At 71.4% G+C, this 56328-nt stretch carries 50 protein-coding genes and 2 pseudogenes (2 of these 52 running past the window's edge); 16 read left to right on the plus strand and 36 right to left on the minus strand.

Translation table 11 applies throughout. From position 1 onward, the window contains the following. On the minus strand, nt 1-178 hold the 5' portion of the coding sequence (locus ACSMXR_RS14795; RefSeq protein WP_473172060.1) for an MFS transporter. It extends 1280 nt beyond the left edge of the window; the window shows 178 of its 1458 coding nt (coding positions 1-178); the start codon lies at nt 176-178; its stop codon lies beyond the left edge, outside the window. After that, on the minus strand, nt 175-1422 hold the full coding sequence (locus tag ACSMXR_RS14800) for a M20 metallopeptidase family protein (RefSeq protein WP_473172061.1): 1248 nt from the start codon (nt 1420-1422) through the stop codon (nt 175-177). Before ACSMXR_RS14800 ends, ACSMXR_RS14795 begins: the two co-directional genes overlap by 4 nt. Nucleotides 1423-1481: 59 nt before the next feature. On the opposite strand from ACSMXR_RS14800, the gene ACSMXR_RS14805 reads away from it, so the two are divergent. Next, nucleotides 1482-2660, plus strand: a complete 1179-nt coding sequence (locus tag ACSMXR_RS14805; RefSeq protein WP_473172062.1) for an Lrp/AsnC family transcriptional regulator — start codon at nt 1482-1484, stop codon at nt 2658-2660. Between the two features lie 134 nt (nt 2661-2794). On the opposite strand, the gene ACSMXR_RS14810 is transcribed toward ACSMXR_RS14805, so the two are convergent. Together ACSMXR_RS14810 and ACSMXR_RS14815 are read right to left on the minus strand one after the other, a co-directional pair. Further along, nucleotides 2795-3256, minus strand: a complete 462-nt coding sequence (locus tag ACSMXR_RS14810) for an LIC_13387 family protein (protein WP_473172063.1) — start codon at nt 3254-3256, stop codon at nt 2795-2797. After that, nucleotides 3253-4464, minus strand: coding sequence for an FAD-dependent monooxygenase (locus ACSMXR_RS14815; protein WP_473172064.1), 1212 nt, complete (start codon nt 4462-4464; stop codon nt 3253-3255). Before ACSMXR_RS14815 ends, ACSMXR_RS14810 begins: the two co-directional genes overlap by 4 nt. A gap of 90 nt (nt 4465-4554) precedes the next feature. Between ACSMXR_RS14815 and ACSMXR_RS14820 the strand changes: the two genes are divergently transcribed. After that, nucleotides 4555-5154: a TetR/AcrR family transcriptional regulator gene (locus ACSMXR_RS14820; protein WP_376188787.1), complete on the plus strand. Its 600-nt coding sequence runs from the start codon at nt 4555-4557 to the stop codon at nt 5152-5154. A 258-nt stretch (nt 5155-5412) separates the two neighbouring features. On the opposite strand, the gene ACSMXR_RS14825 is transcribed toward ACSMXR_RS14820, so the two are convergent. Both ACSMXR_RS14825 and ACSMXR_RS14830 read right to left on the minus strand, forming a co-directional pair. Then, nucleotides 5413-6897: a peptidoglycan D,D-transpeptidase FtsI family protein gene (locus ACSMXR_RS14825; protein WP_218526032.1), complete on the minus strand. Its 1485-nt coding sequence runs from the start codon at nt 6895-6897 to the stop codon at nt 5413-5415. A gap of 129 nt (nt 6898-7026) precedes the next feature. Then, nucleotides 7027-7872, minus strand: a complete 846-nt coding sequence (locus tag ACSMXR_RS14830; protein WP_103513237.1) for an LLM class F420-dependent oxidoreductase — start codon at nt 7870-7872, stop codon at nt 7027-7029. Between the two features lie 155 nt (nt 7873-8027). On the opposite strand from ACSMXR_RS14830, the gene ACSMXR_RS14835 reads away from it, so the two are divergent. Next, entirely contained in the window at nt 8028-9581 is a 1554-nt protein-coding gene (locus ACSMXR_RS14835) for a CehA/McbA family metallohydrolase (RefSeq protein WP_473172387.1), read from the plus strand. Nucleotides 9582-9635: 54 nt separating this feature from the next. Further along, entirely contained in the window at nt 9636-10100 is a 465-nt protein-coding gene (locus ACSMXR_RS14840; protein WP_218526031.1) for an SEL1-like repeat protein, read from the plus strand. A 78-nt stretch (nt 10101-10178) separates the two neighbouring features. Here ACSMXR_RS14840 and ACSMXR_RS14845 read toward each other — a convergent pair whose 3' ends face one another. Beyond that, nucleotides 10179-13226, minus strand: a complete 3048-nt coding sequence (locus tag ACSMXR_RS14845; protein ID WP_473172065.1) for a GNAT family N-acetyltransferase — start codon at nt 13224-13226, stop codon at nt 10179-10181. 123 nt (nt 13227-13349) lie between these two features. Between ACSMXR_RS14845 and ACSMXR_RS14850 the strand changes: the two genes are divergently transcribed. Further along, nucleotides 13350-14078 (plus strand): siderophore-interacting protein, encoded by a 729-nt coding sequence (locus tag ACSMXR_RS14850; protein WP_137234122.1) that lies wholly within the window; start codon nt 13350-13352, stop codon nt 14076-14078. 47 nt (nt 14079-14125) lie between these two features. On the opposite strand, the gene ACSMXR_RS14855 is transcribed toward ACSMXR_RS14850, so the two are convergent. Next, on the minus strand, nt 14126-14494 hold the full coding sequence (locus ACSMXR_RS14855; RefSeq protein WP_376188791.1) for a DUF6463 family protein: 369 nt from the start codon (nt 14492-14494) through the stop codon (nt 14126-14128). Between the two features lie 462 nt (nt 14495-14956). Between ACSMXR_RS14855 and ACSMXR_RS14860 the strand changes: the two genes are divergently transcribed. Then, nucleotides 14957-15208, plus strand: a complete 252-nt coding sequence (locus ACSMXR_RS14860; RefSeq protein WP_137234124.1) for a hypothetical protein — start codon at nt 14957-14959, stop codon at nt 15206-15208. Between the two features lie 43 nt (nt 15209-15251). On the opposite strand, the gene ACSMXR_RS14865 is transcribed toward ACSMXR_RS14860, so the two are convergent. From ACSMXR_RS14865 to ACSMXR_RS14890, 6 genes are all read right to left on the minus strand, one after another. After that, on the minus strand, nt 15252-16841 hold the full coding sequence (locus tag ACSMXR_RS14865) for an APC family permease (RefSeq protein WP_473172066.1): 1590 nt from the start codon (nt 16839-16841) through the stop codon (nt 15252-15254). A 238-nt stretch (nt 16842-17079) separates the two neighbouring features. Further along, nucleotides 17080-18546, minus strand: coding sequence for an aldehyde dehydrogenase family protein (locus tag ACSMXR_RS14870; RefSeq protein WP_473172067.1), 1467 nt, complete (start codon nt 18544-18546; stop codon nt 17080-17082). Further along, nucleotides 18543-20282, minus strand: coding sequence for an N-acyl-D-amino-acid deacylase family protein (locus tag ACSMXR_RS14875; protein ID WP_473172068.1), 1740 nt, complete (start codon nt 20280-20282; stop codon nt 18543-18545). Before ACSMXR_RS14875 ends, ACSMXR_RS14870 begins: the two co-directional genes overlap by 4 nt. 231 nt (nt 20283-20513) lie before the next feature. Next, the gene (locus ACSMXR_RS14880; protein WP_137234128.1) at nt 20514-21638 is read right to left on the minus strand and encodes an LLM class flavin-dependent oxidoreductase; all 1125 of its coding nucleotides are present in this window, start codon (nt 21636-21638) and stop codon (nt 20514-20516) included. A 124-nt stretch (nt 21639-21762) separates the two neighbouring features. Next, a complete protein-coding gene (locus tag ACSMXR_RS14885; protein ID WP_381910024.1) occupies nt 21763-22560 on the minus strand; it encodes an SDR family NAD(P)-dependent oxidoreductase in 798 nt (265 codons plus the stop codon). Nucleotides 22561-22571: 11 nt separating this feature from the next. Continuing rightward, nucleotides 22572-23516, minus strand: a complete 945-nt coding sequence (locus tag ACSMXR_RS14890) for an LLM class F420-dependent oxidoreductase (RefSeq protein WP_473172069.1) — start codon at nt 23514-23516, stop codon at nt 22572-22574. Nucleotides 23517-23927: 411 nt separating this feature from the next. Between ACSMXR_RS14890 and ACSMXR_RS14895 the strand changes: the two genes are divergently transcribed. Next, nucleotides 23928-25499 carry a pectate lyase family protein gene (locus tag ACSMXR_RS14895; RefSeq protein ID WP_473172070.1) on the plus strand — a complete coding sequence of 524 codons (1572 nt, stop codon included), beginning with the start codon at nt 23928-23930 and terminating at the stop codon, nt 25497-25499. A gap of 143 nt (nt 25500-25642) precedes the next feature. Here ACSMXR_RS14895 and ACSMXR_RS14900 read toward each other — a convergent pair whose 3' ends face one another. The 11 genes and pseudogenes from ACSMXR_RS14900 to ACSMXR_RS14950 all read right to left on the minus strand — a co-directional run bounded on the left by ACSMXR_RS14900 (nt 25643) and on the right by ACSMXR_RS14950 (nt 38950). Further along, the gene (locus ACSMXR_RS14900) at nt 25643-26749 is read right to left on the minus strand and encodes a pectinesterase family protein (protein WP_473172071.1); all 1107 of its coding nucleotides are present in this window, start codon (nt 26747-26749) and stop codon (nt 25643-25645) included. Between the two features lie 179 nt (nt 26750-26928). After that, the gene (locus ACSMXR_RS14905) at nt 26929-28269 is read right to left on the minus strand and encodes a pectate lyase family protein (protein WP_473172072.1); all 1341 of its coding nucleotides are present in this window, start codon (nt 28267-28269) and stop codon (nt 26929-26931) included. Nucleotides 28270-28441: 172 nt separating this feature from the next. Beyond that, nucleotides 28442-29776 (minus strand): ABC transporter substrate-binding protein, encoded by a 1335-nt coding sequence (locus tag ACSMXR_RS14910; protein ID WP_364884980.1) that lies wholly within the window; start codon nt 29774-29776, stop codon nt 28442-28444. A 62-nt stretch (nt 29777-29838) separates the two neighbouring features. Beyond that, on the minus strand, nt 29839-31395 hold the full coding sequence (locus ACSMXR_RS14915; protein WP_473172073.1) for a glycoside hydrolase family 43 protein: 1557 nt from the start codon (nt 31393-31395) through the stop codon (nt 29839-29841). Further along, entirely contained in the window at nt 31392-32288 is an 897-nt protein-coding gene (locus ACSMXR_RS14920; protein WP_473172074.1) for a DUF6807 domain-containing protein, read from the minus strand. The genes ACSMXR_RS14915 and ACSMXR_RS14920 overlap by 4 nt, the downstream gene beginning before the upstream one ends. Beyond that, the gene (locus tag ACSMXR_RS14925) at nt 32285-33520 is read right to left on the minus strand and encodes a Gfo/Idh/MocA family protein (protein ID WP_473172075.1); all 1236 of its coding nucleotides are present in this window, start codon (nt 33518-33520) and stop codon (nt 32285-32287) included. The genes ACSMXR_RS14920 and ACSMXR_RS14925 overlap by 4 nt, the downstream gene beginning before the upstream one ends. Continuing rightward, nucleotides 33517-34428 carry a carbohydrate ABC transporter permease gene (locus ACSMXR_RS14930; RefSeq protein ID WP_137234138.1) on the minus strand — a complete coding sequence of 304 codons (912 nt, stop codon included), beginning with the start codon at nt 34426-34428 and terminating at the stop codon, nt 33517-33519. The genes ACSMXR_RS14925 and ACSMXR_RS14930 overlap by 4 nt, the downstream gene beginning before the upstream one ends. Next, nucleotides 34425-35357 (minus strand): annotated as a pseudogene (locus ACSMXR_RS14935) (carbohydrate ABC transporter permease). The gene ACSMXR_RS14930 and the pseudogene ACSMXR_RS14935 overlap by 4 nt, the downstream one beginning before the upstream one ends. Nucleotides 35358-35517: 160 nt before the next feature. Beyond that, the gene (gene araD, locus ACSMXR_RS14940; RefSeq protein ID WP_473172076.1) at nt 35518-37317 is read right to left on the minus strand and encodes an L-arabinonate dehydratase; all 1800 of its coding nucleotides are present in this window, start codon (nt 37315-37317) and stop codon (nt 35518-35520) included. Between the two features lie 20 nt (nt 37318-37337). Further along, the gene (locus ACSMXR_RS14945) at nt 37338-38240 is read right to left on the minus strand and encodes a dihydrodipicolinate synthase family protein (RefSeq protein WP_364884996.1); all 903 of its coding nucleotides are present in this window, start codon (nt 38238-38240) and stop codon (nt 37338-37340) included. A gap of 53 nt (nt 38241-38293) precedes the next feature. Next, nucleotides 38294-38950, minus strand: coding sequence for a GntR family transcriptional regulator (locus ACSMXR_RS14950; RefSeq protein WP_006125376.1), 657 nt, complete (start codon nt 38948-38950; stop codon nt 38294-38296). Nucleotides 38951-39361: 411 nt separating this feature from the next. On the opposite strand from ACSMXR_RS14950, the gene ACSMXR_RS14955 reads away from it, so the two are divergent. From ACSMXR_RS14955 to ACSMXR_RS14965, 3 genes are all read left to right on the plus strand, one after another. Further along, on the plus strand, nt 39362-40171 hold the full coding sequence (locus ACSMXR_RS14955) for an NAD-dependent epimerase/dehydratase family protein (protein WP_473172077.1): 810 nt from the start codon (nt 39362-39364) through the stop codon (nt 40169-40171). 150 nt (nt 40172-40321) lie between these two features. Beyond that, on the plus strand, nt 40322-40735 hold the full coding sequence (locus ACSMXR_RS14960; protein ID WP_473172078.1) for a VOC family protein: 414 nt from the start codon (nt 40322-40324) through the stop codon (nt 40733-40735). 69 nt (nt 40736-40804) lie between these two features. After that, the gene (locus tag ACSMXR_RS14965) at nt 40805-41644 is read left to right on the plus strand and encodes an aldo/keto reductase (RefSeq protein ID WP_473172079.1); all 840 of its coding nucleotides are present in this window, start codon (nt 40805-40807) and stop codon (nt 41642-41644) included. A gap of 27 nt (nt 41645-41671) precedes the next feature. On the opposite strand, the gene ACSMXR_RS14970 is transcribed toward ACSMXR_RS14965, so the two are convergent. Further along, nucleotides 41672-42196, minus strand: a complete 525-nt coding sequence (locus tag ACSMXR_RS14970) for a DUF6924 domain-containing protein (protein WP_473172080.1) — start codon at nt 42194-42196, stop codon at nt 41672-41674. A 348-nt stretch (nt 42197-42544) separates the two neighbouring features. Here ACSMXR_RS14970 and ACSMXR_RS14975 point away from each other — a divergent pair, with 348 nt between their 5' ends. Next, nucleotides 42545-43072: a P-loop nucleotide/nucleoside kinase family protein gene (locus tag ACSMXR_RS14975; protein ID WP_473172081.1), complete on the plus strand. Its 528-nt coding sequence runs from the start codon at nt 42545-42547 to the stop codon at nt 43070-43072. Nucleotides 43073-43116: 44 nt separating this feature from the next. Here the strand turns inward: ACSMXR_RS14975 and ACSMXR_RS14980 are convergent, their stop codons facing one another. Beyond that, entirely contained in the window at nt 43117-43923 is an 807-nt protein-coding gene (locus tag ACSMXR_RS14980; RefSeq protein ID WP_376186809.1) for an alpha/beta fold hydrolase, read from the minus strand. A gap of 280 nt (nt 43924-44203) precedes the next feature. Between ACSMXR_RS14980 and ACSMXR_RS14985 the strand changes: the two genes are divergently transcribed. Beyond that, nucleotides 44204-44803: a DUF6058 family natural product biosynthesis protein gene (locus ACSMXR_RS14985; protein ID WP_376186824.1), complete on the plus strand. Its 600-nt coding sequence runs from the start codon at nt 44204-44206 to the stop codon at nt 44801-44803. 73 nt (nt 44804-44876) lie between these two features. Here ACSMXR_RS14985 and ACSMXR_RS14990 read toward each other — a convergent pair. The 3 genes and pseudogenes from ACSMXR_RS14990 to ACSMXR_RS15000 form a co-directional block, all read right to left on the minus strand. Beyond that, nucleotides 44877-45161, minus strand: a pseudogene (locus ACSMXR_RS14990) (transposase); the annotation flags it as partial. A gap of 336 nt (nt 45162-45497) precedes the next feature. After that, entirely contained in the window at nt 45498-45668 is a 171-nt protein-coding gene (locus ACSMXR_RS14995; RefSeq protein ID WP_473172082.1) for a DUF397 domain-containing protein, read from the minus strand. A 48-nt stretch (nt 45669-45716) separates the two neighbouring features. After that, a complete protein-coding gene (locus ACSMXR_RS15000) occupies nt 45717-46586 on the minus strand; it encodes a helix-turn-helix domain-containing protein (RefSeq protein WP_230543979.1) in 870 nt (289 codons plus the stop codon). Nucleotides 46587-46825: 239 nt separating this feature from the next. On the opposite strand from ACSMXR_RS15000, the gene ACSMXR_RS15005 reads away from it, so the two are divergent. The 3 genes from ACSMXR_RS15005 (at nt 46826) to ACSMXR_RS15015 (ending at nt 49720) form a co-directional block, all read left to right on the plus strand. After that, on the plus strand, nt 46826-47242 hold the full coding sequence (locus ACSMXR_RS15005; protein ID WP_473172083.1) for an ATP-binding protein: 417 nt from the start codon (nt 46826-46828) through the stop codon (nt 47240-47242). A 260-nt stretch (nt 47243-47502) separates the two neighbouring features. After that, the gene (locus ACSMXR_RS15010; protein ID WP_473172084.1) at nt 47503-48039 is read left to right on the plus strand and encodes a hypothetical protein; all 537 of its coding nucleotides are present in this window, start codon (nt 47503-47505) and stop codon (nt 48037-48039) included. 310 nt (nt 48040-48349) lie between these two features. Next, entirely contained in the window at nt 48350-49720 is a 1371-nt protein-coding gene (locus ACSMXR_RS15015) for an epoxide hydrolase family protein (RefSeq protein ID WP_473172085.1), read from the plus strand. Between the two features lie 210 nt (nt 49721-49930). Here the strand turns inward: ACSMXR_RS15015 and ACSMXR_RS15020 are convergent, their stop codons facing one another. Together ACSMXR_RS15020 and ACSMXR_RS15025 are read right to left on the minus strand one after the other, a co-directional pair. Continuing rightward, nucleotides 49931-50476: a hypothetical protein gene (locus tag ACSMXR_RS15020; RefSeq protein ID WP_218526012.1), complete on the minus strand. Its 546-nt coding sequence runs from the start codon at nt 50474-50476 to the stop codon at nt 49931-49933. A 187-nt stretch (nt 50477-50663) separates the two neighbouring features. Then, nucleotides 50664-50918 carry a DUF6332 family protein gene (locus tag ACSMXR_RS15025; protein WP_473172086.1) on the minus strand — a complete coding sequence of 85 codons (255 nt, stop codon included), beginning with the start codon at nt 50916-50918 and terminating at the stop codon, nt 50664-50666. Between the two features lie 159 nt (nt 50919-51077). On the opposite strand from ACSMXR_RS15025, the gene ACSMXR_RS15030 reads away from it, so the two are divergent. Next, entirely contained in the window at nt 51078-52217 is a 1140-nt protein-coding gene (locus ACSMXR_RS15030; RefSeq protein WP_381851867.1) for a glycoside hydrolase family 43 protein, read from the plus strand. Nucleotides 52218-52278: 61 nt separating this feature from the next. Here ACSMXR_RS15030 and ACSMXR_RS15035 read toward each other — a convergent pair whose 3' ends face one another. From ACSMXR_RS15035 to ACSMXR_RS15050, 4 genes are all read right to left on the minus strand, one after another. Then, nucleotides 52279-52545 (minus strand): hypothetical protein, encoded by a 267-nt coding sequence (locus tag ACSMXR_RS15035; protein WP_473172087.1) that lies wholly within the window; start codon nt 52543-52545, stop codon nt 52279-52281. Nucleotides 52546-52774: 229 nt separating this feature from the next. Then, on the minus strand, nt 52775-53662 hold the full coding sequence (locus tag ACSMXR_RS15040; RefSeq protein WP_473172088.1) for an MOSC domain-containing protein: 888 nt from the start codon (nt 53660-53662) through the stop codon (nt 52775-52777). 180 nt (nt 53663-53842) lie between these two features. Further along, nucleotides 53843-54676, minus strand: a complete 834-nt coding sequence (locus ACSMXR_RS15045; RefSeq protein ID WP_473172089.1) for a M23 family metallopeptidase — start codon at nt 54674-54676, stop codon at nt 53843-53845. Nucleotides 54677-55286: 610 nt separating this feature from the next. Next, a protein-coding gene (locus ACSMXR_RS15050; protein WP_473172090.1) for an AMP-dependent synthetase/ligase crosses the window boundary here: on the minus strand, nt 55287-56328 show its 3' portion. The gene runs 875 nt beyond the window's last position; 1042 of the gene's 1917 nt are visible here — the last part of the coding sequence; the start codon falls outside the window, past its right edge — the gene reads right to left on this strand; it ends in the stop codon at nt 55287-55289.

Raw genomic sequence — 56328 nt, forward strand, 5'->3', positions numbered from 1 at the left:
TGAGGTCGGCGGAGCCGATGCCCAGATGGTCGGCGAGGTCCGGCAGCAGCGGGGCCAGGCCCACCTGGAGGAAGCCGCTCATCACCTCGAAGAAGATCAGCAGGCCGACGACGGCGGTGACGGAACGGGGCGCGGCGGGCGGCAGGGCGGCGGCCGGCCCGGGGGCGGTGGCGGTCATGGGCGGGCGGGCTCCTCGTCGGTCAGCGGAGAGGGGAGAGCAGCGGCCGAAGCGGCTGCGGCCAGGCGGCGCAGGGCCAGGCCCGCGAGCAGGGCCGCAGCGTGGGGCAGCGCGCCGTCGTCGTACACCGCCTGCGGCGAGTGGTTCATCGGTGCGGCGGCCGGGTCGGTGCCGGGCGGGCAGGCGCCGAGCCCGACGAACGCGCCGGGCACCTCGCGCAGCACGAAGGAGAAGTCCTCGGACCCGGCCATCGGCTTCGGGGCCTCGAAAGCGTGGTCGGCGCCGAGGATGTCGCGGGCGGTGGCGAGGGCGAAGGCGGCCTCGTCGGTGTGGTTGACGGTCGGCGGGTACTGCTCGACGTAGTCGATCTCCGCGCGTACGCCGTGGGCGGCGGCCACCCCGTGCACGGTCCGTTCGAAGGCGGCGCGGACGGTGGCGTGGGAGGTGTCGGAGAAGGTGCGGACCGTCGCGTCGAAGTGCGCGGTGGCGGGGATGACGTTGGCGGCCGTACCCGCGTGGAGCCGGCCCACGGTGACGACGGCCGGGTCGAAGATGTCGATCTCGCGGGTGACGAGGGTCTGGAGCGCGGTGACCATGCCGCACATCGCGGGCACCGGGTCGGTCGCGGAGTGCGGGGACGAACCGTGCCCGCCCCGGCCGTGCACGGTGACGTGGACCGCGTCGGAGGCGGCGAGCATCGGTCCCGGGCGGGTGGCGGCGAAGCCGGTCGGGGCCCCGGTGGAGACGACGTGCAGGGCGTACGCGGCGACGACCCGCTCCCCCGCCGCGTCGAGGACCCCCTCGTCGATCATGATCTTCGCGCCGCCCTGGCCCTCCTCGCCGGGCTGGAACATGAACACCACGTCCCCGGCCAGCTCCTCGCGCCGGGCGGCCAGCAGCCGGGCGGCGCCGACGAGGCCGGTGGTGTGGAGGTCGTGGCCGCAGGCGTGCATGCGGCCGTCGAGGACGGAGGCGTACGGGAGTCCGGTCTCCTCCTGGACCGGCAGCGCGTCCATGTCGCCGCGCAGCAGGACGGCGGGGCCGCGGCGGCCGCCGCGCAGCACGGCGGTGACGGAGCTCAGGCCCGTACCGAGGGTGGTCTCCAGGCCGAGGCCCTCCAGGGCGGCGAGGACCTTGGCCTGCGTACGGGGGAGGTCGAGGCCGAGTTCCGGCTCGCGGTGCAGGGCGTGGCGCAGGGCGGTGAGGGCGGGGGCGAGGGCGTGGGCGTCGTGCAGCAAGGACATGGGCGTATGGTGCGGAGCACCCCCCTCACCTCATGATCGTCCGCAGGGAAGGTGCACGGATGGCACACTCGGCGCAGAAATCCGCCACCGTCGCGCCCGACGCCGCCGCGTCCGGCGGCCCGGAGCCCGTTCTCGACGAGCTGGACTACCTCCTCATCACCGCGCTCCAGACCTCGCCCCGCGCCGAGTGGCAGCAGATCGGGAAGGTCCTCGGGGTCGACGCCTCGACCGCCGCCCGCCGCTGGAACCGGCTCACCGAGGCCGGGCACGCGTGGCTGAGCTGCTACACGGTGGCGGTGGGGCCCGCCGTGCCGATCGTCGCGTTCATCGAGGTGGACTGCGCGGCGGGCGCCCTGCACGACGTGGCGGTCGAGATCGCGGACGACCCGCACCTGATCACCGTCGACCACGTCACCGGCTCGCGGGACCTGATCCTCACGGCGGCCTTCCCCGACCAGGCCGCTCTCGCCCGGTACGTCGGCTTCCGGCTCGACACGCTGCCCGGGGTCGCCGCCACCCGCTCCCAGATCGCGACCGCCGTCCACGCGGAGGGCAGCCGGTGGCGGCTCGACCGGCTGGACCCGGACGGCCGGTCCGAGCTGACCCGGGGCCGCCCGCACCCGGCGCCCCGGCGCGGTCTGCCGTCCCCGGACGAGCTGGACACCCGGCTGTGCATGCTGCTCGCCGAGGACTGCCGCCAGCCGGCCGCGCGCCTCGCGGAACGTACGGGGGTGAGCGCGAGCACGGTCCGGCGGCGGCTGGAGCGCATGCACCGCGAGGACGCCCTCGTCTACCGCTGCGAGGTCGCCCGCTACCTCTCCGGCTGGCCGGTCTCCGTCACGATGTGGGGGATCGCCCCGCCCGGGGAGACCGCCAGGATCGCCTCGCAGCTGATCGGCCTGCGCGAGATGCGGCTGTGCGCCTCGCTGTCCGGCCCGTACAACCTGCTGCTGACGGTCTGGCTGCGCTCGGCGGAGGACATCGCCACGTTCGAGGCCCGGCTCGGCGCCCGGTTCCCCGAACTCGCCATCGCCGACCGGGCGGTGACGCTGTGGCCGCTGAAGCTGGCGGGCCAGATCCTGGATCCGAAGGGACGCCATCTGCGGGGCGTGCCGGTGCGGTTCTGGGAGGACCCGGTGGCGGAGCGGGCGGAGGGGGACCTGCTGGAGCGGCTGCGGTCGGGGCCGGGCGCCCCTTCCAGCCGGCTGCGCGGCCCTTCCAGCCCGTCCGGCGCTTGAGGACGGAACCGTCCAGGTGGCCCTGGGCCAAATGACGGGGTGCCGAGCTCCAGGGCCCTGTGAGCTTCACGCCCTCCGGTGCAAGGGTTCCGTCCTCAAACCCCGGACAGGCTTTATGGGCCCCCGCCCGTACGTCAGTCCGCGGCTCCTCTCCGCAGCGACAGGGCGAACGCGTAGCTGGTGACGGGCAGGACGACGATCGGCGGGGCGGGCAGCAGGAGCAGCGCGAGCCCGAGGGCGGCCAGGGAGGCCACCAGGGACACCCGGCCGAAGGCGGTCCGCCGCCGGACGAGGTCGGGGGCCTGGCGGACGGCGGCGAGCATCAGCAGACCGCAGGCGATGACGAAGAGAGCCATGGCGATGCTCATGCCGTGGGTGACGTCGAGGGTGGTGCGCTCCAGGCCGAGCAGGGTGAAGGTGGACTCCCGCATCGCCGCGTCGGCCGTACGTTGCTCGGGGGTCGGGGTGGCCGAGGCCGTTGCGGCGACGAAGGCGAGGTGACCGGCCCCGAGGACGACGAATCCGTACGCGCCGATCCTGAAGGGCCGTACGGGGTCCGCTCCGGTGGAAGTCCGGGCGGGGATCGCGGTGTTCATCGCTGCTGCTCCTCCTCGATGTCGACGGACTGGCGTGGGGCCTGGGCCGAACCGAGCGCCGGGTCCGGGCCCGGCGGGGGCTGCCAGCCGAGGAGCGTGTCCAGCCCTCGTGTCGTGACCACCGACGGTGTGACCCGTACGGCGAAGTTGCGGACGGAGACCGCCAGGGGATGGGAGAGCCGGGCGAGGCCCCCCATGCGCCGGGAAAGGCGGCTGATCCGCGTCGTTCGCCCGTGCCGGGCCGCCGTGTAGGCGGCGAGCGCGGCCGGTACGCCGGTGTCGCCCGCGAGGAGGTGCGCCAGGACGACCGCGTCCTCGATGGCCTGGCAGCCGCCCTGGCCCAGGTTGGGTGTCATCGCATGGGCGGCGTCGCCGAGCAGGGCCACCCGGCCGGAGTGGAACCGGGGCAGGGGCACCACGAGTTCGTGGAAGTCGTGGTGGAGGACGGTCACGGGGTCGGGCTCGCGCCGGTCCAGCCGGTCCAGCAGTGCCGGGATCGGATCGTGCCAGGCGCCGAAGCGCCGGATCAGCTCCGCACGGTGGTCGGCCGGCCGCGTACCGGGGCCGGTGACAGCGGTCGCGTACACATAGACCCGGCCGTCGGCGAGGGGGACGATCCCGAACCGCTCCCCCCTCCCCCAGGTCTCGGCGGCCGGGAGCGCGGGCAGGCCGGCGCCGGACAGCACCGCCCGCCAGCCGGTCTCACCGGCGTAGCGCGGACCGGGGTGCCGGGGGAAGAGCTGTCCCCGGAGCGCGCTGCGCAGTCCGTCGGCCGCCACGACGGCATCGGCCCGCAGCTCCCCCACCGACGTCCGCACCACCACCGCACCCTCGGCGGCCTCGTCCACCCCGCCCACCGAGACGCCGAGGCGCAGCGCGCCGGGCGGCAGGGCGGCGGCGAGGGTGTCGATCAGGAAGCCGCGGTGCACGGCACGGGCGGGAAGCCCGTAGCGGGAGGCCGTGGCGCCGGTCCGGCTCAGCCACGCACCGTCGGGGGTACGGAGTCCGAGCACACCGGCCAGGGGCTCGCCCGCCGACACCGCGGGCCCCAGGCCGATCGACTCCAGGGCACGCAGGGCGTTGGGGGCGAGCACGATGCCCGCCCCGATCCCCGTGAGGGCCGAGGTCCGTTCACACACGGTCACCCGCCATCCGCGACGGCTCAGCGCCACCGCGGCGGTCAGGCCGCCGATCCCGCCTCCGGCCACGACAGCATGACGAACACCCACAAGGATCGCCTCCCCACGCGCACCCTCTACACCTGTAGAGGATCATGGCTCGCACTCTACACCTATAGAGTGCGGACCATGCCTGCTCCCCTCCCCGACCGCCGGGACCTGATCGCCGACACCGCCATCGCCACGGTGGCCGCCGCAGGTCTGCGCGGCCTGACCCACCGCGCGGTCGACACGGCGGCGGGGCTGCCCGCCGGCAGTACGTCGTACTACTTCCGCACGCGATCCGCCCTGATCAGCGCCTGCTACCTCCGCCTGGCCACGCTGACGGTCACCGACGTGGACCGCTGGGAGGAGCGGCACGGCACCCCGGACCCGGACTCCGCCGCCGAGGCCCTGGCCGCGCTGCTGCACCACTGGCTGACCAAGGGACGGGACCGCCAACTGGCCCGCTTCGAGCTGAGCCTGGAGGCGACCCGCCGCCCGGAACTCCGCGCCGACCTGGAGACCGCCGGCCGCGCCGCACGCGCCAGGGCCGCCGCCCTGCTGGCGTCGCTCGGCGCCGCCGATCCGGAACAGGCGGCGGACCTGCTCGTGGCCTGGACCGACGGCCTGCTGTACGACCGCATCGCCGGCGCCCCGGCCGCGAGCCGCCCGGCGCCGGACCCGGCCGAACTGACCCTGGCCGTACGGCGGATGCTCACCGCTTTGCTCGCCCCCTGAGGGCACGAGAACGCGCGCGGCCCTTCAGCCCGTCCGGCGTCGCGCGCGGCCCTTCAGCCGGTCCGGCGTTTGAGGACGGAACCGTCCAGGTGGGCCTGGGTGACATGACGGGGTGCCGAGCCCCAGGTCCCTGTGAGCTTCACGCCCTCCGAGGCAAGGGTTCCGTCCTCAAACGCCGGACGGGCTGGGTGGGGGCAAGGGTTCCGTCCTCAAACGCCGGACGGGCTGGGGTGGCCCCCGGAAGGGCTGGGATGGCCCCTAGTCGCCCAGCACCGCCTGCATCACGCTCTTCGCGATCGGCGCGCCCAGGCGGCCGCCCGAGATGTCGGAGCGGGAGATGTCCATGTCCGTCGGGTCGATGAACACCGCGACCGCGACCGAACGGCCGTCGTCCTTCTTGCCGTAGCTGACGAACCAGCCGTACGGCACCTCGTCGCGGACGTCCACACCGCGCTGGGCGGTGCCCGTCTTGCCGCCGACCGTGACACCGTCGATCAGGGCGCGCTGGGCGCTGCCCTCCTTCGCGGTGTGCTCCATCATCTCCTGGACCTTCTTCGCCGTCTCGGGCGAGACGGCCTGGCTCATCTCCATCGGCTCGTTCTTCTCCAGCGTGGAGAGGTCCGGGCCGCGCAGCTCGTCGACGATGTAGGGCTGCATCAGCTTGCCGTCGTTGGCCAGGGCCGCCGTGACCATCGCCATCTGCATCGGGGTGCTGGTGAGGCTGCCCTGGCCCATGCCGGTGAGGGCCGTGCCGGGCTTGTCGAGCTTCGGCGGGTAGAGACTCTTCGTGGCGAGCAGGTCGCCGAACTCCTCCGCGTACACGTCCTCGTTGAAGCCGAACTTCTCCGCCGTCTCCCGCATCCGGTCCTCGCCCAGTTCGGCGGCCGCGTCGAGGAAGACGTTGTTGCACGAGTACTGCATGGCGGTCTTCATCGACGCCTTGTTGCAGACCGCGTCACCCGCCTCGCTGCCGATCTTGTTCGTGGAGAGCGGCAGCGGGTAGGGCGAGACCGCGTCCGTCCGGGCGTCCACATCGGTGACCACGCCGTGCTCCAGCGCCGCCGCGGCCGTGAGGATCTTGAAGGTGGAGCCGGGCGGGTAGGTCTCGCGCAGCGGGCGGTTGGCCAGCGGCTTGCCCTTCTCCTTCTCCAGCGCGGTGAAGCGGTCGCTCTCCTTGAACGAGATCCCGGCGAAGACCTCCGGGTTGTACGAGGGCGTCGAGACCAGGGCCAGCACCTTGCCGGTGCTCGGATCCAGGGCGACGACCGCGCCCCGGGCGCCCAGGTCGGTCAGCCCCTTGTAGCCGGCCTTCTGCGCCTTGGCGTCGATCGTGGTGATGACGTCGCCGCCGCGCCGGGGCTGACCGGTCAGGACGTCCTTGGCGTGCCGGAAGGCGAAGCGGTCGTCCTGGCCGCTGAGGATGCTGTCGTAGGTCCGCTCCAGCAGCGAGGTGCCGCGGGCCTGGGAGGCGTAACCGGTGACGGGCGCGTACATCGGGCCGTCCTTGGAGGTCCGGCGGAACGCGTAGTCCTTGCTGTCGGTCTCCTTCGACCCGGTGATCGCCTTGCCGCCGACGATGATGTCGCCGCGCGGGGTGGCGAAACGCTCGAACCGCACGCGGGCGTTCTTCTCGTGCTGGGCCAGTTCCTGGCGGTCGACGTGCTGGAGCCAGTTCGCCCGCAGCAGCAGGGCCAGCACCAGCAGCCCGCAGAAGATGGCTATGTGCCGCAACGGCCTGTTCATTCCACTCCCCACCCGGGCGGGCCTCCGGCCCGCGTATGCGATCCCCGGTGAGTAAGGATGCCTTGTACGCGGGCACGGTTGCACCGGCGGCCCCGGGCCGCCCTTTCTCACAGATACGCCGCGCAGGGGTCAGAGGTACGCGGCGTACGCGTCCAGCGTCCGCAGGACCTCCGGTTCGTCCGCCGGGGGCAGCTGGAGCACCACCTCCTCGATGCCCAGATCCGCGTAGTGGCCGAGCTTCCCCGGGCTGGGCAGGACCGCGTACGGCACCACCTGGAGGTCCTTCGGGTCGCGCCCGGCCTCCTCCCAGGCCGCCCGCAGCTTCGGCAGCGACTCCGTGAGGCCCCCGCCGCCGATCGGCAGCCAGCCGTCCGCGTACTCCGCGATGTGCGCGAACAGCTTCGGGCCCGCCCCGCCGCCGATCAGGGTGCGCGGGCCGTTGACCGGGCCCCGGGGCCGCTGGGCCGGCTTGGGGTGCGCCTCGCTCGGCTGCACCGACCCGAACGCACCCTCGTAACCGGTCGGCTCGTCCGCCCACAGGGCCCGCATCAGAGCCATCCGGTCCCGCCCCAGGTCCCGGCGCGTCGCCCACTCCACCCCGTGGTCGGCCGCCTCCTCGACGTTCCAGCCGTAGCCGATGCCGAGCGTGAACCGGCCGCCCGAGAGGTGGTCCAGGGTGGCCGCCTGCTTGGCCAGGTCGATCGGGTCGTGCTGGGCGACCAGCGTGATGCCGGTACCCAGCGTCAGGCGCTCGGTGACGGCGGCGGCCTGGCCGAGGGCGACGAACGGGTCCAGCGTGCGGCCGTACTCGCGGGGCAGGTCACCGCCCATCGGGTACGGCGTGCGGCGGCTCACCGGGATGTGCGTGTGCTCGGGCAGATACAGCCCGCCGAACCCCCGCTGCTCCAGCTCGCGGGCGAGCCTGACCGGGGTCACCGTCTCGTCGGTGAGGAAGATCGTGGTGGAAATCCGCATCGAAGCCACCTCCGTGGTCGTCGTCGTTCCGTACGCCGGTACGCCGTCTTGTTACGTCGTCCTTCTGTACGTCGTCCGTGCGAAGCGCCAACGTAAGCCGTATGTCGGCAGAATCCGAGACCGTGACGGCCATGAACCCCGTCACGAACACCGCCATGAACACCGGCATGAAGCGGCGCGGCCTCCTCGCGGCGACCGCCGCCACCGGCCTAACGTTGGCCACCGTGAGCTTCGCCCGAGCCGAGGACCGCCCCGGGTCCGGCCCCGACGGTCCCCACCGCACCCGGACCGTGCGCGGAACGCTGCCCGTCGGGGCTCCCGACTATGTGTACCTGCCCGTCGAAGTGCCGGACGGGGTGGCCGAGTTCGCCGTCTCGTACACCTACGACAAGCCGCCCGTGCCGCCCGGCGTCCAGGGCAACGCCCTCGACATCGGCCTCTTCGACGAACGCGGTACGGAGCTCGGCGGGCGCGGCTTCCGCGGCTGGTCGGGCGGGGCCCGCTCCTCGTTCTCCGTCCGGTCCGACTCCGCGACCCCCGGCTACCTCCCCGGCCCCGTACGCCCCGGCGTCTGGCACATCGCCCTGGCCCCCTACACCGTCGCCCCCGAGGGCCTCCCGTACGAGGTGACCGTCACCCTCCGCTTCGGCCGGACGGCCGCCACCCCCGCACCCGTCCATCCGCCCGAGCGGGCCAAGGGGCGCGGCCGGGCCTGGTACCGGGGCGACTGCCATCTCCACTCCACGCACTCCGACGGGCGGCGCACCCCGGCCGAGGTCGCCGCCGCCGCGCGGGCCGCCGGGCTCGACTTCATCAACAGCAGCGAGCACAACACCACCTCCGCGCACGCCGCATGGGAGGGGCTGTGGGGCGACGACCTGCTGATCCTGACCGGCGAGGAGATCACCACCCGCAACGGGCACGTGCTGGCCGTCGGCACCGATCCGGGCGTCTTCGTCGACTGGCGCTACCGGGCCCGCGACGACCGCTTCGGCCGGTACGCGCGCCAGGTGCGCCGGGCCGGCGGGCTCGTCGTGCCCGCCCATCCGCACGCCACCTGCATCGGCTGCAACTGGAAGTTCGGCCTCGCGGACGCGGACGCGGTCGAGGTGTGGAACGGGCCCTGGACCCCGGACGACGAGATCGCCCTCGCGGAGTGGGACAACACGCTGGTGGCCGCCGTACGGAACCCGGGCGACGTCCGCGACGGGCCGGGGCGCTGGCTTCCCGCCCTGGGCAACAGCGACGCGCACCGCGAGCCCGACCGCGTGGGCCATCCGCAGACCGTCGTCCTGGCCGACACGCTGTCGCGGCAGGACATCCTCGCCGGCATCCGGGCCGGACGCTCCTACCTCTCCGAGTCCGCCGCCCTCTCCCTCTCCTTCGGCGCGACGGACGGGCGCGGCCGGCACGCGGGCATCGGCGGCCGGCTGCGGGCGGCGGCGGACGCCCCGGTGACCGTGCGGCTGGAGGTGACGGGGGCGTCCGCCGACTGCACGGTGCGCCTGGTCACCGATCAGGGGCCGCTGCTGACCACCCCGCTGCCCGCGTCCGGCGCGGGCGTGGTGGAGTGGCGTACGACTCCCGCCCACGCCGCGTACGTACGCGCCGAGGTCCGGCACGCTCCGGCCGTGCCGGGGCTGCCGGGCGCGTTCGCGGCCCTCACCAACCCGGTCTTCCTCGACGCGGAGGCCGGTACGGAAGGCTGAGAAGGGGGAAGGGACGGAGCACGCGTAGCGGGTGCCGGACGGAGAGGAACTGCGATGGGACCGGGGCTGGGGTACTTCCTGCTGCCGGCGGGCGGCGCGCTGAGCCTGACCGGGGTCTTCACCGGCAACGGCACGCTGATCAGCCTGAGCTGGATCATGTGGGTGCTCGGGATCCTGCTGGTCCTGCGGAACCGTTCCCGCCGTCCGGCCGATCCGCGCGAGCTCGCGGCGGCGGCCGCGGCCGGGGACGCCCGGGCGGTACGGGGGCTGCGCACGCTCGCCCTGACCGCACGGGCGGAGGGGCGGCCCGACACGGCCGAGCGGCTGCTGCGGCAGGCGGCGAAGGCCGGCGACGTGGAGTCGATGTGGGAGCTGGGCCGCCTGGTCGAGCAGCGCGAGGGCCTGGCGGCGGCGGAGCCGTGGTTCCGGAAGGCGGCGGAGGGCGGGCACGCCGTGGCCAAGCGGCTGTTCCGGCCGGGCGGCGCACTGCACCCGGACGGGGCGGACCCCACACCGTAGGAACACCGTGGGGCCACGGCCGGCCCCGCCCCGCCGCTGCGTGCTGTGCAGCGCAGTGCTGCGCTGTGCACTGCTCCGTTACGCCAGTCCCAGCGCCGCCCTCGTCAGGAACGCGAGCCGGGCCGTCTTCTCCGGCTTCACGATCTCCGGACCCAGCTCAAAGCCGATCCGGACCATCCGGGCGAGGGCCTTCTCGTTGCGGGCGTCGGGCTCGACGACGACCCGCAGATGGGCCGGTTCGCTGAAGACGAAGCCGATGAACGCGGTGAGGAGCGCGTCCGTGTACCCCTTCACCGCGCCCTCGCCCTCGGCGGGCGCGATCAGCAGGTGGATGCCGACATCGCCGGGCTGTACGTCGTAGCACTCGCCGACCGGGTCGGCGTCCGGCTCGTACGTCTGGAAGAGCGCGGCCGGAACCCCGTCGCGCAGGGCGAGGTAGGCGTGGTGGGTGGGGAGCGAGTCGACGAACTCGTAGATCTCCCGCACCTGTTCGCGGGTGTGGTCGCCCATGCCCCAGAAGCGGGCCCGCTCCTCGGTGACCCAGCCGTGCAGCAGACCGGCATCGGCCGCCGGGGCGACCGGGACCAGCCGGACCGTTCCGAAGCCCTCGACCTTCTGTTCGTGAACGGCGGCACGGAGGGCGGGGGCGACGGGTTCGTCAGTGGTCACGGCGGGGTTCTCCTCGGGATGGTGCGTCGTGCGGTGCAGCAGGTTCCAGTCGGTGACCACCGGGGCGAACGCGCCCCGGGCCCACAGGGGCGTCTGGTCGCGGTGGTGGGCGGATCCGGGGACTCCGGACGCGCCGAACGGGACCACCCAGCGGCTGTCCTCGCGGCGGGCCAGGTCCCAGACGTAACGGGCGGCCGGGCCCCGGGCGAACAGGTCGGTGACGCCCGGGACGCTGGAGGTGGACAGCACACAGTCGTGGTCGCCCGCGAGCCCCGGCCGGATCCCGTCCGCGCCGGAGCCGCCGGGCCCGTCGGGCGTGCGGTCCGGCAGCGCCTGCCAGGGCGACAGCCGGTGCAGCTCGCCCCACGGGCCCGGCGGCGTCTCATCGGCCGCCGCCGCGACCGCCTCGGCCGAGGCCGCGACCAGCGCCAACCGGTCCTCGTACGGCAGGAATCCGGCCGAGAGCAGGCTCTCCAGGGCGTAGCCGATCCGGGGCACGGCGGCGAGCCAGGGGCGGAAGAGCGCCGGGTACGCGGTCGAGCGCCAGGGGTCGTCCGCGCCCGTGACGCCCTTCAGGGCCGGGTGGCCGGCCAGCCGGTGGACGACGTCGGTGCGCAGGCGGGCGTAGAGGGTCGCGTCGGTGCTGTCGGCGTCCATGTGGCGGTCCCAGCGCAGCAGCCGGTCCCGGAGGCGGTCGGCGGCCGGTCCGAGGTCGGGGGCCCAGGCCAGCAGGGAGAGCAGCGGGCGGGAGGAGGCGAGGCGGGTGTCGGTGTGGACGTCGGCCTGGGCGTCCGGGGTCCAGTCGGTGTCCGCGCCGAGCAACTCCCGTATCCGGCGGGCCCGGTGCGGGGGCGCGAACTCGACGCCGAGCGGGGCGGCGAGGCCGCGCTCGTTGGCCATGACGGCGATCCCGTCGGAGCCGTCCACGTCGGTACGGGGCAGGGGGACGGCCTCGCCCTCGCGCCAGACGTACGCGGGGTCCTCGGCCGGGACGACCCGCAGCCGGTTGACGTAGGGGCGCACCGGGACGTGTCCGGCGACCCGGTGCAGGGTGCCGCCGGCGGTGTCGGCGGCCAGGACCACGTTGACGGGCTCGGCCCAGCGGTCGAGGGCGGTGTCGAGGTCGGCGACCGTACGGGCCCGGAGCAGCGCGGGCAGCACGTCGAAGCCGAGCTCGCCGGTGACGCGGGGCGGATAGCGGAGGCTGATGAAGGTGTCACCGGCGGGCTCACCGGGCTCGGGGCAAGCGCTGTCGGCGGGCTCCCCGGCCCGAGGGCTGGCACCTTCCGCAGGCTCACCGGACCGGGGGTGGGCACCTTCCGCGGGCTCACCGTCCTGGGAACGGGCGCCGTCGGCGGGCTCCCCGCTCCCGGAACGGGTGCCGTCGGCAGGCCCCCCGGCCCCGGGATCGCTTCCGATGATCACCGGCCCCCGGTCCGTCTCGATCACCTCGACCGGCTCCGGGTCCGCGCCCGCCACCTCGATCGTCTCGGTGTGGGCGTGGGCGCGGTACCAGCCGTCCGGGCCGAGCGCCTCGACCCCGCCGTCCGGGGTGCGGCGCAGCTGCTCCCGGTAGAGGTCCTGGTAGTCGGCCATGGCGTTGGTGATCGCCCAGGCGACATGGCCGGTGTGCCCGAAGTGGGCGATGCCGGGGATGCCCGGGACCGCGAGGCCGACGACGTCGAACTCGGGGCAGGCGAGGCGGATCTGCTGGTAGACGCCGGGGTCCTCGATGAAGCGGTGCGGGTCGCCCGCGACGATCGGGGCTCCGGTGGCGGTGCGGGCGCCGGTGAGCAGCCAGCCGTTGCTGCCGGCGGTGCCGGGGCCGTCGGTGGCGAAGAGGGTCGTACGGTCCTCGCCGAGCCGGCGGGCGACCTCCTCGCGCCAGAGTTTGGTCGGGAACCCCGCGAACAGGATGTGCGTGGAGAGCCAGACGCCGAGCGGGGTCCAGGGCTCCCAGCGGCCGGGGGCCAGGCCCACCGCGGCGAACTCGGGTGCGTGGGAGGCCCCTTCGGCGAGGCCTTCGTTGACGCCGTCGACGTACGCCCGGACCCAGGCGGCGGTCTCCGGCGCGAGGCGGTCGTAACAGCGGCGGGCGGTGTCGGCGATCCGGGCCCGCCGGACGAACCGGTCCCAGTCGACGGCTTCCGCACCGAGGTGGGACGCGGAGGTGCCGAGCACCCGGTGCCGCTCGGTCTCCAGTTGCCAGGCCCGGTCGAGGGCGGTGACATGCCCCTGGGCGCGGGCCAGCGCGAGGGCGTCGGCGGCCCGCAGGTGTGGGATCCCCCAGTCGTCGCGGAACACCTCGAAGGCGTCACCCGCCCCCCGGCCAGGTCTCTCACCGGCCCGCGCACCCAGCCCCTCACCGGGTCCCCCGCTGGATCTCTCGCCGGATCTCTCACCGGGTATCCCGCTGGATCTCTCGCCCGGTCTCTCGCTGTCGACGTCGGAGGTCATCGCCTGCCCATCCCCACTTCCGGTGCTTTTCAGCCACTCCCCAGCCCCCGAAATTTAGGTTAGCCTAACCAAAGTGACCCTTTGGGCAGTGGGCCGGGGCACCGGGGCGAGGCAGGAGACACCGTGGGGCATGGCTGGGAAGGCGTCGTTCTCAAACTGTTCCGGGGGCGCGATTTCACGTTCACGGTGACCGGCGTGGAGCAGGTGACGGACCGCTTCCGCCGGGTGCACGTGACCGACGGCGGGCTGCTCGCCGCGACCGGCGGGGCCCATCCGACGATGTGGGTGCGGCTGTGGTTCGAGAAGGACGGCAAACCGCATCAGCGCGCCTACACCCTGGTCGACCCGGACCCCGAGGCCGGCACCTTCAGCCTGGAGTTCGCCCTGCACGAAGGGGCCGCGTGCACCTGGGCGCGGGAGGCGAAGGCCGGCGACACGATCGACGCGACGCTCCAGGGCACCGGCTTCACGCTGCCCGACCCGGCGCCCTCGCGGCTCTTCGTGATCGGTGACGCGGCGGCGCTGCCCGCGATCAACTCCCTGCTGGACGCGATCCCGTCGACCCCGGCGACGATCTGGTTCGAGACCGCGCACGAGGAGGACCGGAAACTGCCGTTCCGCCTCGACGAGGCCCACCACACCCTGCACCACGTGGAGCGCCGCGAGGCGGGCGGACAGCTCGTCACCGAGGTGAAGGCGGCCCTGCCGGCACTGCTGGGCGACGACCACTCCGACGCGTACGTCTGGGTCGCCTGCGACACCTCGACCACCCGGACCCTGTCGGCGTACCTCCGCAAAGAGCTGGGCCTGCCCAAGGACCGCGTGAACGCGCTGGGCTACTGGCGGCCGTAGCGCCTGACGGCACCACCCACGAAGGGCCCCGGCACCCGCCGGGGCCCTTACGCGTCCCCGGACCGCGCCGACCTGCGCAGCAACACCCCGCCGATCCCCACCAGGCTCGGGAACCCACTCTTCGGCATGGCCACCGTGCCCACGACACCGACGGCGGCCAGGGCGACACCGGCCACGCGCTGGGCCGGGATGTCGTCGTGCTCCTCCGCCGACCGCAGCAGCCGGCCGCCCAGCCAGAGGGTGGGGGCGGCGGCCATGAACCAGAAGGCGGCGGCGCGATCACCCCGGTCGGGCACGGAGCCAACGACGGGCCCGCGGCCGATGTCGGCGAACACATCGCGGTAGATCACCGCACCGATGGCGCCATGGGCGACACCGACCACCTGGAGCAGGCGTCCCGCAGAAGTACGCGTCATGGCCTCAGCGTACGAGTTCCCGCACGGCCCGACGCGGCTTCCGCCGAGCCCCGGCCCACGCCCCCTGACGCAGAATTCCCTCCGCGAGTTCCGTGACATTAACCTCCGCATACGATTCATTCCTGCCCCGGCCGGAAAAGGATGGCGAACGGAATCCCGGAAAAGCGGAAACTCATCGCCCGATCGGCGAACCGGCAACGCCTTTGACCTTCCGTCACCCCTCCACGCCGCAGGCGAATGTCGTTCACATGGAAAGCAAATTGGGGGCAAAACGGAATTACGGACCTCTCCTCGGGAGGATCCGGGGCCCCGGGCCATGGTGGCGCACTCGTCGGAGTCGGTGCGAGACTCGACGGACCGGGCCTGCGCACCATTCGCCCGCCCGTCTCCGTGAACGTTCGTGGCAACGGCCCGGAATTCCCGTCGGAACAACAGGAGCAAGTCAATGAGAGAAGCGAATCGATGACCGGAATCGGACTCGCGGGTATGCCCATGCCGGAGTGGAAGATCCGAACGGGCACGGGCAAGGAGTACATCTTCGACAGCCTGGAAGAGGCCGCCGAAGCGCTCCCGGGCTACGGAGAAGGGGCCACGGTCTGGCGACGGGACGTCTACCGGGCCACGCCCTTCGTGACCGGAACCCAGCGCCCGTGGAGGCAGGTCGCGGTGCCGGGGCGGACGGAGCCCGGGGAGACGCCGGAGGAAGCGGGCTAGGGCCTGTCGTCGAACTGCCGGCAGGCCCTGGCAGCCGACGGCCTCAGTCCTGAACCACCAACGCCGGGGTCTCCTTCGTCAGGACCTCGCCCCGGAAGAACGCCGGGCTGCGGCGTTCCATCGCGATCATCAGGACCACGCCGAGGAGCAGCAGGCCCACCCCGATGACGAACACCGAGCCGACGCCGAACACCGAGGAGCCGGAGCCGTACGCCGGGTCCCACATGTCGTAGAGGGTCTTGGCGAAGACGGCGGCGAGCAGGATGCCGCCGACGACCGGGAAGAGGCCCTTGAAGACCAGGTCGCGGGCGGAGCGGGTCAGTTCGGCGCGGAAGTACCAGGCGCAGGCGAAGGCGGTCAGCGCGTAGTAGAAGCAGATCATGAGGCCGAGCGCGTAGATGGTGTCGACCAGGACGTGCTCGCTGACCAGGGTCATCACGGTGTAGAAGACGCCGGTGCCGATGCCGGCCGTGATCGTGGCCCGGCCGGGCGTCTTGAAGCGGGGGTGGACCTTGGCGTACGAGGCAGGCATCGCCTCGTACGCGGACATCGCGAGCACCGTGCGGGCGACCGGGATGAACGTGGTCTGGAGGCTGGCGGCGGCCGAGGCGAGGACCGCGAGGAAGAGCAGGACGCCGAGGCCGGGGCCCATCACCGGTCCGGCGAGGGCGGCGAAGACGTTGTCGGAGGTGTCCGGGTTGGCGAGGCCGAGCCCGGAGGTGCCGGAACCGACGGCCATCTGGGCGGCGATGCCGGTGGCGAGGTAGGAGCCGACCAGGACGACCATCGCGATGAGGGCCGCGCGGCCGGGGGTCTTCTCGCTGCCGGTGGTCTCCTCGTTGGCGGTCAGACAGGCGTCCCAGCCCCAGAACATGAAGATGGAGAGGGAGAGTCCGGCGGTGAAGGCGGCGAAGGACTGGACGGCGAAGGGGTTCAGCCAGGACCAGGAGAAGTCGAGCGAGGACGCGAAGTCCGGGCCGCCGCTGCCCGCCTTGCTCAGGGCCATCGTCACGAACAGGGCGAGGACGACCAACTGGAGTCCGACCAGGGCGTACTGGATGCCCTTGGTGGCGGTCATGCCCCGGTAGCTGATCGCGGTGGCGACGGCGATGAGGGCGAGGCAGGTGATGATGTGGACGGGCTTGCTGTCGTCCAGGGCGGCGACCGAAGCGCTGCCGGTGATCTCGCCCGCCAGCAGCCAGAAGTACGAGGTGGCGACGCCCGCCAGGTTGGACAGCACGATGATCGTCGCGATGACGAGGCCCCAGCCGCACATCCAGCCGACGCGCGGGCCGAAAGCCTTCACCGTCCAGGTGAAGGAGGTGCCGCAGTCGGGCATCGCCTTGTTCAGCTCGCGGTAGGCGAAGGCCACGAGCAGCATCGGCAGGAACCCGGCCAGGAAGACGGCGGGCATCTGTACGCCGACCTCGCCGGCGGTGGAGCCGAGGGTGGAGGTCAGGCAGTAGACGGGGGCGACGGTGGAGACGCCGATGACGGCACTGCCCATGAGTCCGACGGAGTTCCCGCCGAGCCCCTTGCTCCGTACACCGCCGTCACCGCCGTCACCGCCGTCGGCCGGGGCGCTTCCCCGTACCGTGTCTCCGGCCCGTGGCCGCGCGTCCAGCTGAGTCATGAGAAGGACGCTATGCGCTGCGATATCCATATCCGGAGGATGAGACTCCCGTGTCTCACCCTTGGATATGCCAGCCATTCCTCCATGAACGCTGCATCAATTCAAGGTCACGCTGACGTGAAACCTTGCAATGCATGCCACTCGACCGAGCGCGACGACGTACGGTAATCGCAGCACTGTCCGTTTTGCGTAGGTTCAAAATTTTCCCGTGGCGCTCGGGCCACGGCCTCGCGGCGTCTCAGCCGGGCCAGACGATCGCCTGCGTCTCGCTGTAGGCGTGCAGCGCGTACGAGCCCACGTCCCGCCCCACCCCGCTCTTCTTGAACCCGCCGAACGGGGCCTCCATGTTCCGCCCGACCGTGTTGACGCCGACCCCGCCCGCCCGCAGCCGGCGGGCGATCCGGAAGGCGCGGGCCACATCGCCGGACCACACGTAGTCGATGAGGCCGTAGTCGCTGTCGTCGGCCAGCGCGACGGCCTCCTCCTCGTCGTTGAACGGGACGACCACGACGACCGGGCCGAAGATCTCCTCGCGCACGACCCGCATGTCCCGCGTGCAGTCGGCCAGGAGGGTCGGGGCCACATAGAAGCCCCGGTCGGGACGGGCGGGGCGGACGCCGCCGGTGACGACCCGTGCGCCCTCCTTCCGGCCCAGTTCCACATACGCCTCGACGCGGTCCCGGTGGGCGGCGGAGATGACGGGGCCGACGACCGTGGCCCGGTCGGCGGGGTCCCCGACGGTGAGTGCGTTCGCGTACGCGGCGAGCGCGGCGATCAGCTCGTCCTGGCGGGACCGATGGACCAGGACGCGGGTCGGAGCCGTACAGATCTGTCCGCTGTAGAAGGAGAAGGTCGTGCCGATGCCCGCGACCGCGGAGTCCAGATCCGCGTCTTCGAGGACGATCGCCGCCCCCTTGCCGCCCAGCTCCATCAGCTGCCGCTTCATGCCGCGCCCGCACACCTCCGCGATGCGCTGCCCGACCGCGGTGGAGCCGGTGAAGCTGACCATGTCGACGTCCGGCGAGTCGACGGCGGCCTCACCGGACGGTGCGCCCGACCCGGTGACCACGTTCACCACGCCCGGCGGAGCGCCCGCCTCCGCGAGGGCGGCGGCCATCCGGTAGACGGAGAGCGGGTCCTGCGGGGCGGGCTTCACCACGACCGTGTTGCCCATCGCCAGCGCGGGCGCGACCTTGCCCGCCGGGTTGGCCCAGGGGTTGTTGTACGAGGTGATGCAGGTGACCACGCCGACCGGCCGGCGGACGGCCAGCGCCCCGAAGACCCCGGCCCGCCCCATCGGCCCGGCCTCGTTGATCTGCGGCGCGACGGCCTCCTCGACCGGCTCCAGCGCGCCCTTCGCGTACCGCCGGAAGCGGGCGATGCCCACCCCCACCTGCATTCCCCGGGCGGTGGAGGCGGTGGCTCCGCTCTCCCGCCGGGCGATCTCGGCGTGGGCGAGGAAGTCGCGCTGGATGATGTCCGCCGTACGGTCCAGGATCGCGGCGCGCTCCTCGGGCCGGGTCCGCGACCAGGCCGGGAAGGCCGCTCTCGCCGCCGCCGCGGCCTCGTACACCTGGGCCCGGCTCGCCTCGGGGGCGAGGCCGACGACCTCCTCGGTGGCGGGGTCGATGACCTCGTAGTGCCCGTCGGCGGGTTCGGTCCACTCGCCGCCGATGAACAGCTTCGCGGGTCGGTCGGGGCTCACGCCGTACTCACCGTCCGGGTGTCACGGCCCGAGCGCAGCACCGTCCCCGGCACCGCCCCCGTCACCTTGTCGTCGCGCAGGGTCTCGACGCCGTTGACGCGTACGGAGACGATCCCGATGGCCTTGGAGTCCAGGCGCGGGCTGTCTGCGGGCAGGTCGTGGACGAGCGTGGCGGGTCCGGCGTCGATCCGCCCGGGGTCGAAGAGGACGAGGTCGGCGTGGAAGCCCTCCTCGATCCGGCCGCGTTCGCGCAGCCCGAAGAGCCGGGCGGGGTCGTCGGTGAGCATCTTGACGGCGGCGGTGAGCGGGACGAGTTTCCGCCCGCGCAGACAGTCGCCGAGGAAGCGGGTGGTGTACGGGGCCCCGCACATCCGGTCCAGGTGCGCGCCCGCGTCGGAGCCGCCGAGCATGACGTCCTCGTGTTCCCAGGTGCGCTGCCGCAGCGCCCAGGAGTCCGGGTCGTTGTCGGTGGGCATCGGCCACAGCACCGTACGCAGGTCGTCGGCGGCGCAGATCTCGACCAGGCAGTGGAAGGCGTCCTGGCCGCGTTCGGCCGCGATGTCGTCGACGACCCGCCCGCTGAGCCCTTCGTTGGCGGCGCTGTAGGTGTCCCCGATGACGTACCGGCCGAAGTTGGCGAGCCGCCGGAAGACGCCGGCCTCCTTGCTGTCGGCGCGGCGCAGCATCTCGGCGCGGGTGGCGGGGTCCCGGAGCCGTTCGATCCGCTCGGGGACGGGCAGGGCCAGGATCTCGCCCCAGCCGGGGATGAGGTTGAGGGCGCAGAAGGTGCCGAGCGACATGTTCATGGGGGTGAGGATCGGCATCGTGAGGGCGACGATCCGGCCCCCGGCCGCGCGGGCGCGTTCGCTCGGTATCAGCTGGCGCGGTACGCGTTCGGGGACGGCGGCGTCGATGGTGAGGACGTTCCAGTTGAGCGGGCGTCCGGCGGCGGCCGTCATGTCGACGAAGAGGTCGATCTCCTCGTCGGAGAACTGGTCCAGGCACCCGGCGACGATCGCCTCCAGCTGTGTCCCCTCGTGCTCGCCGACCGCCCGGGAGAGGGCGAGCAGCTCCTCGGGGAGGGCGTGCCGGGAGGCGACGGGCTCGCCGTCGCCGTCGGAGTGGGTGGCGGACTGGGTGGTGGAGAGCCCCCAGGCGCCCGCGTCCATGGCGTCGTGGAAGAGGGCGAGCATGGCGTCCATCTGCGCGGGGGTCGGCTGCCCGCCGACCGCGTCCGCGCCCATCACGTGCCGGCGCAGGGCGCAGTGCCCGACCATGAACCCGGCGTTGACGGCGATGCGCCCGTCCAGGGCGTCGAGATACTCGCGGAAGGTGGACCAGGTCCAGTCGACGCCCTCCTCCAGGGCTTTGAGGGCCATGCCCTCCACCCGCGACATCATCCGCCGGGTGTAGTCGGCGTCCTCGGGCCGGTCGGGGTGGAGCGGGGCGAGGGTGAACCCGCAGTTGCCGCCCGCGACGGTGGTGACGCCGTGGTTCATGGAGGGGGTGGCGTAGGGGTCCCAGAACAGCTGGGCGTCGTAGTGGGTGTGCGGGTCGACGAACCCGGGGGCGAGGACGAGCCCGTCGGCGTCCTCGCGGGTGACGGCCTCTTCGGTGATCGTCCCCGGCTCGGCGATGACGGCGATACGGCCGTCGCGGATGCCGACGTCGGCGGTGTACGCGGGTCCGCCGGTGCCGTCCACGACGGTCGCGCGGCGGATGAGGTGGTCGAGCATGACGGTTCCCTTCTGGGGGTTCCTTCTTCGGCTCGGTCGGGACAGCCGGGGTACGCACGCTTGGGCCGCGGTACGTACCCCGGCTCATCGGGGCGACGGTCCGGGAAGACGCCGCCCGGTCCACCGGTGGGGACTCCGCCCCCCACACCCCCGCTCCTCAATCGCCGGAGGGGCTTGACCACTCAGCCCCTCCGGCGATTGAGGAGCGGGGTCCGGGGCAGCGCCCCGAAATCAGTTGGCGGCGGCCCGGAACCGCGAGGTCCGGTGCACGGGATCCGTATCGATCTGCGGAATCACGTGCTCCCCGATCAACCGGATCGTGTTCATCGTGTCCTCGGGACTGATCCCGATCGGCAGCCCGAAGCTCAGCTGATCCGCCCCCGCCCGATCCCACCGCCGGCACTGCTTCAGCACCTCGTCCGGGTCACCGCAGATCATCAGCTCCTCCGCGATGAGCAGTTCGACGATCTCCTCGGTGTACTCCGGCAGCAGCTGCGGCCACTCCGGAATCCCCTCCGGCCGCGGAAACGTGTCGTGGTAGCGGAACAGCAGCGACTGCAGATAGTTCAGCCCGCCGCCCACCGCGATCTCCACCGCCTTGGCATGCGTCTCGGCGCAGATCGCCGTGGACGTCACCATCACGTTGTCGTTGACGAACGCCCCCACCGGCTCCGCGTCCTTGACCGCGTTCTTGTAGGACTCGACGACCCACTCCATGTCGGAGACCTTCTGCACGCTGAAGCCCAGCACGCCGAGCCCCTTCCTGCCCGCCATGGCGTACGAGGACGGCGACCCGGCCGCGTACCACATGGCCGGGTGCGCACCCCCGTACGGCTTCGGCAGGATCTTGCGCGGCGGGAGCGACCAGTGCTTGCCCTGGAAGCCCACGTACTCGTCCTGGAGCCACATCTTGGGGAACTCGGCGATCGTCTCCTCCCACAGCTCCTTCGTGTGGTTCATGTCGGTGATGCCCGGCATGAACCCGAGGATCTCGTGGCTGCCCGCCCCGCGCCCGGTGCCGAACTCGAAGCGCCCTTCGGAGAGATGGTCGAGCATCGCGACCTTCTCGGCGACCTTCACCGGGTGGTTGACCGGCGCGAGCGGGTTGAAGATGCCGGAGCCGAGGTGGATGCGCTCGGTGGCGTGCGCGAGATAGCCGAGGTAGACGTCGTTGGCGGAGAGGTGCGAGTACTCCTCCAGGAAGTGGTGCTCGGAGGCCCAGGCGTACTTGAAGCCGGACTTGTCCGCCTGGATGACGTACTCGGTCTCCTCGATCAGCGCCTTGTGCTCTGCCTCGGGGTCCACCTTGGCACGCGCGGCGGGCACGTACCCCTGAACAAAGAGCCCGAATTCCACGGAGGTTCACCGTCCTCAAGTTTTCCCGACGACTTATCTGACGATCCGTCAGATAGCGATGCGACCGACTGTTCCACCACGGCCAGACCCCGTCAATACCTGACACCCAGTCAGGCGGGCTGCTTCAGAAGGGGCTGACCCCCGCCAGCCACCCCCCGTCCACGACGAACGGCTGCCCGGTGATGTACGAGGAGTCCTGCGAGGTCAGGAACAGCACCAGCGCGGCGACCTCCTCGGGGCGGCCGATCCGCCCCATCGGCACGAGCTTGCGGTAGTACGCGTCCAGCGCGGCGCTCGACGTCGTCAGGTCGGCGTCCGGGTCCAGCAGGGCCGGGTTGCTCATCGCGGTGTCGACGGCCCCCGGACAGACGGCGTTGACCCGGATCCCCTTCGCCGCCAGCTCCATGGCGGCGACCTTGGTGAGCCCCAGGACCGCGTGCTTGGTCGCGGCGTACGCGCCGACCAGCGGCATGCCGGTCAGTCCGGTGTACGAGGACGTGTTGACGATCGTCCCGCCGCCCGCGGCCTCGATCTCCGGCGCGGCGGCCCGGATCCCGAGGAACGCGCCCGTCATATTGACCCGCACCACCTGCTCGAACTCCGCCAGTGGGGTGTTGACCAGCTCGTTGAAGCGCAGGATGCCCGCGTTGTTGACCAGCCCGTCGATCTTCCCGAAAGCGTCCTTGGTCACGGCGACGGCGGCGGCCCAGTCCTCCTCGCTCCCGACGTCCAGCCGTACGAACCGGGCGACGTCCGCCCCCTGCTCCTCCCTCAACTCCTTCGCCAGCGCCTCGCCTTGCTCGACCAGCACATCCGCGACGACGACCCGCGCACCCTCGGCCGCGAAGAGCCGCGCCTCCTGCTCGCCCTGCCCGCGCGCCGCCCCGGTGACGACGACGACCCGCCCGTCCAGCTTGCCCATGAGGCTCTCCCCTACCTGTCGAGATGAGGGGCCACGTCCGCACCGAACGCCGCCATCTGATCGGTCAGTTCGTCCACGCTCCGGCTCCGGAAGCGGACCTGGATCTGGTGCACGCCGATCGCCGCGTACTCCCGCAACGACTCGGCCAGCTCCTCCGGCTTCCCTTTGAGCGTCCGCCGCCCCACGGACCACGCCGGCTCGCCCACGTACAGCGGCTCGGCGATCGCACCGATGACGATCGGCGCACCGACCCCCGCCTCCTCCCGCAGGGCGTGCACCCGGGCGATCTGCGCGGGCAGCCGGTCCCGGGGATCGCCCTGCGGCAGCCACCCGTCGCCGCGTACGGCCGCCCGGCGCACGGCGGCGGGCGAGGAGCCGCCCACCCAGACCGGCACCCGTTCCTGGGCGGGCCGGGGCAGCTGCCCGAGCCCGCTGAACGAGAACCGCTCCCCCGCGAACTCCGGGTACTCCTCGGGCCCGAGCGCGGCCCGCAGCGCGTCGATGCTCTCGTCGAGGACGCCCCCGCGCCCGTCGAAGTCCGCCCCGACCGCCTCGAACTCCTCCCGTACGTGCCCGGCCCCGACCCCGAGGATCAGCCGGCCGCCGCTGAGGTGGTCGAGGGTGGCGTACTGCTTGGCGGTGACGAGCGGATGGCGCAGCCCGACCACGGCGACATGGCTCATCAGCAGCACGCGCTCGGTGACCCCGGCGAGGAAGGAGAGCGTGGCGACGGGGTCGTACCAGACGGTGCTCATGCCCTCCGCCAGCCGTCGCGGGATGGCGACATGGTCGCAGCCGGCGATGTAGGCGAAGCCGCCCCGATCGGCGGCGCGGGCTATGCGGACGAGATCGGCGGGGGTCGCCGCCGCCTCCCAGGGTTCCGCGTAGATGACGCTCTGCGACTGGACCGGCAGCTGCATCCCGTACGACAGCGGCCCGTTGGGCAGTATCGGCACGGCGGCCTCCTTCCCCTCCGGCCCGGAACGGTCCCGCCCCGGGCGACGGCCGCCATCGTCGTACCTGACGGGTCATCAGACAAGGGGCGGGGCGCACCCATGAGGACGCCGAGCCGGCACCACCGCATCATCGACCTCACCGGCCAAGCGCCCCCGACACCCCCTTTCACCAGGTGTTTTCGCGATCGCCAAGGCGGCGCGCGGCGCGAGAACACAAAGGCCGCACACCCCTTGCCCGAGCCGTGAACCCCCCTCTATGTTCGCCGAACAGGAACAGGGAAAGCGCTTTCTAGATGGCCGCGGAGAACCTCCCGGGGAAGGGATCGAGAGGGCGGGCACGGGAGCGCATTGCTTGACATGCACCTGACATCGAAGGCATCACGGATCACCCGAGAACACAGGGAGACGAACATGAGGCAACCCGTCACACGACGGCTGCAGGCGGCACTGGCCACCCTGGCCCTCGCCGCCGCCGCGGCCGGCGGCATCGTCCTGACGGCGCCCGAGGCGTCGGCCGCGGCCGGCAGCGCCACGGGCTACGCCACCCAGAACGGCGGAACCACCGGCGGCGCCGGCGGACAGACGGTGCGGGCCACCACCGGCACCGCGATCCACGCGGCCCTGTGCGGCCGCGCCGCCGCCGGTACGCCGATCGTCATCGAGGTCGAAGGCACCATCAACCACGGCAACACCAGCAAGGTGTCCGGCAGCAGCTGCAACACGGCCGACGGCGTGATCGAGCTGAAGCAGATCAGCAACGTCACGATCGTGGGCGTCGGCGGCGGCGCCGTCTTCGACCAGATCGGCATCCACATACGCGAGTCCAGCAACATCATCATCCAGAACGTGACCGTCAAGAACGTCAAGAAGTCGGGGTCCCCCACCTCCAACGGCGGTGACGCCATCGGCATGGAGTCCGGCGTCCGCAACGTCTGGGTCGATCACACGACCCTGGAGGCGTCGGGCGGCGAGTCCGAGGGATACGACGGCCTCTTCGACATGAAGGCCGACACCCGGTACGTGACCCTCTCCTACAGCATCCTGCGCAACTCGGGCCGCGGCGGTCTGGTGGGCTCCAGCGAGAGCGACGTCTCCAACGGGTTCGTCACGTACCACCACAACCTGTACGAGAACATCGACTCCCGCGCACCCCTGCTGCGGGGCGGCGTCGGCCACATGTTCAACAACCACTACGTGCGGCTCAACTCGTCCGGGATCAACTCCCGGGCCGGCGCCCGCGCCAAGGTGGAGAACAACTACTTCGAGGACTCCAAGGACGTCCTGGGCACCTTCTACACCGACGCCGCCGGCTACTGGCAGGCCGACGGCAACACGCTGGACAACGTGACCTGGTCGAGCCCCGGCAAGGACAACAACCCGGCCGGGCCCGACATGAGGTCCACCACCACCGTCAGCATCCCGTACGCCTACTCCCCCGACGCGGCCGGCTGTGTGCCGGACGTCGTGAGCCGTACGGCGGGCGCCGGCAAGGGCCTGAAGGTCTCGGACGGCAACTGCACCGCCCAGCCGCCGACCGAGCCCACACCCGGCCCCACCGACCCGACCCCCGGCCCCACCGACCCGACTCCGGGGCCCACCGACCCCACGCCGCCGGGCGGGGCCAACCTCAGCATCGGCGCCGGATCCGACGGATCGAGCAAGGCCTCCGGGACCAGCTTCGGCCATCTGCGGGACGGTGACCTCACCACCTACTGGTCGCCCGCCGGTTCGACCGGTCACGCCTCGATCAAGTGGGACTCCGCCACCGCCGTGTCCTCGGTCGTCATTCGGGAGGCGGCGGGATCCGCGGGCTCCATCCGGGCCTGGCGGCTCCTCGACGCCGACGCCGGAACCGTCCTGGCCTCCGGCGACGGAGCGGGGACCATCTCCTTCCCGCGCACCACCCTGCGCAAGATCACCTTCGAGATCGTCAGCTCGACCGGCTCCCCGAGGATCGCCGAGTACGAGACCTACGCCGGCTGACGGGTGCCGTCGCCCGGCGACCGGCCGTGCGACGCCCCACTCCGGCACCCCGTTCCCCGCGCACCGGCAAAGGCCCGCGCCCCCCGCTCGACGGGGGGTGCGGGCCCTGCTCGGTGCCGGGCGCACGGCGGCGGCGCGACGGATCATCCGAGCGGCCGCCAGTCGCCCAGCCAGCGGGCCGCTGTGTGGGCACGGGCCTCGGACGCGCTGAGCTGGGGCCGGTTCGCCGGGACGGTGATCCGGGCGCCGGGACCGGTGTTGCGGTGTTCCGCGAAGCGTTGTTCCTGCCACGGGTGGCCGGCGGACATGGTGGCGTACGGCGCGGACGCGTCGATGCCCGCGCCGAGACGGCTCTCGCGGACGGTGAGCATCGGGCGCGCGGTGGGGTCGGATGACGGCACCCAGGGACGCGCCAGCTTGTAGAACCCGTCGGGGGCCGTGCTGCTCACGCGGGAGCGCAGGACCAGAAAGCCGTGCGGGCCGGCCCCGGCGGTGCTGGGCGCGAAGACGAAGCCGTGGGGCGCGGCTGCCAGGTCGGGGCGGACGAGGCCGCGGAAGTGGCAGCGGTCGTAGACGGCGGAGGCCCGGCCGAAGACGAAGTCCACGTCGCCCTCCACGTAGCAGTCGCGGTAGTACTGCCGGGCGAACACGGCGAGGGAGGGCGAGTCGGCGTACAGCGTGTCCTGGTGGCCCAGGAACCGGCAGCCGTGGAACGCCGACCGGTCGCCCTGGACCTTGACCGCCACCGCCTGGGTGCCGGTGTACTCGGGGTTGTCGGAGCGCAGCCAGTCGTTGGCGAAGGTCAGATCGCGGGCGGTGAAGCCCTCCGCCCCGATCGTGACGGAGGCCGATCCGCTGGTGCCCAGCGTTCCGGTGCCGTCCGGCCGGGGCGTGCCCGCCGCGTTGCCGTACACCAGGACCGTGTCGCGAGCGTCGGAGCTGGCGCCGATCAGCGTGAGGTCGCGGTGGGCGGCGCCGACGACGACCGTGGCCCGGTGGACGCCGGCGGCGATCACGATGGTGCGGCCGGTTCCGGTGGCCGCGTCCACGGCGGACTGGACATCGGTGTGGTCGCCCCGGCCGTGCGCGTCGACGTACAGCGTGCGGGGGTCGTGGCGACGGGCCGGTGAGCCGTAGCGGCCGAAGGGGCGGGGGCCGGCGGCGGACCGGGCGAGGGCGGCCGGTGCGCCGAGGGCGAGCGTGGCGCCCGTGCCGGCGATCAGGGACAGGGCGGTGCGTCGGGTGGGCATGGCGGTACTCCTCCGGACGAACGGTGACGGGTAGCGGGCAATCGGTGTCCGGCCGCGGGTGAACCGCGAAGGGCCGGAGCCGCGAAGGGCCGGAGCCGCGAAGGGCCGGAGCGGCGCTCTCCGGGGTGATGGAAAGCATGCGGTGCCGCTCCGGCCGGTTCATCGGGGCTGCGCGCCGGTCAGCGGAGGCCGGACACCCTGCCCGCCCCGGCCTTGAGGCCGACCAGCACGGGGACGGCCCAGGGGTGGTGGACCGTCGTGCGCAGTTCGGGGGTCCAGCCCGCGCCCTCGGCGAGCTGCTCGCCGGGAACTCCCGCGTTGTGCACGGCGATCAGATCGGTCCTGCGTCCGTTGACGTAGTTGTTCTCCGCCGTGAGCGGGGCCTCCGACCACTTCTTCAGGACGGTGGCCCGGTCCACGTCGCCGGCGAGCGTGAACGCGTTGTGCTCGGCGACCAGGCGGGACTCGGCGCCGATGCCGTAGGAGTAGCCGTAGGAGCTTCCGCGCGTGGCGACGAAGTGGTTGTTGTACGAGTCGACCTGGCCGAAGCGGACGCGCGGAGCACGTTCCTTGACGTCCTTGAACAGGTTGTGGTGGAGCGTCACGCGGAGCTTGCCGCGGTCGGTCGCGCCGGCGCCGTCGCTGTTGCCGATGAGCATCGTCTTGTCGTGGTCCTTGAGGACGTTCCACGACACGGTGACCAGGTCGGCACCGCGCACGATGTCGAAGAGGCCGTCGTGCTGCTGGTACAACTGGCCGAAGTAACGCGGCTGTTCGGAGTCCGGCCGGTCGCCGTCGCTGAAGGTGTTGTGGTCGACCCAGACATTCCGGGAGCCGTACACGACGAGGTTGTCGTACTCCGAGTTCCAGGCGCCCTCACTGCCGTCCGTGGGGTCCCACTGGGGGAAGCAGTCGTAGGTGTCCTCGAACGAGATGTTGCGGACGATGACGTTGGAGACGTCCCGGACCTGGAGACTGGCGCCGATGATCTCGGGGTTCGCCCCGACCCCGATCAGGGTGGTGTTGGACGGGACCCGGACGTTCACGGCGGCCTGCTGGAGCTTCGCCGAGGCCACGCGGGCGTCCTCCAGCGGGCCCTCGGGAACCCGGTCGCTGCCCCACACAGCCGGGTCGTAGGCGGCGAGGTACTTCTCCAGGGTGTAGCCGTCGGTCTCGTACTGCTCGCAGCCGATCGGGGTGCCGTCGGCGTCGGAGTTGCCGTGGATGGTGCCGGCGACTCTGACGATCTTGGGCGCGTCGCCCGCCTCCTCGAAGGCGGCGACCAGCTCGGCCCGGTCGGTCACCGTGTAGACGTGCTCGGGTGCGGCGTCCGAGCCCCCCGTGGTGGAGCCTTCCGCGGCGGCCCAGCCGTCCCCGGCGGGCAGTACGGCGCGCTCGATCCCCGTGCCGTGCGGGCCCGGCCGGGGGGCGGCCTGGGCGGGGACGCTCAGCGCGAGGGCCAGCGAGGCGCAGCCCAGGGTGACGGCGACGGCCCGGGTGTGACGCGTGCGTGCGGGCATGGCGAAACCTTCTCTGTAGTCGGAGGAAACGGAGAAAAGGGGAGAGGAACACGAGGTGCTGCCTCTCTCGAAGGGCGCGCTCGCGTACCTGGGAGGGGAGGAGGGGAGAGCGGCGGCCGGGGCGCGCGGCCCGGCCGCCGCCGGTCCGTCATCGGGGCCGGAGGGGCGGGGCTCAGCCGTTGCCCAGCTCCTTCCACTCCTTGTTGGCGGCGTTCAGCTCCTCGGCCATCTTGTCCAGGAACTGCTTCGCCGTGGTCTTGCCAAGGAGCACCTTCTGGAACTCCGGCTCGTTGTCCGCCTTGCTGATGTTGTTCCAGTCGGGCAGGTAGTACGGCAGGTCGACGACCTTGGTGGAGCCGTCCGTCAGCGCCTTCGCGGCCAGCGCGGTCGACTCGGTCTTGTTGATCCACGGGTCCTTCGCCGCTTCGGCGTTGGCCGGGATGGCGCCCGCCGACTCGTTCCACTTGCTGTTGGACGCGTGGGAGGCGGCGAACTCGATGAACTTCCAGGCCGCGGTCTTGTTGTCGCTCGACCGGAAGAGGCCGAGTCCGTCGACGGGGTTGGAGACCTGCACGCGGGTGCCGCTGTCCCCGATGGGGGCCGGGATGCCGGCGAACTTGCCGTCGCCCAGGGCCTTCGCGTGGTCCTGGTAGGAGCCGAGGTTGTGGCTCAGCATGCCGATGGTGCCGGTGTCCCACTGGGCGACCATCTTGGTGAAGTCGTTGTTGACGTCGGCGGCGGGCGTGGTCCGCTTGAAGAGGCCCGCGTACTTCTCCAGCGCGGCGACGTTCCTGGGGTCGTTGAGCGTCGTTTCGTCGCCGTCCCAGAACTCCGTGATGCCGGACTGGCCGTAGACGGCGTCCAGCGCCTGGGCGATGGAGCCGGCGCCGCCGCGGATGGTGTAGCCGAACTTGTTGTTCCCGGCGTCGGTGAGCTTCTCGGCCGCGGTGTAGAAGTTGGCCCAGGTGTCGGGGGCCTTCAGCCCGGCCTGCTCGAACAGGTCGGTGCGGTACCAGAGCACGCCGTTGTTGGCGGAGGTCGGTACGGAGTAGATGTCGTCGCCCCGGCCGGCGGCCGCTCTGACGCTCTCGACCATGGAGTCGACGAGCTTGCCCTCCAGGGCGGATCCCTTCAGCCGCTTGTTGACCGGCTCGAGGGCTTCCTGCGAGACCATGTTGGCGAGGTAGGCGGTGCCGACCCCGCCCACGTCGGGCAGTCCGCCGCCGGCGATCGCGGTGTCGTACTTGGACTGGACGTCGGCGATGGGGATCGGGACGTACTTCACCTTGATGTCCGGGTGCTGCTTCTCGAAGTCCTTGATGATCTCGGTCCAAATGGCGGTGCGGGGCCCGCCGTTGTTGTCCCAGAAGGTGATCTCGCCCTTGCCGCTCCCCTCCGTGCCGGCTCCGCTGCCGTCGTCACCGCACGCGGCGGCCGTCAGCGCCAGCGCTGCTACGAGGGAGACGGCGGACGCGGTACGCCCCCGCCGGGTCTTCGAGATGGTCATGGTCGGCTCTTCCCTGTCGGATGTGTCGGGGTGGTTCTGCACGTCTGCGCTTCTGCGGGGGGTCAGTGGGTGGCGCGGAAGGTGGTGAACAGCGCCGTGCCGGCGGGGCCCGTCCCGGCCGGAGCGGTGGCGAAGAGGCCGAGGAGAGCGGCGACCCAGCGCCACGGGGTGGCGGCGAAGACCTGCCCCGAGGGCCGGAAGCCGTCTCCCGTGTCGGCGGAGAAGCGGCAGCGGGCCCCGGCCGTGACCTCGATACGCAACCGGGCCCGCCCGCCGGGCGAGGCGCGGGCCCCGGCCGCGTCGCGTTCGCTCTCCGCGGCGCCCTCGGCGTACCGGTGCACGAGCCGGGGCGTCCCGTCCGCCCCGGCCTCCAGACCGATCCAGCAGAAGGCGTCCCCGAGCACGGCCAGGCCCGCCTTGGCGCCCGGCTCGTCGCTGTGCAGTTCGAGGTCCACCTCGACGGTGAACTCCTCGGCGGGCAGGCGCTGGACCAGGACGTTGGGCAGCAGCCGCAGGTCGTGCGCGTCCGGCGTGCGGAGGCAGGCGAGCCGCAGCCCGTCGGCGGGGCATCCGGAGTGCCCGGAGTGCTGGGGCTTCTCGGTCCACGCGTCGGGGCGGGGGTTGGCCGTCCACTGCCACTGCTTGCCGTGGGCGCCGCCGGGGAAGTCGTCGTCCACGGCGGGCGCTGCCACGGGCTGTTCTGGGGCGGCCGGTTTACGGTGCGTGGGGACGGGTTCGCCCGCGTCGCCGATGACGGGCCAGCCCTCCGCGTCCCAGTGCATGGGCTGGAGGTGGACGACCCGCCCGTACGCGCCGCGCGCCTGGAAGTGCAGGAACCAGTCCTCGCCCGCGGCGGTCCGCACCCAGCCGCCCTGGTGCGGGCCGTTGACGTCGGTGCGCCCCTGGGACAGCACGACGCGTTCCTCGTACGGGCCGGAGAAGTCCCGCGACCGGAACGCGCCCTGCCAGCCGGTCTCCACCCCGCCCGCCGGGGCGAAGATCCAGAAGTACCCGTCGTGGCGGTGGAGTTTGGGGCCTTCCAGGGTGAACCAGCCGGGTATCCGGTCGGCGTCGATCAGGGTCCGGCCCTCGTCGAGGAGTGCGCGTCCGTCGGCGCTCATACGGTGCCCGGTGAGCCGGTTCTTGATCCCTGAGCGGGACTTGGCCCAGGCGTGGACGAGGTAGGCCTCGCCGGTCTCCTCGTCCCACAGGGGGCAGGCGTCGATGTACCCGCGGCCGGGCTTGAGCAGGTGCGGGGCGCTCCACGGTCCCTCGATGTGCTCGGCGTTGATCTGCTGGACGCCGTGGTCGGGGTCGCCCCAGAAGATCCAGAACCGGCCGGCGTGGTGGCGCAGGGAGGGCGCCCACACCCCGGCGTCGTGGCGCGGCCGGGCGAAGTCGGCGGCGGGCTCGACACGGTCCAGGGCGTGCCCGACGAGCGTCCAGTTGACCAGGTCGCGGGAGTGCAGGAGCGGCAGCCCCGGGGCCCGGCCGAAGCTGGACGCGGTGAGGTAGTGGTCCGCACCGACGCGGACGACGTCCGGGTCGGACCAGTCGGCGTTCAGCACGGGGTTGCGGTACGTGCCGTTCCCGAGGTCGGCGGTCCAGGGCCGGTTCACGAGGTCACCGCCCGTCGGACGTACCCGGCGGCGGCCTCACGGTCCAGCCGGCCGTCCGCGACGACGGTGACGATGCGGCGTACGACGGTGGCCCCGGCGGGCACGGGCAGCCGTTCGTCCGCCGCGAGGGAGGAGCCGACGCCCGGGTACTCCGTCGTCCGCACGAACCACGGATCGCGCCGGGTCTCCTCGCTCGCCCCGGCGAGGACGAGGGTCCAGCCGTCCCCGGCGAGGGCGAGCCAGTCGGCGGCCCGGCCGTGCACCGCCGCCTCGCCCGCACGGTCGGCGGTGAACACGTCCGGCGGCGCGGCCTCCTTGGGGGCACGCCAGAAGAAGCCGCCGTAACCGGCGCCGTGGCGGCCGTTGGTCGCGGGGCTGCCGACGGAGAGGTCGTCGGCCGAGCGGTTGGTGAGCGCGAAGGAGAGGTCCAACGCCCAGGCGGTGGCGGAGAGTTCGAGCGCCTTCACCGTGCGGTGCTCCCGCAGCAGTTCGACGCCGTCCGCCTCCCAGACGAGCGACTGCGTGAAGCCGCCGGGCCCGTGCCGCTCCAGGCCGAGACTGCGCTGGACGCCGTGGTTGTCGAGCGCGGTGGGCCCTTGCCCCCGGACGTAGGTGCGCCCGCCCCAGAAGTTGCGGCCGGACACGTCGGGCACGGCGATGGAGACGCCCAGGTGGTGCAGGTGGTCGGCGGGGCGCTCCTGGGTGACGGTGCGGCCGGCGAGCGTGCTGACGGGGTGCAGGCGGGGGCGGCCGTCCGCCGCGGAACCGTAACCGTAGTGGGCGACCGTGCGCCCGGCGCAGTCGAGGAGTACGGGCGGGGCGGGCTGTACGGGCTCCGCAGGCGGGGTCGCGGACGAGGCCGTCGCGGACGAGGCCGTGGCGGGTCGGTTCATGAGGCCGCCACCTCGCTGCTGCGCGCCCAGGCGGCGCCCATCTCCGAGAAGAGAGCGAGGGATTCGGCCCCGGCGGCGACCAGGCCGTCGATGCCGTGGACCGTACGCCGTGCGCCTCCGCCGGAGGCGTCGTACCGGGTCTCCCAGGCGTCGGCGGGCAGGGCGACGGGCTCGGGGGCCGTGCGTACGGCCTCGACGACCCGCATGAACGCTCCCGTGCGCTCCGGCGGCACCAGGAGCGGTGTGCCCCGCTCCAGATGGTCGACCAGGTTCTCCAGGAGGTCGGTCCGGCCGTGGACGCTCTCCTCGGGTCCGTGGCCGGCGCGTTGGACCAGGACGCGGTCCTGCTTGTACCAGAAGGTGATCCGGCCCCGGTCGCCGTGGACGATCACATAGGGCTCCCCCGCCCGTTCCGCGCAGAGGGTGGCGGCGACGGTGACGGGCAGGCCGCCGGTGGTGGTGATCCGGACGCAGCTGGTGTCGTCCGCCTCGATGTCATGGGCCCGGAACAGCTCGGTCTCGACGGACAGGACGTCCTCGGCCGTGCCCCGGTCCGCGAGTTCGAGCGCGGTGGCCACGGCGTGCGCCAGCGGATTGGTGAGCACACCGTCGACCACGTCGGTGGAGCCGATCCTGCGCCGCCCGGACCAGGGCGCCCGGCGGAAGTAGGCGTCGTCGCGGACCCAGGCCCCGGCGGCGCCGATACCCGTGAGCGTTCCGATCGCCCCGGTGCGGACCAGGTCCTGGATCGCGGGCACGGCGTGCGAACCGAACGACTGGAAGCCCACCTGGCAGGCGGTGCCCGCCCGCCGTACGCCGTCGGCCATCCGGGCGTACGCGGCCCAGCTCGCGGCGGGCGGCTTCTCCAGCAGGAGGTGGACGCCCCGGGACGCGGCGGTCAGGGCCAGGTCGGTGTGGGTCGGGATGGGCGTGCAGACGATGGCGGCCCGGGCTCCGGTGGAGTCGAGGAGCGCCCCGAAGTCGGCGGACTGCTCGGGCCGGTCGCCGCCCTGGAGGCCGAAGGCCGCCAGTTCCTCGGTGGTCAGCGGCTCCAGCTCGCAGATCCCGGCCAGCCGTACCCGGCCCTGGTGCTGGAGCCGGCGGAGGTTGGCCAGATGCCAGCGGCCGTGGCCCCGGGCGCCGGCCAGCACGACGGGGAGCGGCGCGGCGGCGGGGGCGAGGGCGGCCGCGGGGGCTGGTGCGGGGGCGGTGAGGCGGGTGAGGTCGGTCATCCCTTCACCGCGCCCGCGCTGAAGCCCGTGACGAGCCACTTCTGGATGAACGCGAAGACGATCACGACGGGTACGGCGGCGATGACCCCGCCCGCCGCGAGTGCGCCGAGGTCGACACTGTCCGCCCCGATCAGGGTGTTGAGGCCGACCGGGATCGTCTGCTTGTCCTGTTCGCTGAGGAACATCAGCGCGAACAGGAAGTGGTTCCAGCTGTGGACGAAGGCGAAGGAGCCGACGGCGATCAGTCCGGGGCGCAGCAGCGGCAGGACGACCGCGCGGAAGGCGGTGAAGCGCGAACACCCGTCGACCCAGGCGGCCTCCTCCAGGGAGACGGGGACGTTCTTGATGAACCCGCTGATCAGGATGATCGACAGCGGGAGCTGGAAGACGGTCTCCGCGATGACGACGCTCCACAGGGAGTTGATCATCTGGAGGTTCCGGAAGATCTCGAAGAGCGGTACGAGCATCAGGGCGCCGGGGATGAACTGCGAGCAGAGCAGCGCCAGCATGAACGCGCCCTTGATCCTGAAGTCGAACCGGGCCAGGGCGTACCCGCCGGCCAGGGCGACCAGGGTGGTGGCGATCAGGGTGGCGACGCCGACGATCATGCTGTTCTGGAAGAAGACGGCGAAGCTGCGCTCGTTCCAGACCTTGGAGAAGTGCTCCCCGGTCATCGGCCAGGGCACCAGCGCGGTGGAGCCGGCGGGCCGCAGGGCGAACAGCAGCATCCAGTAGAACGGGATGAGCGTGAACAGCAGGTAGAGGCCGAGCGGCAGGTAGATCTGCCAGCGCGGTACGTCGTCGAAGGCGCGCTCACGTCCGGTGCGGCGGCGCGCGGGCGGCGGCGGGCCGCCGGGGCGGACGGGCGGCCGGACGGCGCCGTTCTTCTCGGTGAGTACGGCGGTCACTTGGTGTCGCCTCCGAACTTGCTCAGGCGCAGATAGACGATCGAGCAGAAGAGGAGGATCACGAAGGCGACGGTGGTGAGCGCGGAGGCGTAGCCGAAGTCGTGGCCCTCGATGCCGGTGTTGGCGACGTAGAGCGGCAGCGTGGTGGTCTCGCCGGCCGGTCCGCCGCCGGTGAGGGTGTAGAGGAGGTCGACGTTGTTGAACTCCCAGACCCCGCGCAGCAGGGTGGCGAGGACGATCGCGTCGCGCAGGTGCGGCAGGGTGATGTGGAAGAACTGCCGGAGCCTGCCCGCGCCGTCGACCGACGCCGCCTCGTACAGCTCCTAGGAGACGGACTGGAGGTCGGCGAGGATGAGGATGGCGAAGAAGGGCACGCCTCGCCAGAGTTCGGTGACCGTGGCCGCCCAGAAGACGGTTCCGGTGTCCGAGAGCACCGAGGTGCCGTACTCCCCGATCCCGGCGTCCGCGAGGTAACGGCTGAAGCCCGTCGAGGAGTTGTAGAGCAGGATCCAGATGGTGCTGGTCAGCACACCGGAGACGGCCCAGGGCGAGAAGACCATGGCCCGGGAGATGCCCCGGCCGATGAAGGTCTGGTTGACGATCAGGGCCAGCGCGAGGCCGAGCACGAGCTGCAGGGAGACCTGGGTGAAGACCCACTGGGCGCTGAAGCCGAGCGTCGACCAGAACTGGTCGTCCTCGGTGAAGATCCGCCGGAAGTTGTCGAGTCCGGCGAAGCCGTTCCGCCACGGTTTGGTGACGTTGTAGTCCTGCAGGCTGTAGTAGAAGACGCTGATCACCGGGTAGGCGATGAAGCCGAGCATCAGCAGGCCCGCGGGCGCGATCAGCAGATACGGCAGGCGGCGGGGTGTCGCCGTGCGGCGCCGGGGCGCCTTGGGCGGCGGGGTGGCCACGGCGGCGGGTTGGGCCATGACACGTCTCCGATCTCTGGTACGCGCTCGATGCGCTGGATGTGCGGACCTGCTGTCGCGATGCATGTGCGGAGTGGCTGCCGCCACCGGGCAGCAAGCGCTTTCTCCTGGCCGCTGGGCGGCCCGGGCGCCCCGGCGCGCGGAGCCCTCGTCGCCCGGTTCACCCCACGTACGGGTCGGGCACTTCTCCTTGCCGGGCCAGGAACGCGAAGTCGCATCCGGTGTCGGCCTGGGTGATCTGGTCCTGGTACAGCGCCCCGTAACCGCGCCCGTAGCGGGCGGGCGGCGGGCTCCAGGCGGCACGGCGGCGTTCCAGCTCGTCGTCGTCGACGCCGAGGTGGAGCAGGCGGGCCTCGACGTCCAGGGTGACGAGGTCCCCGGTGCGGACCAGGGCGAGCGGGCCGCCGACGAACGACTCGGGCGCGATGTGCAGGACGCACGCCCCGTAACTGGTGCCGCTCATCCGGGCGTCGGAGATCCGCACCATGTCCCGTACGCCCTGCTTCAGCAGGTAGTCGGGGATCGGCAGCATGCCGTACTCGGGCATGCCGGGTCCGCCCTTGGGTCCGGCGTTGCGCAGCACCAGGACATGGTCCGAAGTGAGCGCCAGGGACGGGTCGTTGATCGTGCGCTGCATCTCCCGGTAGTCGTCGAAGACGACGGCGGGCCCGGTGTGACGCAGCAGACGCGGCTCGGCGGCGATGTGCTTGATGACCGCGCCGTCGGGGCAGAGGTTGCCGCGCAGGACCGCCACCCCGCCCTCCTCGGCGAGGGGTTCGGCGCGCTCGCGGATGACGGCGCTGTTGTGGACGGCCGCACCGTCGAGCTGCTCGCGCAGGGTGGCGTGCGCGACGGTGGGCCGGTCCAGGTGCAGGACGTCGGCGATCCTGCTCAGGAAGCCGGGCAGTCCGCCCGCGAAGTGGAAGTCCTCCATCAAGTACCGCCCGCCGGGGCGGAGATCGGCGAGGACGGGCACCGTACGCGCGATCCGGTCGAAGTCGTCCAGGGTGAGCTTCACACCGGACCGGCCCGCCATGGCGATCAGGTGGATCACGGCGTTGGTGGAGCCGCCGAGCGCGAGGACGGTGGCGACGGCGTCCTCGTAGGCGTCGGGGGTGAGGATCTGCGACAACGTGGTCCGCTGCCGTACGAGTTCGACGATCCGCAGACCGGATGCGGCGGCCATCCGGTCGTGCCCGGAGTCGACGGCCGGGATGGAGGAGGCGCCGGGCAGGGTGACGCCCAGCGCCTCGGCGGCGGCCGTCAGCGTGGAGGCGGTGCCCATCGTCATGCAGTGACCGGCGGAGCGGGCGAGGCCGTTCTCCAGCTCCCCCATCTCGCAGTCGCCGATCAGCCCGGCACGCCGCTCGTCCCAGTACTTCCACATGTCCGTGCCGGAGCCGAGGACCTCGTTGCGCCAGTGGCCCGGCAGCATCGGCCCGGCCGGCACGAAGACGGCCGGCAGGTCCACGGAGGCCGCGCCCATCAGCAGCGCGGGCGTCGACTTGTCGCAGCCGCCCAGCAGTACGGCCCCGTCGACGGGGTACGAGCGGAGCAGTTCCTCTGTCTCCATGGCGAGCAGGTTGCGGTAGAGCATGGGGGTCGGCTTCTGAAAGGTCTCCGAGAGGGTGGAGACCGGGAACTCCAGCGGGAACCCGCCCGCCTGCCACACGCCCCGCTTCACCGCCTGCGCGCGTTCCCGCAGGTGGGAGTGGCAGGGGTTGATGTCGGACCAGGTGTTGAGGACGGCGATGACCGGCTTGCCGAGGTGTTCCTCGGGGAGGTAGCCGAGCTGACGGGTGCGGGCCCGGTGGCTGAAGGAGCGCAGCCCGTCGGTGCCGTACCACTGGTGGCTGCGCAGCTCCTCGGGCGCGACGGGGGCCGCTTCCCGTCCGTCCGCCGCCGCGACCGCTCTCCGGTGACCCGTCTCCGTGACCGCTCTCCGGTGATCCGTCTCCATGGCCGCTCTCCGGTGATCCGTCACAGCGCCCACGCGGCTATCTGCTCGGCGACCTCGGCGCGTCGCTCCTCGGGCAGGACCCGGCTCGGCGCGCGTACCTCGCGGCGGCAGAGGCCGAGCACGGACAGGGCCTCCTTGATGACCGTGACGTTGTTGGCGGACTGCTCCTCGGCGCGGAGCTCCTCGAAGCGGCGGATGCGCTCCCACACCTTCATGGCCGCCACGTAGTCCCCGGCGCGCAGCGCTTCCAGCATGTCGAGGGAGACGGCCGGGGCGACGTTGACGAGGCCGGAGGTGAAGCCGGTGGCGCCGGTGGCGAAGTAGGAGGGGGCGTACAGCTCGGCGAGGCCGGCGACCCAGACGAACCGCTCCAGTCCGGCGTCGCGGGCGAAGGCCCCGAAGCGCGCGGCGTCGGGCACCGCGTACTTCACGCCGATGACGTTGGGGCAGCTGTCGGCGAGCGCGGCGAGCCGGTCGCCGTCGAGCAGCGGGTTGCGGATGTACGGGACGACGCCGAGCTCCGGTACGGCCTCGGCGATGGCCCGGTGGTAGTCGACCCAGCCCTCCTGGGCGACGTAGGGGTGCACCGGCTGGTGGACCATCACCATCGCCGCGCCGGCCTCGGCGGCGTGCTCGGCGGCGGCGACGGCGGCCGGTACGTCGTGGCCGACGCCCACCAGGACGGTGGCGCGTCCGGCGGCCTCCTCGACGGTCAACTCGGTGACCAGGCGCCGCTCGTCGGGGGTGAGCGCGTAGAACTCCCCGGTGTTGCCGTTCGGGGTGACGATGCGGACACCGCCGTCGAGCAGCCTGCGCATCAGGGCGCGGTGGTTCGCGACGTCGATGCTGCCGTCCTCGGCGAACGGGGTCACCGGGATCGCCACGACGTCTGCGAGGGCCGCCTTCAGCGGAGAGAAGTCCATGCGGACCGGCCTTTCGTCGGATTGCTGGTGGTGGTGCGGTTCCAGCAGACGGTTCACGCGGCACCGCCCCCGTCCTCGTCGTCGGGGAAGGCGCGGCGTACGAACGATGCGATGTGATGGTGCAGAGCCCCGGCGGCGGCCTCCGCGTCGTCGGCGAGGGCGAGCCGCAGGATCTCCCGGTGCTCGGCCGCCTCGCGCTCCCAGGAGGGGACGGCCGACCAGGCCACCGTGGAGACGAGGGCCGCCTGGTCGCGGACCTCGTCGAGCATCCGGGCGAGCAGGGGGTTGCCGCAGGGCAGGTACAGGGCGCGGTGGAAATCTCGGTTGGCCAGCGACCTGTCGGCCTTGTCGAGCGCCGAGTCGGCCCGTTCCAGGGCTTCTTGGGCCGCTTCCAGCGAGGCCTTGCGGTTGACGGACCGGCGCAGCGCCTCCGGTTCCAGCAGGAGGCGTACGTCGTACACCTCCCGGGCCATGGTCGCGTCGACGAGCCGCACGGTGACGCCCTTGTACTGGCTCATGACCACGAGTCCGGTGCCCGCGAGGGTCTTGAGCGCTTCGCGGACCGGGGTCTTGGACACTCCGAACTGAGCGGCGAGTTCCGTCTCCACCAGCGCCTGTCCCGGTCTCAGCTGCGCGGTGAGGATGGCGTGCTTGATGGCCTCCAGCACGTACTGGGTCCGGGACGGGATCGGGGCAGGGGCGAAGGTCATGGGTGACGGGCTCTCACATCTCGCGTATCGCGTCTCATATATGACGTACGAAGTACGACGCGATGAAGCTAGAGCGGCCCGGAACGCTTCGTCAACGCTTCGGACAGAACAACTTTCGGGACGGACAGGCCACTTGACGTAACCTCACGGACTTCTTAGCTTGTCCACGTATGCGAACGCGGTCCACGGCCTTGAAGGCCGGAGGCGTCCCGCCGCCGTGGGTGCGTCCCGCCGCCCTGGGTGCGTCCCGCCGCCCTGGGTGCGTCCCGCCGCCCTGGGGTGCCTCCTACCACCGTGCGTGCGCCCCGCCGCCGTGGGGCGTCCCGCCGCCCGGGGTGCCACGACGCCCGCCCGCCCACCCGGTGCCGCGCCGGACCGCACCGCACCGCATCGCCCCCGAGGAGACCCCGTATGCCCGCTCCCCGTACCGTCCTGCTCACCGGCGCCGCGGGCGGCCTCGGCACCCTGATGCGGGGGCTGTTGCCCGCGTACGGCTACGACCTGCGCCTCCTCGACCTGGTCCCGGTGGACGGCGCGCCCGAGGCGATCACCGCCGACCTGAACGACCGGAAGGCGCTGCGCGAAGCCGTACGCGGAGTGGACGCGATCATCCACCTGGCCGGCATCTCCTTGGAATCCACGTTCGACAAGATCCTCCGCGCCAACATCGAAGGCACGTACAACCTCTACGAGGCCGCCCGCGAGGAGGGCGTCCGCCGCATCGTGGCCGCCTCGTCCAACCACGCCGTCGGGTACACGCCGCGCCCGCTCGCCGGGGACCCGCCGATCCCGTCCGACGCCCCGCACCGCCCCGACACCTTCTACGGCCTGTCGAAGTGCTTCGGCGAGGACCTGGCCCAGCTCTACTGGGACAGGCACGGCGTCGAGACCGTCTCGGTACGGATCGGGAGCTGCTTCCCGGAGCCCACCTCGGTGCGCATGCTGTCCCTGTGGATGAGCCCCGCCGACGGAGCCCGCCTCTTCCACGCCGCACTCACCGCCGAGGACGTCGGCCACACCGTCGTCCACGGCTCCTCCGCCAACACCCGCCTGTGGTGGGACCTGACCTCGGCCCGGGCCCTGGGCTACGCACCGCAGGACGACTCGGAACCGTACGCCGCGAAACTCATCGCCGAACAGGGCGAGCCGGACCCGGCCGACCCGGCGCAGACCCGGCTCGGCGGCCACTTCGTCACGGATCCGCCGATCTGGCCGCACTGATCCGGCCGCACCGAGGGGCGCTCCGGCGGCGAGCACCGATGAGTTTCGGGCCCGGGGCGGGTCATGAGTGGTGGGACGCGTCGAGCGACCGGGGCGTCCCGCCGCCAGGCCCTCCCGGGCGCACGAGCACCGACCGGACAAGGAACCGCCATGAATGCCCCCACCAGCAAAAACACCACCACCACCGGCACCGGCGACAGCGGCACCATCACCGGCCTGGGGGTCGTCCTGGGCAGCACGGACCGCGACGCCCTAATCGCCTGGTACCGCGCCGCGCTGGAGCCGCTCGGCGCCCGCTGGGCGGAGCATCTCCTGATCGTCGGCCCCGGCGCGATCATCGGATTCGACGAGCGGGACGACGTGGCGGACAAGGCCGCCGAACCGGGCCGGCACCTGATCAACATCACCGTGCGCGACATCCGGGCGGCCGAGCGCCACCTCGACTCCCGCGGGGTGACGTGGGTGCGCCCGGTCGAGGACGTCGGGGAGGGCTGGTTCTTCTCCACGATCGTGGACCCGGTGGGCAACTACCTCCAGATCCTCCAGGGCCCGGAAACGCCCTGACACCCCCTGGACACCTCGGACGCCCCCTAGCCTGTCAAGCACATCCGAACCAGGGGGAGTTCAGAAACCATGCCATCGACGACGTTCCGTATCGGCGGAGACCTGACCGTGGGGCGACTGGGCTTCGGCGCGATGCACCTGCCCACCGAGAGGCCCGAGGACCGGCCGTCGGCCATCGCCGTGGCCCGCCGGGCGGTCGAGCTGGGCATCACGCTGATCGACACGGCCCACATGTACGGGAACGGGGCCAACGAGGAGGTCCTGGCCGAGGCGCTCCACCCGTACCCGAAGGATCTCCTGATCACCACGAAGGTCGGGGTGCTCCGCTCCGCCGAGACGGGCGAGTGGGCCCTGAACGGCCGCCCCGAGTCCCTGCGCGCCGAGGTGGACCACGCCCTGCGCCGCCTCCGCGTCGACCGCCTGGAACTGCTCCAGCTCCACCGCATCGACCCGGAGACCCCGCTCGCCGACCAGCTCGGCGCCCTGCGGGATCTGCGCGACGAGGGCAAGGTGGCCCGGATCGGCCTCTCCGAGGTGACGACCGCCGAACTGGCCGAGGCCCGGGAGATCGTGGACATCGCGAGCGTCCAGAACCGCTACAACCTGACCGACCGCGAACACGAGCCGGTCCTCGCGGCGTGCGAGGCGGCGGACATCGCGTTCCTGCCCTGGCGCACGGTCGCCTGGGGCAAGGCGGGCGACTGTGCGGAGGTGGCAGCCATCGCCGCCGAGCTGGACGCCACCCCCACCCAGGTCTGCCTGGCCTGGCTCCTGGCCCACTCCCCGGTCATGCTCCCGATCCCGGGCACGTCCGGCGTCGCCCACCTGGAGGAGAACGTGGCGGCGGGGGACATCGTGCTCACGCCGGAGCTGCGGGCGCGGCTGGACGGGATCGCGGGGGCGGCGTAACCGAGGGGCGGCCCACCCCGGATGGCATCACGGCCGGGGGTGCGGCAGGGAGCCCGAACTCGCCGACGCGGCCGTCACATCCCGTACGACCCCGTCCGGATCGGCGGCGGCCTCCTCGGCGAACTCCGAAAAGTCCACGTTGGCGAGCTGGAGGTTCCCGTGGACCATGTGCACGGCGTCCGGCACGACACGCACCTCGCGGGGCGGCGGTGAGTCGATGAGCTCCTGGTAGTACATCGGGTCGAGGTCCTCGTCATCATCAGCGCCGAGGTCGAGAGCGAGCAGCGGACGCAAGGGCGAGCGCATGGTGACACCGTCGGCGAGGAACACCACGCTCAGCTCCTCGTCCCGCGCCGCAGCGGCAAGAGCCTCGTCACCGGTGACCCCGTCCCACCGCCGGTCCTCAACGAGATGCACCGCCGCCTCCCACTCCCGCTCCCCATCGACGGCACGCGCCAGCGCGACGACGATCTCGCCCCACGCCGCGTCATCGGTGTAGTCGGTCCGGATGACGAGCGGCGCCCACTCGTCGGCCCGAACGATCTCCGGCAACGCTTTCCCCATCAGCTCCCCGGCCTCCCGGTCGACCCCGTTCCCACCGTGCGGACCTTCTCACGTCCTACTGACACGACCAGCGGGCTCGAGAAATGCGTGATCTCCGCCGGCCCGGAGCCACTGGACTTCGCGACCCGGAATGCCACCTTGAGAGGGCCGCGGTGTCCCCGAAGAGATCGCACCGTGCTCTGCGAGGCTCCGGACCGTGGTGAACTCCCCGAGCCGAGATGAGCCGGAGCGGGCGGCCGACCTTGGTCCGTGGAAGCCTCGCTCGTCACCGCCTCGCGGCACCTGACGAGGGACAAAGCAGTAGCTTTCGTCCGGTCCGCCTGACACGATCCGCGTGTGACCACGCTGTTCCTGATGGTCGGCCTGCCCGGGGCCGGAAAGACCACACGCGCCCGGCAACTCGCCGAGGAGCACGGCGCGCTGCGCCTGACGCCCGACGAGTGGATGCTTCCTCTGTTCGGTGCGGCCGAGTCGGACGGCAAGCGTGACGTGCTGGAGGGCCGCATGCTCTGGCTCGCCCTGGAGGCGGTCAGGCTGGGAACCGACGTCGTGGTGGACTACGGCTGCTGGTCACGGAACGAACGGTCCGCGATCCGCTGGCTGGCGGAGGCGGAGGGCGCGCGTTTCCGCATGATCTACCTGCCGGTCGACGCCGAAACCCAGCGTGCCCGGCTCACCCGTCGCGAGGCGACCGCCGTCGGGGACACGCTGCCGATTTCCGAGGCCGACATCCTGAATGCACGGGCGCAGTTCGAAGAGCCCGACACTGCTGAACGGGAAGGCCGCATGTCCGTCGACGGCCCACCCGCCGAGTGGAGCAACTGGCGGAAGTGGGCTGCGGACCGGTGGCCGTCGTTCGCCTGACCGTAGCCGTAGCCGGCGAGGGCCCCGGCCGTTCCCTGACAGCTTCAGGAACGCGACAGAAAGCGAGTGATCTCCGCCGCCACGGCTTCGGGGACGACCGACGGCGCGAAGTGCATCTGGCCGGGGAAGGTCGTGCAGGTGACGTGGGGCAGCGCGTTCGCGAGCCGGTCGAGCGTTTCCGGCATCGGCTGCCAGGTGTCGGCGCCGCGCATCAGCAGCGTCGGGACGGTGACGGTGGACCAGCGCTCCACATCCGCCGGGTCGGCGGCCAGCGATTCGAGGTCACGGTGCCAGCCGAGCGCGTCGTCGGGTTCATCGTCGGCGGGCTCACCCGCATCCATGAGGTCCAGCAGCGCGGCCGGGACGCGGGCCACCTTCTCCGCCAGCAGCCGATCGGCCCGCCGCCGGTCGCCGGTCGCGGTCAGCGCCGCGAACTCCTCCAGCACGGGTGTCAGCTCCTCGCCCGCCGCATACAACGGCGGCTCCCACAGCACCAGCGAGCGAACCGGCAGCCCGGCCGCCACGGCATGCAGGGCGACGGTGGCCCCGTAGGACATGCCGACCAGATCCACGGGACGGCCGATCTCGGCGATCAGCACCTCAAGGTCGCCCACCTCGTCGGCAAAGCGCTTCGGCGATCGGCCCGGCCCGCTCGGGGCGTACCCGCGGCGGGCGGGCATCCACAGCTCGAACCGGGCGGAGAGGTGTTCGGCCACCGGCTGCCAGGAATGCAGTCCACCACCGGAGCCGTGGACCAGGACGACCGGCGGCCCCGATCCGAGCTGTCGGTAGCTGATGGCGGTTCCGTCGAAGGACTCCAACGACGCTGTGGCCCCAAGGGAATCTGGCAAGTTGATCTCGCACGGCATGCCAAGACCGTTGCACGGCCCGTCCCGGCTGATCCACCGATTTTCCGCGGCTGAAGCAGCCACCCTCAACCGGGCTCCGAGCAGGACCACCGCGCCGAGAGTAATGGTCAAGAGCTGTGGATCGGTGGGCGGAGCGAGGGCGAGGTGCCCTCGTGCTGTCGTGGTTCCATCGATGGTTCGGTGAGTGCCGAACCGTCCGGCCGGTAGCGTGCCGAGTCCTGTGCGGGAGATGCCCGCGCTGGTAGACGCCGGAGGCGACCCGATGTCGGAGACAGATCTGAAGCGGCAGCTCGCCGAGCGATTCCGCGAAGTCAACGGCGCCCACCCGATGACCGATACCGATGACGCATACGTCAGCGCGCAGTTCGTTTCCCTGGAGGAACTGTGCGCAATGCATGGCCGCGATGCCGATGCGGTCCGCCGGCTGATGCTGGGGCAGCATCTGCCGCTTCCGGGATATCTGCGCTCCGACGGTGCCGAGATGGTGCCGGCCGACCTGTTCGCTCTCGCCGACGAAGCTGGCGGCGTAGAGCTGCTCGAAGCGTGGTTCACCGCTCACTGGGCCGACCCGATCACCGGGAAGGCGGAGTGGAATGCGTATCTCAGCGGACAGTACGTGTGCCTGCACTCGGTGACCCCGGCCGCCATTCAGCGCAAGGAGTACCTGACGACCGCGATCAGCGCCGCAGCGAACGAGCCGGATGCCGGTTCAGCACGGTGGTCCGGGCGGCTGCACGCACTGGTCGACGAACTCGACACGCTGGAAACGGCGTTCACGGCCTACGACCGTCTTCGGTTCGACGGACCCATGTCCCGGGACACCTGCATCGACGCCCCGCGCGCCCGCTTCCCGCGCCCGTGACCCGGATCCATGGGTGGCGTTCTGCGGATCGGTTGCGATCGGCCATGCCGCGCGGCTTCGGGACGGCGGTTCACAGCCGGACGGTGGCGAACGTGGACTCGATCGGGTTGGCCGTCCGCAGATGGATCCAGTGTCGGGCGGGGAAAAGATGGAAGGCCAGTAGCTCAGCCTCGTCGTCGGTGATCTTCTTGACGGCCTTGGGGAACTTCGCGCCGTAGAGCTGGGTGAACGTCTCGACCGCCGCCTTGGCGTGGTCGCGGTCCGCGGCGTTGTAGATGTCCTGGATGGCCTTCTTCGCGCCGGGCTGCGCGGACTTCGGCAGGGAGTCGAGGACGTTTGCGGTTTTATGAACCCAGCATCCGCCGTGCGCCTTCCCGGACCATCTCATCAAGCAGCGAACCGCTGCTTGGCGTGGTGCTGTCCTCGTTGACTACCGTAAGCGCGGGCGCGCCTTCCCGATCGACGCGGCGACTTCGGCCCTGGTCGATGACCTATCGATCGATCCATCGGGAAGGTACGCCTCCTTCCGTCAGGGCTGATCCACAGGCATTGAGCGTTACTCCCGCGCCGACACGCTCCCGCATCTTCTCCAGCCACTCTTTCCTGAGGGTCGAGCACGGTGACACGAACACCGTTGCCGTCGCCATCACGCAAAAGAGCCAGATCCAACTGCCCGGCCTTCACCAAGTGACGTTTAGAGGGAGCCGTCCTGCACGGCCGCGACGAAGGCCTGCCACTGCTCCGGGCCGAAGGTGTGCGCGCCGAGGGCGCGGTCCTTGCTGTCGCCGACGGCAAGGAGGCCGTCGGGCGTCCGCTGGGTCTCGACGCAAGTACCCCCGTTGTCACCGCTGTACGAGGACTTCACCCAGGCACTGTCGGGAAGACCGTATCGCGCCATCTGCTGCGTCCACCTCTACGCTCTGTTCATGAACTCTCGCTTCACTGCCGAGACTAGTTCCATGGACTGCCGTGACGCGAGTGCCGCCGCCCTCAGTTCGTCGAAGGCCAACTGATAGCGCCCTACGGGCTGATCTTCCTCCAGATACAAGGCGCCATCGAGATAGTCCAAGTTGACGACGTCGAGATCCATCGGATCGGGATAGCTGTAGATGTTGAAGGCCCCGTCAGCGCCCGCGTGCCAGCCCTGGGAGAACGGCACCACCTGGATGGTGAGCCTCGGCGGATTGTTCACCTCCAGGATCTTGTCGAGCTGAGCAGCCATGACCGCCGGTCCACCAACCTCCCGGCGGAGCACCGCTTCGTCGAGAAGGCAGACGTACTGCGGAGGGTTGTCCCGCGTGAAAATCTCCTGCCGAGCCTTGCGGACTTCGATGTACGAGTCGCGCTCCTCCTCGGTCACGCCCTTGTCGACGGACCGGATCACCTCCGTGGCGTACTCGACCGTCTGAAGCAGTCCCGGCACGAGCATCGGCTGGAACGTAAGGATCCGCGCAGCGTCGGACTCCATCGAAAGACGCTCCTGGAAACCGGCGGGGAGTATGTCGCTGTACTGCGCCCACCAGCCCTTACGCCTCCCCTCCCGTGCCAGCGTGGTCAGCGCCGTCCGCAGCCGCTCGTCCGATACTCCGTACAGCGCGAGCAGTGCCTCGATCTCCAGCTTGCTGACACCCTGGCGGCCGTTCTCCTGACGGGAGATCTTGGGCTTGTCGCCGCCGATGCGCTCGGCAGCCTCCTCCATCTTGACCCCGGCCTTCTCACGGAGCCGCTTCAGCTCGGCACCGAGTCGTCGGCGTCGCACCGTTGGGCGTGGATGGCTTGGCATGTGGTTGTCCCTCCCCTGACGCGGGTGACTCAGTGCTACCCGGCGATGACCACTCTTTGCAACTCCCTTTATATGCACAAGCGTTCACCCACACAGGCGAATCTACAATTTTGCAACTGAACGGGTTGCGAATCACACCGCTGGCGGTCCACTCTATTGCTCACCACGCAAGGCACCACCTCGATCACCCAGGGTTGCCGCGTGGGCCGGATCGCCTTCCCTCACGCCGGAGGAAACCCATGGGCCCCACCATCGAGTTAGACCCGCCCGACTACCACCAGGAACTCGTCGCCCGCCCCGAGACCCTCGCGATCATGCGCCGCATCGTCAGTGCCCACCTCGACCTCTGGGACCTGCGCGAGCTGAGCGACGCCGCCACGCTCTGCGCCCACGAGCGGCTCACCAACGTCATGCGGCACACCGGGTCACCCCTCTGCACCATCACGTTGCGCCGCAGGCCCGACGGCGTACGCGTCACCGTCAGCGACTCCGACACCGCGCCGCCCGAACGGCGCGAACCGGACTGGAGCGAGGAGAGCGGGCGCGGGGTCCTCCTGATCGCCGCGCTCGCGGCGCAGTGCGGGACGGTGATGCGGCAGGACGGCAAGGACGTCTGGGCCGACATCCGCGCCGCGACACCGGCGTACGCCACGTGAACAGGCCGCTGCCACGCACCTATTGGTGTCATACGGACACCGACCACACATCAGCCGCCGGGCCTCGACCGTGACGCCCGGCACAGGGCCCGAGCTTGGCTCGACGACCGTCAGACCGCCGAGGCCGCCGTCCGCAGCCTGCGTCGCGGCCAGGGGTACGCGTACGAGCTGCGCACCCCCGACGGGACCTGGCGCTGGACCGCGTACCCGGTCTCCACCCTCCCTCTGTTACCGACCGACCCGCCGCTCAGGAGCCACGAATGAACGACACGCCTACGCACATGCCCGCTCCCCCATCACCCTCCTCGGAGCTGCGCGCCGCGCTCAGCGAGGCCGGGCTGAGCGCGGGCGTCACGGATACGGAATCGGAGACGGAGAACCCCGTACGGATCACTCCTCTCAGCCCCACCGACGCCCGCCAACTGGCCCGCCTCATCCGCACCGGAACCAAGCGCACGCTGAAGGCGGCCCGCGCGCTGCGGGAGATCTGCGAGGGGTACCGGATCGACCTCCCCGGCCTCCGGGTCAAGCAAGGCCGCATCACCCTCGGCCCCATCCGGATCGACGACGCGGCACGGCTGGCCCGGCTGCTCGGTGCGGTGCCGCAGATCACCGAACAGCCAGGTACGGACGCCAACGCCGGCACCGTGAGAGCCATGCTGATCCAGGCCTTCCCGCAGGCCACCGGCGGCGGCGTCCTCTCCGTATCCGTACGGGAGAACACCCCGGACCTCCTGGACCTGGGCTCGATCGACGCCAGGACCGCTCGACGCCTGATCCGCGCCCTTCAGTTCTGAACAGCCCTACTCATGCACGGCACTTGGGCGTGGTCGGTACAACTGAGCGTTTATGTAGGCGGCTTCCACCGTTTCGAAGGAATCATCGCTCCGTCGTTCCACTGTTGATTCAAAACCGTCCGACCCTCGTACGCAGTCATGGCGGGCCGAGCTTCGAGGTGCTCCATTGCGGGTGGGAGTCGGCGGTTGACGCGAACTTAGCCGGGGTCACCAGGGGCCTGGGCTGTGTGCACGACCCCATCATCGTCTTCACGCTGGTACCCGCGACCATGTTGACGCAGTGGTCAGCGGGGACAGTCGGGTTACGCAGGTGGCCCTGGTCGTACGAGAAGTGCTGCGCAGCCGCACCCGGACCGGCGTCATCCTCCTGGTCGAACGCCCACCCGCGCAGGTTGTCCGGCGTCTTCGCACCGGACCCCCCGATGGCGGTCCCGTCGGTCAACCACAGCGTCGTCTCGCCCAGGCCGGACCTGTGCTTAACGATCCCTTTCACCGCAATTGCAACGGAATCGCTATATATTCTGGGTTTATGTGTGCTGAAATCAGCCCTTTCCGGATCCAGATCCCGCAGACCGACCTCGACGATCTACAAGACCGCCTGGCACGCACCCGATCGCCGTACCCGGTGCCCGGCGCCGAATCGGAGTGGGATCACGGCATCCCGTCGGACCACCTCCACGAACTGGCCGACCACTGGAGAAACGGATTCGACTGGCGGACCCATGAGGCCAGGCTGAACACCTATCCGCAGTTTCTGACCGAGATCGACGGGCAGACCATCCATTTCCTGCATCTGCGCTCGCCGGAGCCGGACGCCACGCCGCTGTTGCTGAACCACAGCTACCCGACCTCCTTCGTCGAGTTCCTGGAAGCGAGCGGGCCGCTGACCGATCCGCGCGCTCATGGCGGGGACCCCGCCGACGCGTTCCACGTGGTCATTCCTTCGCTGCCTGGCTTCGCCTTCTCCAGCCCCCTTTCGGCGCGCGGCTGGAACCTGGAGCGCACCGCCCTGGCCTTTGGCGAGCTGATGACCCGCCTGGGTTACGAGCGTTTCGGCGTCGAAGGGGGCGACCTAGGGGCCGGCGTGACCGGGCGGGTGGTCACCCTGATGCCCGACCGGGTCATCGGTGCGCACACCCACGGCGACCGGCTCCAGCTCGGCATGGCCGGCGAGGACCTCCCCGTGCCGGACGGCCTGAGCCCGGACGAGCAGGCCGGGCTCGAAGCGGCGCAGCGCAGCTGGTCGCAGATGAAGGGCTACAAGGTGCTGCACATGACCGCGCCCAACGCTCTCTCGGCGGGCCTGGCCGACTCTCCGATCCTGCAGTTGGCGTGGATCGCCGAGAAGTTCGTGCAGTGGGCCAATCCAGCCACTCCGATCAGCCGCGAGAACGTGCTGATCACCGCCAGTCTGTACTGGTTCACCCGGACCGGCCCGGCGGCGGGCGACTTCTACTGGGAGCTGGCCCACGCCGACGACCCGAGCTGGGGCAGCCCTTCCGGGGTGCCCATGGCCTCCTCGCTGTTCTACAGCAACCCGCTGGTCCGCAAGGTCCTCGGCCCGCACGACGAAACCACCTTCTTCCGCGAGCACGCCGAGGGCGGTCACTTTCCCGCCTTCGAGGTTCCCGGCCTGTTCGTCGACGACATCCGCGCCTTCTTCCGCACCCTCCGCACCTAACGGGGCGCCAAGCCGCATCCGGCATGGCCACGATCCACCCGAAGGCCGGTGACCGGCAGCGCCGCTCCACGCCGGTTCGAGCATCGAGTCGCACGGACTACGCCGACGCCGCCCGACGAACGGATCGATCCACTTCGGGTCATCTACGGAAACCACCCCGCCGCTGGCGGAGCAACGCCTCAGCAGCCGTCACCAGTTACCGGACACCCTCTAGCCGACGGTGAGGTGTCCACTCGCCAACATGTCGCGGATGTACGCCGGCCAGTCCGCGTCCAGCTTGCGCTCGAACGCCTCGTGCACCGCTTGGCGTTCCTCGCCTGTCAGCACCTCGCTGTGTCCGTCGGTGTAAGTCACCCGGAAGCGCTCGGCCGTGTTGATCAGATGGTGGTACGCCCGGCGGTTGACCGTCATGTACAACCCCAGAAAGGGGGGTCGCGTCAGTTGTGCGAGCGCGTGCTCCCAGTCGACGCCGAGCGCGCTCCAGCTGCTGTCCTTCTCCCACTCCAGCCACCGCGTGACGTCGGTGAACCAGATCACGCGCTGGTCCGGATGCTCGCTCGCGTACACGCCGACGAACCCGAGAAGATCGGCCACGTCCGGGGGGAGACGGTCCCGCTGTCCGGCCGGGACGGTCGGGGGCGCGATCACGTGGGCCGCCTCCGCCATGTCGGCGTTCGGGTCCGTCGCCGGCCACGGCAGCGCGTACATCAACCAGTAGCGCGGGTGAGTCAAAAAGCGCTCTATTTCGGTGTCCAACTCCGCTGCCCCCTTTGGTGATTCGGAGACCCTACCCGATCGCCGACCGAGGCCGCCGCCGATCCTGCGGGAGCATCCGGGCACCGGACCGGACCTGGCCGGTACGTCGCGGAGCGCCACGCGAGTGCCGCCACCGGCAAAGCCCTGCTGGATCCCCGCGCCGCCGGACGGCCTTTTGCGCTTGCCGTCAGTGGCCTTTACGGCGCTCCGCGTCGAAGCGATACAGCACCCGCACCAGACGCCACACCCCGGCCGCCGCACCCACCAGGGCTCCCCCCATCCGTACACCTCTGGGCGCTGAACCGGAAAGGTCGAAGACGAGAGTGAGGGCCAGAGCTCCGGCGAAGACCGCCGCGGCGAGGACGACAGCAGTCACCAGAGCAAAGACGATCTCCACCGTCAGCGCGTCCTTTTCCCACCGCGACTCACGCCCCATATCCATGCCGGAAGTCTCGCAGCACGGTCGAGCCCCTCCCCGGTCATTGACAGGTCCCGCCCCCGGCGGGATTCTGCGAGAGCGCTCTTCTATCGATGTAAATCGTTGCCGTTGTCACCGCCATCAGCGCCGTCACCATCGAGCCCCCACTCAGGAGCGAGCCTCATGAGCGACCCCACGCGCAAGCCCCTGCACAAACCCAGGAGACCCTTCCGCCGCTCGTCCGGTCTCGGCGCGCTCGCGCTGGCCGGCGCGCTCGCCGCGACGCTCTTCCTGGCGCCGCCCGACACCGCCCAGGGTGCGCCGCCCGCCCGTGAGGCGGCGGCTCCGCAGGGGCAGACCAGCCTCCGCGCGGCCGACCCCAGCGTGTTGCGGGTGGGCAGTACGTACGTCGGCGTCCAGTCGACCGGCGGCGGCATCGTCGTACGGCAGGCGTCGTCCACGGACGGTCTTGCCACCGCGCCCGCCCGGCAGGTCTGGGCCGACAGCCGGGGACGCGGGGAGGTCTGGGCCCCCGAGATCGTGATGGACGGCGGGCGCTACTACATCTACTTCACCGCCGGTGTCGGGGCCGCCCACCGCATGTTCGTCATCAGCTCGGCCTCGCCGGACAGCGGGTACGGGGCCGAGACCCAACTCGCGCTGCCCGACGACAAATGGGCCATCGACGGCACCCTGTTCACCTTCGAGGGGCAGCGCTGGTTCGTCTGGTCCGGCTGGGCGGGCGACACCAACGTCGAGCAGAATCTCTACATCGCCCGGATGAGCAGCCCGACCCAGCCCACCGGCGCGCGGTACGTCATCTCGCAGCCGCGCGAGAGCTGGGAGCGGGTGGTCGGCAACCCGTTCATCAACGAGAGCCCCGAGGCCATCAAGGACCCGAACGGACAACTGCACATCACGTACTCCGCCAACGGCAGTTGGAGCGAGCAGTACTGCCTGGCAGACCTGCGGCTGCGCAAGGGCGGCGATCCCACGTACGTATGGGACTGGTACAAGTCGAACGGCTGCCTGTTCGGCTCCAACCGGTCGACGATGATGGCGGGTTGGGACCCGACGCTGTACGTGAACGGGCCCGGCCACCACACCTTCGTCCTGCTCCACGGCGACATCGACACCAGCCCGCCCGCCGGTCCGAAGTTCCCGTCGATGTACCACGCGGTCGCGAAGGGCACCCCGTACTCCTGGGCCAACCGCCACTGGTACACCGGCACGTTCGCCTGGTGGGGCAACACGACGTACTCGCGCGCCAACGTTCCGGGGCCGAACACGGACACGGGGTGGAGCCTGAAGTTCTTCGAGTGAGCCGTACGGCCGTCGGCGACGGCGACGGCGACGGCGACGGAGCCGTGAGTTCGCCGAAAGGTCAGTGACCGGCGACGGGCCTGGGTCGCTGCAGGATCCACCGGTGCACGGGCGGGGTGATGCCGGCACCCACGATGAATCCGATCATTACGCTCTCGCTCGCGTTCGCGATCGCCCCGACAAGCGCGCACAGAACCATGCCGACCACCACCAGGCCCGCGACCTTCGCGGGCGAGGCCTGCTGGTTCAGCCATTTCACGGTCGAGAGGGTGGTGAGATACGCGGTGGATCCGAACGCGGCCAACGCCAGAACGGTCAGAGCATCCATTCCGCAACCTCAGCTTCCTGTGGTGCTCCCCCATGGGCAGAGCATTGTGGTCGATTGAGCGGAATGAACACTAACGATCTTGATGGGATGATCCAATTCATTTGAGCAATTCCTGAGGGAGCTGCTCACGGCTCCCGAGGTCTCGACCGCCACGCGCGTGTGTTTACCGGAACGCGCCGACGCGTGCGCGGCAGGTAGGGGCGCCCCGCTCCGGACTCCGACAGAGGCGTCAGCTTTCGGCCTCGCCCCACTCCTCGACGGCCACCTCGTCGCCGACCGACAGCTTGCCCGGCCGCACCACGGAGAACTTCGCGCCGAACACCACCCCGCCTGCCGAGAAGCGCCGGTAGCCCGCGAGGGTGCGCAGCGGCTCCGGGCCGCCCCGGGCCCCGGCCTCCTGGTCGACCAGGGTGACCGCGCAGCGCACGGCGAGCTTGGTGTAGCCGAACTCGGCCGCGCCGATGGTCATGCGGCGGATCCGGTCCTCGGCGTGGGGCTCCGTCGCCCAGTCCTCCCCGTGCTCTCCGTCCTCACCGTGGGCTCCCTCGGGGTGGCTGTCGACGACGATGTTCGGGCGGAAGCGGTCCATGGCCAGGGGCGGGGCGTCGCGCTCGGCCATCCGCGCGTTCAGGAGGGCGAGGGAGGAGCGCGACAGCAGGTGGACGGCGCTGCTGTCGGCGTAGCCGGAGGTGCCGGGGGTCAGGCCGTCGGTCTTCCGGTCGTGCTCCGGCGGTACGCGGACCAGACGGCTCGGGGTGCCGAGGAGTTCCGTGAACCAGGCGGCGGCGTCCTCGCCCTGGTCGATGCCCTGGTACGTCGCGCCGAACAGGTCCACGTCGCGCCGGGGCGCGGAGGTCGTGACGTCGAGGTGCAGCACGCCGTGGCCGCTGTCCGGCTCCACCGATGCGAGCGTGAGCCTGCTGCCGTCGGCGGAGGCGGTGGGCCGGACGAGGGCGAGGCGGGGGTCGCGGCGCTGGGTGCGGTAGACCCCGTCGACGCTGACGACCATGAAACTGCGGTCGTACGCGAGCCCCGCCGGCGTGAGGTGCGTACTGTCCACGGACGTTCCCGCGCAGCCCTTGACGGGATAGGTGATCAGATCGACGACCGTGGCCATGAGGCCTCTCCTTCGCGACGCCCTGCCCGCGGATCTGCTGCCGTCGGGCCCTTACGGCCAGGGTGCCAGGCGGCGCGGACGGTGATCGACGGGTTTTGCGCCAGACCACGGAGGTGTCACTGAGCCACGCCGCGCTCTGCCCTGCTCCCGCGGAGCACGGGGGCAGGGCGGAGTCGCCCGTCAGCAGTCCGGGATGACCGTCCCGTTGTTGTCGCGGGCCTCGTCGTTGCCCCAGCGGGAGAGGTAGTACGCGGAGACATACGCGTTGCGGCCGTTCTTGCCCGCGTACACGACGTCGAGGTCGGTGCGCAGCCACCAGTGGTTGAACTGGCTCGCCGTGCCGACCCGCGCTCCCCACACCTTGCAGTACACGTAGTTGGTACCGGCGTTCAGGACGCCCTGCGCGTCGGCGGTGTTGGCCGCGGCGTAGCCGGTGGCGTTGGCGAAGGTGTCGACCCAGTACTTGCCGCCTCCACCGCCACCACAACCGTTGTCGCTGGTCAGGTACTTGCTGTAGTACGAGCCGGGATACGGGGCGAGGGACTGGCCGTTGATCACGATGGCCTGGCCGACGCCGTTGTAGAGCTGCTCGTAGTGGATGTGCGCGCCGGAGCTGTTGCCGGTGGAGCCGGTGGTGCCGATCTGCTGGCCCTGAGCGACCTGGGCCCCGTCGGCGACGGAGAACGCGGCGAGGTGGAAGTAGTACGTCTTCCAGCCACCGCCGTGCTCGACGGCGATGTAGTTGCCCGCGCCGCTCGGCTGGGAGTAGCGGTACGCGGTCCCGGCGGCCGAGGCGAGGACCGGGGAGCCGGCCGTGCCCCCGCCGTCGGTGCGGACGAAGTCGAGAGCCTGTCTGACCTCGGCGGAGTGATGGCTGTAGGTCCACTGCTGGCCGCAGGCGTAGGGCGCCTTGAAGTTCGGGGCGGCCGCCGCGGGGGACGCGGTGGCGGTGACGGTGAGCAGGCCTCCGAGGAGGGCGAGGAGCGCCAGAAGGGCGGTACGGGGCGAGCGCATGGTGAGAAGTCCTTCGGGTCGACAACCGGGCCGTGGCATGCGAGGCGCGAAGTGCCGCGGAATCTACGCGAGTTGATTCCGCACCAGCGTGCCGCATCCTCGGCGGAGCCGACAGAGTGCCGACGGCTTCCGCCGCCTGGTCCCCGCCGATGCGGGGGGCACGGCCAGGCCGTTTTTCAACATCTGGCCTACCGCTGGACCAACCCCACAGCAGCGGGGATCAATGCTTCAGCAAAAGGCCCGGACCGGTGAAGGGGCCACCCCTGCTGACGCAGGGAACGCGTCATCCTCAGTGGTGACGCGGACGTCGACAGCGGACCATCCCGCAGGGCGGGGAAACCGCCCAACGCCGCCACCCGCAGTTTTCGAAGCGGGACCAACCCCGCGCTCGCGGGGCGTTCGAGCCCCAACGCCAGTTTCGCTTGGACCTCGGGGCCAACCCCGCACGAGCGGGGAACACTACAGATCAGGCAGGTCAGCCATTTTCCACACCGGGTCATCCCTGCACGCGCAAGGCAGACCGCCGGCTCCGAGACATCACCCCGAGCCCACGACCACGGCCCGTGGGAGGGCGGCGAGCCTCACTTCACCCTAGCCGCCGCCCCGCCCCTCACCCCCTCCGGTACAACCCCTCGATCTCCCCCGAGAAGTCCCGCGCGATAGCGTCCCGTTTCAGCTTCAGCGACGGCGTCAAGTGGCCCTTCTCCTCCGTGAAGTCCACCGGCAGGACCGTGAACTTGCGGATCGACTCCGCGCGGGACACCAGGCGGTTCGCCTCGTCCACCGCCTTCTGGAGCGAGGTGCGCAGGTCCTCGTCGTGGATCAGGTCGCGCATCGGGATGTCCTGCTTCTTTGTCATCTGGCGCCAGTGCTGGAGGCCGTCCGGCTCCAGGGTGATCAGGGCGGTGATGAACGAGCGGTTGTCGCCGACGACCATGCACTGGCTGACCAGGGGGTGGGCGCGCAGCCAGTCCTCCAGGGGGGCCGGGGTGACGTTCTTGCCGCCCGACGTGATGATGATGTCCTTCTTGCGGCCCGTGATCGTCAGGTAGCCGTCCTCGTCCAGCGCGCCCAGGTCGCCCGTCGGGAACCAGTCGTCCGCCAGCAGCGCCGGGGTCACCTCCGCGCGTTCGCCGTCCCAGTAGCCCCGGAAGACCTGGCCGCCCTTCAGCAGCACCTCCCCGTCGTCCGCGATGCGCACCGAGGTTCCGGGCAGGGGCCAACCCACCGTGCCCAGGCGGGGTTTGAGGGGTGGGGTCACCGTGTGGGCGGCCGTCGTCTCGGTGAGGCCGTAGCCCTCGAAGATGCCGATGCCCGCGCCCTCGTAGAACGCGGCGAGCCGGCGGCCCAGCGGGGAGCCGCCGCAGATCACGTACCGCACCTTGCCGCCCAGCGCCGCCCGGATACGGCGGTAGACCAGGGGATCGTAGAGAGCTCGGGCCGCCCGCAGGCCCAGGCCGGGGCCCGGGCCCGTGCCGTGTTCGGCGGCCTCCACCGCCTGGCCGTAGCGCTGGGCGATCCGCGCCGCGCGGTCGAACGACGAGGCGCGGCCCATCTTCTCCGCCGTCGCCCGGCCCGTGTTGTAGACCTTCTCCAGGACGTACGGGATAGCCAGGAGGAAGGTGGGGCGGAAGCCCGCCAGGTCGGCCAGG

Source organism: Streptomyces sp. DSM 106670 (genome assembly GCF_055792845.1).

What these genes read in the sequence shown, in the direction of transcription:
- ACSMXR_RS14800 (WP_473172061.1), bottom strand. Translation starts at nt 1,422, where the DNA reads ATGTCCTTGCTGCACGACGCCCACGCCCTCGCCCCCGCCCTCACCGCC.
- ACSMXR_RS14805 (WP_473172062.1), top strand. Translation starts at nt 1,482, where the DNA reads ATGGCACACTCGGCGCAGAAATCCGCCACCGTCGCGCCCGACGCCGCC.
- ACSMXR_RS14810 (WP_473172063.1), bottom strand. Translation starts at nt 3,256, where the DNA reads ATGAACACCGCGATCCCCGCCCGGACTTCCACCGGAGCGGACCCCGTA.
- ACSMXR_RS14825 (WP_218526032.1), bottom strand. Translation starts at nt 6,897, where the DNA reads ATGAACAGGCCGTTGCGGCACATAGCCATCTTCTGCGGGCTGCTGGTG.
- ACSMXR_RS14830 (WP_103513237.1), bottom strand. Translation starts at nt 7,872, where the DNA reads ATGCGGATTTCCACCACGATCTTCCTCACCGACGAGACGGTGACCCCG.
- ACSMXR_RS14835 (WP_473172387.1), top strand. Translation starts at nt 8,028, where the DNA reads ATGAACACCGGCATGAAGCGGCGCGGCCTCCTCGCGGCGACCGCCGCC.
- ACSMXR_RS14840 (WP_218526031.1), top strand. Translation starts at nt 9,636, where the DNA reads ATGGGACCGGGGCTGGGGTACTTCCTGCTGCCGGCGGGCGGCGCGCTG.
- ACSMXR_RS14845 (WP_473172065.1), bottom strand. Translation starts at nt 13,226, where the DNA reads ATGACCTCCGACGTCGACAGCGAGAGACCGGGCGAGAGATCCAGCGGG.
- ACSMXR_RS14855 (WP_376188791.1), bottom strand. Translation starts at nt 14,494, where the DNA reads ATGACGCGTACTTCTGCGGGACGCCTGCTCCAGGTGGTCGGTGTCGCC.
- ACSMXR_RS14860 (WP_137234124.1), top strand. Translation starts at nt 14,957, where the DNA reads ATGACCGGAATCGGACTCGCGGGTATGCCCATGCCGGAGTGGAAGATC.
- ACSMXR_RS14865 (WP_473172066.1), bottom strand. Translation starts at nt 16,841, where the DNA reads ATGACTCAGCTGGACGCGCGGCCACGGGCCGGAGACACGGTACGGGGA.
- ACSMXR_RS14875 (WP_473172068.1), bottom strand. Translation starts at nt 20,282, where the DNA reads ATGCTCGACCACCTCATCCGCCGCGCGACCGTCGTGGACGGCACCGGC.
- ACSMXR_RS14885 (WP_381910024.1), bottom strand. Translation starts at nt 22,560, where the DNA reads ATGGGCAAGCTGGACGGGCGGGTCGTCGTCGTCACCGGGGCGGCGCGC.
- ACSMXR_RS14895 (WP_473172070.1), top strand. Translation starts at nt 23,928, where the DNA reads ATGAGGCAACCCGTCACACGACGGCTGCAGGCGGCACTGGCCACCCTG.
- ACSMXR_RS14900 (WP_473172071.1), bottom strand. Translation starts at nt 26,749, where the DNA reads ATGCCCACCCGACGCACCGCCCTGTCCCTGATCGCCGGCACGGGCGCC.
- ACSMXR_RS14905 (WP_473172072.1), bottom strand. Translation starts at nt 28,269, where the DNA reads ATGCCCGCACGCACGCGTCACACCCGGGCCGTCGCCGTCACCCTGGGC.
- ACSMXR_RS14910 (WP_364884980.1), bottom strand. Translation starts at nt 29,776, where the DNA reads ATGACCATCTCGAAGACCCGGCGGGGGCGTACCGCGTCCGCCGTCTCC.
- ACSMXR_RS14920 (WP_473172074.1), bottom strand. Translation starts at nt 32,288, where the DNA reads ATGAACCGACCCGCCACGGCCTCGTCCGCGACGGCCTCGTCCGCGACC.
- ACSMXR_RS14925 (WP_473172075.1), bottom strand. Translation starts at nt 33,520, where the DNA reads ATGACCGACCTCACCCGCCTCACCGCCCCCGCACCAGCCCCCGCGGCC.
- araD (WP_473172076.1), bottom strand. Translation starts at nt 37,317, where the DNA reads ATGGAGACGGATCACCGGAGAGCGGTCACGGAGACGGGTCACCGGAGA.
- ACSMXR_RS14945 (WP_364884996.1), bottom strand. Translation starts at nt 38,240, where the DNA reads ATGGACTTCTCTCCGCTGAAGGCGGCCCTCGCAGACGTCGTGGCGATC.
- ACSMXR_RS14950 (WP_006125376.1), bottom strand. Translation starts at nt 38,950, where the DNA reads ATGACCTTCGCCCCTGCCCCGATCCCGTCCCGGACCCAGTACGTGCTG.
- ACSMXR_RS14955 (WP_473172077.1), top strand. Translation starts at nt 39,362, where the DNA reads ATGCCCGCTCCCCGTACCGTCCTGCTCACCGGCGCCGCGGGCGGCCTC.
- ACSMXR_RS14960 (WP_473172078.1), top strand. Translation starts at nt 40,322, where the DNA reads ATGAATGCCCCCACCAGCAAAAACACCACCACCACCGGCACCGGCGAC.
- ACSMXR_RS14965 (WP_473172079.1), top strand. Translation starts at nt 40,805, where the DNA reads ATGCCATCGACGACGTTCCGTATCGGCGGAGACCTGACCGTGGGGCGA.
- ACSMXR_RS14985 (WP_376186824.1), top strand. Translation starts at nt 44,204, where the DNA reads ATGTCGGAGACAGATCTGAAGCGGCAGCTCGCCGAGCGATTCCGCGAA.
- ACSMXR_RS15000 (WP_230543979.1), bottom strand. Translation starts at nt 46,586, where the DNA reads ATGCCAAGCCATCCACGCCCAACGGTGCGACGCCGACGACTCGGTGCC.
- ACSMXR_RS15005 (WP_473172083.1), top strand. Translation starts at nt 46,826, where the DNA reads ATGGGCCCCACCATCGAGTTAGACCCGCCCGACTACCACCAGGAACTC.
- ACSMXR_RS15010 (WP_473172084.1), top strand. Translation starts at nt 47,503, where the DNA reads ATGAACGACACGCCTACGCACATGCCCGCTCCCCCATCACCCTCCTCG.
- ACSMXR_RS15025 (WP_473172086.1), bottom strand. Translation starts at nt 50,918, where the DNA reads ATGGATATGGGGCGTGAGTCGCGGTGGGAAAAGGACGCGCTGACGGTG.
- ACSMXR_RS15030 (WP_381851867.1), top strand. Translation starts at nt 51,078, where the DNA reads ATGAGCGACCCCACGCGCAAGCCCCTGCACAAACCCAGGAGACCCTTC.
- ACSMXR_RS15035 (WP_473172087.1), bottom strand. Translation starts at nt 52,545, where the DNA reads ATGGATGCTCTGACCGTTCTGGCGTTGGCCGCGTTCGGATCCACCGCG.
- ACSMXR_RS15040 (WP_473172088.1), bottom strand. Translation starts at nt 53,662, where the DNA reads ATGGCCACGGTCGTCGATCTGATCACCTATCCCGTCAAGGGCTGCGCG.
- ACSMXR_RS15045 (WP_473172089.1), bottom strand. Translation starts at nt 54,676, where the DNA reads ATGCGCTCGCCCCGTACCGCCCTTCTGGCGCTCCTCGCCCTCCTCGGA.